The sequence below is a fragment of the Amycolatopsis taiwanensis DSM 45107 genome, from assembly GCF_000519205.1.
GTDB classification, from domain to species: Bacteria; Actinomycetota; Actinomycetes; order Mycobacteriales; family Pseudonocardiaceae; genus Amycolatopsis_E; species Amycolatopsis_E taiwanensis.
This window is the reverse complement of the sequence record NZ_JAFB01000010.1, coordinates 1-56,730: the sequence shown is the minus strand read 5'-3', so window position 1 is coordinate 56,730 and position 56,730 is coordinate 1. Positions and strand designations below refer to the sequence as shown.

Below are 56,730 nucleotides of genomic sequence, written 5' to 3'. Positions count from 1 at the left end.
TGTCGAACTGCCCGGGGAGGCTCGACAGGAGTTCGTCGTGACTGACACCGAATGCGCCGGCCACCTTGCCGCCGAAGCCGTTCGGGTCGGTCCACAGTGAACTCGCGACGATGCCCGGCGAGACGGTGTTGACGCGGACGCCCTGCGGTGCCAGTTCTTCGCTGAGCCGCTTGCCGAGCACGGTCAGTGCGGCCTTGGCCTCGGCGTAGCCGACCGGCGACCCGGCTGGCCTGCGTGCGTTGAGCGACGAAACGTTCACGATCGCGCCCTTGCGCTCCAGGATGCTCGGCAGGGCCGCCTTGGTGGTCCAGACCGCGCTGAACAGGTTGAGGCCGAAGATGGACTGCCACTGGTCGTCGTCCACGTCGAGGAAGCCCGCCAGCGAAAGGTTGTCCGCGTCGCCCCCGCCGACGTTGTTGACCAGGAAGTCGATCCCACCGACCGCCTCGATCGCCTGCTCGACCACGGCCACCGCGCTGTCACGGGTGCCCAGATCCGCCGCCACCGTGGCAGCGGCGACCTTCTCCAGTTCGGGCGTGATGGTGCGGGATGCCCCCACCACCCGGACGCCTTCCGCGGCGAGGGTTTCGGCGATGGCGAGGCCGATGCCACGGCTGGCACCGGTGACGACGGCGGTCTTTCCGTTGATTCCGAGTTCCATGATTCCTCTTCGTTCTTGAACTACAGGTCAAAAATTTGGGCGCAAAAAGCGCCCAAGCCAACAGTGCGGTGTGTCAGAAGCCCGCCAGGGCAGTGTCGATGATCCGGTACAGCGCCGGCCCGTCGAACGTCTTGGCCATCACGCGCAGCCCCACGATGGTGTTCATCAGGAACTGCGCCTGCGCTTTGGCATCGACTTCAGGAGCGACATCGCCGTCGCGTTGGCCCTGTTCGATGCGGGCGGTGAGCAACTCGATAGTGCGCTCCTCCATCCGCCGAACCGCCCGAGTGGCCTCCTCGTCCCGTCCGCCCAACTCGAGTGCCGTGTTCGCGGCCAGACAACCACGCTTGACCGGCCCGGTCAGGTCAATGTCCACAATGAACACGAGATAGGCCCGGATGCGTTCCTTGGCGGTGCCTGGCCGGGAAAGGAACTCCTCGGTCATCTCCGAACCCGCACGGTCATACAGGTCGAGAGCCTTACCGAACAGTTCCCGCTTGGAGCCGAATGTGTGGTACAGACTGCCTTTCCCCACCCCTGTCGCCTCCGCGAGGTCGGCCGGGGAGGTGCCGGCATAACCGTTCGTCCAGAACGTTTCCATCGCCTGCGCGATCACCACGTCCGGTTCGAAGTTCTTCGGCCTGCCCATGTCTGCCACTCTAGCAAGTACTTGACCTGTAGGTCAAGAAACCTCGACGAGGTACCCGCGCTGCAGGTTTTCGCCGCTGCCGCCACTGCGGTAGGCGAAGGCGGGCCCGGCTCGGGCCAGCGGTGACGCTCCGGTGGCGTGGGACACCAGCGGTCCAGGGTTGCTCCGGCGCGACGTACGATCGGGCCCGTGACCAGCAAGCCCTCGGCGCAGCACCTGAGCGATCTTGCGCGGCTGCGTCGCGTGCGTGATCGGATCGATCGGGAGTATGCGCAGCCGTTGGATGTCGAGGCGCTGGCTCGCGATGCGCACATGTCGGCCGGGCATCTCAGTCGCGAGTTCCGGCGCGCCTATGGCGAATCGCCGTATTCCTATCTGATGACCCGGCGCATCGAGCGCGCGATGGCGCTGCTCCGTCGTGGCGATCTCAGCGTCACCGAGGTCTGTTTCGCGGTCGGCTCCGCGTCGCTGGGCACCTTCAGCACCCGCTTCACCGAACTGGTCGGCATGTCACCCAGCGCGTACCGACGCGACGCCGCGCGCGCGACGGCGGGCATGCCCTCCTGCGTGGCCAAACAGGTGACCAGACCGGTCAGGAATCGAGAAGCACGCTCGCCCGGGGGTCACCTAGGGTGACTGCCATGGACATCACCATTCACGCGAGCTACCTCCCGCACAGCGACCCGGAGGCTTCGCTGGCCTTCTATCGCGACGCCCTCGGCTTCGAGGTCCGCAACGACGTCGGACAGGGCACGATGCGCTGGATCACGGTCGGCCCCAAGGACCAGCCCGACACGTCCATCCTCCTGGCACCACCGACCGCCGACCCCGGCATCACCGACGACGAGCGCCGCACCATCGCCGAGATGATGGCCAAGGGCACCTACGGCTGGATCCTCCTGGCCACCCGCGACCTCGACAGCATCTTCGAAAAGGTACAGGCCAACGAGGCCGCCGAAGTCGTCCAGGAACCGACCGAACAGCCATACGGGATGCGCGACTGCGCCTTCCGCGACCCCGCAGGCAACCTCATCCGCATCCAAGAGCTTCGCTGACCCCTGCCGAAATCACAACCACTACCCGCATGCCCCGGCGGACGGTGCCGGTCGGTCTGACCAACCGTAGCCTCGACTACCCCGACGGAACACCAACCAGACGTCCTGCCCAACAGATGGAGACACGGTAAGCATGGCCCCGAGGACGAACACGCCAGCGAAGGAGCGCAGCGGTCGCGCATCAACGCAGTCGCCTGCGCTTCACGTCGCCGACAGCCACGATCTGATCCGTGTGCACGGCGCACGCGAGAACAACCTCAAGGACGTCAGCGTCGAACTCCCCAAGCGGCGGCTGACGGTGTTCACCGGGGTCTCCGGCTCGGGCAAGAGCTCTCTGGTGTTCAGCACGATCGCCGCGGAGTCGCAACGGCTGATCAACGAGACCTACAGCGCCTTCGTCCAGGGCTTCATGCCGGCCCTCGCGCGGCCCGAGGTCGACGTGCTCGACGGGTTGACCACCGCGATCATCGTCGACCAGCAGCGGATGGGGGCCGACCCCCGGTCCACGGTAGGCACCGCCACCGACGCCAACGCGATGCTGCGAATCCTGTTCAGCCGGCTCGGGAAGCCGCACATCGGCTCGCCCCAGGCGTTCTCCTTCAACGTCGCTTCCATCAGCGGAGCCGGTGCGGTCACACTGGAGCGCGCCGGAAAGACCATGAAGGAGCGCCGCAGCTTCAGCATCACCGGCGGCATGTGCCCGCGCTGCGAAGGCCGGGGTCAGGTCAACGACATCGACCTGACCCAGCTGTACGACGACAGCAAGTCGCTCAACGAGGGTGCGCTCACGGTGCCGGGCTACAGCGTGGACGGCTGGTACGGGCGCATCTTCAGCGGCTGTGGCTTCTTCGACCCGGACAAGCCGATCCGCAAGTTCACCAAGAAGCAGCTGAACGACCTGCTCTACAAGGAGCCGACCAAGATCAAGGTCGAGGGCATCAACCTGACCTACGAGGGGCTCATCCCGAAGATCCAGAAGTCGATGCTGTCCAAGGATGTCGACTCCCTGCAGCCGCACATCCGCGCCTTCGTGGAACGCGCGGTCACCTTCGCCACCTGCCCCGAGTGCGACGGCACCCGCCTGTCCGAACAGGCTCGGTCCTCGAAGATCAACGGCATCAGCATCGCCGACGCCTGCGCGATGCAGATCAGCGACCTGGCCAAGTGGGTGGGGACCCTCGACGAACCGTCCGTCGCGCCGCTGCTGGCCGCGCTGAAGCACACGCTCGACTCGTTCGTCGAGATCGGGCTCGGCTACCTCAGCCTCGACCGCCCCGCGGGCACGCTCTCGGGTGGTGAGGCGCAGCGCACCAAGATGATCCGCCACCTCGGGTCGTCGCTCACCGATGTCACCTACGTCTTCGACGAGCCGACGATCGGGCTGCACCCCCACGACATCCAGCGGATGAACGACCTGCTGCTGCAGCTGCGCGACAAGGGCAACACCGTGCTGGTCGTCGAGCACAAGCCGGAGGCGATCGCGATCGCCGACCACGTCGTCGACCTCGGCCCGCGCGCCGGCACCGAGGGTGGCCAGGTGATGTTCGAGGGAACCGTCGAGGGGCTGCGGGCCAGTGACACGCTCACCGGGCGGCACCTGGACGACCGCGCCTCCCTCAAGTCCGCCGTGCGCACGCCGTCGGGCAAGCTCGCGGTGCGTGGCGCCGCCACCCACAACCTGCAGGACGTCGACGTGGACATCCCGCTCGGCGTGCTGGTCGTCGTCACCGGAGTGGCGGGCTCGGGCAAGAGCTCGCTGATCCACGGCTCAGTGTCCGGGCAGGACGGAGTCGTGTCGGTCGACCAGACGCCGATCAAGGGTTCGCGGCGCAGCAACCCGGCGACCTACACCGGACTGCTCGACCCCATCCGCAAAGCGTTCGCGAAAACCAACAGCGTGAAGCCGGCGCTGTTCAGCGCCAACTCCGAGGGCGCCTGCCCCAACTGCAACGGCGCCGGCGTCGTCTACACCGACCTGGCGATGATGGCCGGCGTCGCCACTACCTGCGAGGTGTGCGAGGGGAAGCGGTTCCAGGCGTCGGTGCTGGAGTACCACCTCGGCGGCCGCGACATCAGCGAGGTGCTCGCGATGTCGGTGACCGAGGCCGAGGAGTTCTTCGGCGCAGGCGAGGCGCGGACGCCGGCGGCGCACAAGATTCTGCAGCGGCTCGCCGACGTCGGGCTCGGCTACCTGAGCCTCGGTCAGCCGCTCACCACGCTGTCCGGCGGCGAACGGCAGCGGCTCAAGCTGGCCACCCAGATGGGCGGCGACGGTGGTGTTTACGTCCTCGACGAACCGACCACCGGCCTGCACCTCGCCGACGTCGAGCAACTGCTCGGCCTGCTCGACCGGCTCGTCGACTCCGGGAAGTCCGTCATCGTCATCGAGCACCACCAGGCGGTCATGGCGCACGCCGACTGGATCATCGACCTCGGCCCCGGCGCCGGTCACGACGGCGGGCGGATCGTCTTCGAGGGCACCCCCGCGGACCTCGTCGCCGCCCGCTCCACCCTCACCGGGGAGCACCTCGCGGCCTACGTCGGCGCCTGACCCAAGCTGCTCTCCCAAGGCTGCTCTCCCAAGCCAGAACTCGGACACCCCAACCGGGAACTCACGCACCCGAACCGGGAACTCACGCACCCGAACCGGGAACTCGCGCGCAGGAACCGGGGACACGCCAGATCCCGGCGTGTCCCCACTTCAGGGCGGCGTGTCCCCGGTTCAGGGCGGCGTGTCCCCGCTTCAGGCAGCTGTGTCCCCGGTTCAGGAACGGTGTGTCCCACGCGCCTGTACCGGGCCGCCGACGGCGGTGGCGTGCACCGCTGGTCGGCCGACCCGGTTGCCGGTCAGAGGATGAACAGCGCGCGGGTCGCGGCCCGGGCGTCCTGCAAGGGTTTGACCGCAAGACGGACCAAGGCCAGGGCATTGTCATCGCCCGCGATGCGGTTGGCGCTCAGTTCCCCGCAGGACAGGCACTGATGGATGATCATCCATTCCCCATCCGGCCGCACCGACATGCTCACTGCCTCCATCCGTCCGCGACAGGTCGCGGCGCGGTCGCCGGGGACACGGCGATCCACGTGCAGGCTGGCCAGACAGTTCGGACAGTGGTTGCGGTGGGCGGTTCCCGGGGCATCCGTGGAGACCTCGAGCCGGCACTCGACGCACCGGAATTCGTGGGCGCGATGGCGGCCCTGGCCGTGCCGGACGTCCTTGTGACGCTGCGGGCGCCGGGCCTGGGCCCGTCCCCGCACGGTGTTGCGCCGCGGCATGGTCATCTCCTCCTTCCTGGTGACCGGCGGCATGCGGTCGAAGGCTGGCTGCCGCGGCAACACGGCCGTGACATCCTCATCTCCCCATTGCCCGGCGTCACAGGGCACCGAACGTTTCAAGTGGGAACGGCGGCTGTGCCAGCGGACGTACCGCCATGCGCAGCAGGAGGAGCTGGTTGTCATCCGTGCAGACCGGGTTGGAGGTCAGCTCGTCACAGCGCACGCAGCGGTGGATGACCATCCAGTCGCCAGTGCGCAGCACGGCGATGGCGATCGGGGTCATGCGCGCCCGACACTGGCTCGGGCCACCCTCGACATGGTCGGTGATGTGTTGCGAGCGCAGGCACGCTGGACAGTGATTGCGCAGCGTGCCATCCGCGGCGAATGTGGACACGGTCAGACCGCACCACTCGCAGGCGAACGTGTCGATCTTCGAAGTGCTGCGCGAAGTGCTCGGTGCAGTGTTGGCTGGGTTGGACACCCGGAGTGCTCCCTTGCTGAGAAGTATGCGATGACAGCAAGAGCCGGCCGAGCGATCCTCGACGAACAGGCCACGCGCGAGAAGACCACGTCCCTAAGGCAGGGGCATGGGTGCGAGTGGAAACGGGCACCGGAACGCAGCTTCCAGTCGGCCGCTCACGAACAGCGGCAGCGGAACCAGGTCACTACGCGGTGGGCCGAGGTACGCTCGGCGCGAGCCGGGGCATGAAACACTCTTTCTAGGGCACGCTGGCCCGGTCTGCGCTCAACAAGTGCGTCGCAAGGCTAACGGTGGCGTCAGGGCTCACGCCAGCGACTTTCCCGTCCTGTCTGTGCCCCCAGTTGGAGCGGGCGAGTTCGGCGCTCAGGCACCTGAGTTTCCCGTCCCATGTGCGTCGGCAGCGGCGGCAAGCACCGAGGCGGCGCCGGGGACGGAGGACGCCGGTGGACATGCCCTCATATCGCAGACACGGCGTGGGCGGCCGCGTCCCGGAATGCAGCCACGACGGTTTCGACGCAGCCCTTCGTGGCGTCGTCGTCGGGAATGATGACGCTGCCGGTGACCGTGATCGGCGGGTCGAACTCAACCGCCCGCACCCGGGTGGAATCGGTGCGGGCGACCAGGTCGGCGGGCAGCAGTGCCCAGCTGTGCGGGTTCAAGCCGAGCTCGATCATCGTGTCCGCAACGGTGCCGAGGGGCCGGCCGAGCGGTGGATGGATGCCTACCCCCCGAAGGGCGGAGATGACGGCATCGTGCAGGGGCCCGTCGTACTTCCGGGAGGGGACCCGCAACACGTAGCCGGCCATTTCGGCGAGAGTGACCGAGACTCGTCGCGCGGCCGGGTGCCGGGTGGAGACCACCGCGCACAGCGGCTCAGACCAGGTGGGCAGGACTCGGAGCCCGGCCGCGGATACCACACCACGGGCCAGTACCAGGTCGAGTTCACCGCGCCGCAGGGCGTTCAGCCGCGGGGTGACCGGGAGATCCACGAGGGCCACTTCGAACGAGGGGTTGTGCTCATGGAGGGCGTCGATGCCGCGTTCGAGCCGACGGGTCAGCCCTGGCTCGGTGCCGATGCGCACCCGGGCCGCGGGCGTGTCCACCGCGGCCCGCACCCGTTCGGCCGCCAGGAGGGTCTCCCGCGCGGCGTCGAGCACGCGCCGCCCGGCTTCGGTCAGGCGCACCCGCCGGGGAGAGCGGTCCAGCAGCCGGACCCCCAGCTCGCGTTCCAGCCGGGCGACCTGCTGGCTGACCGCGGGCTGCACGATGTTGAGCCGCTCGGCCGCCCGCCCGAAGTGCAGCTCCTCGGCGACGGTCACGAAGTATCGAAGTGCACGCAGTTCCATCCCGGCTCCGATCGCTTCACCTGCGACGATCACTAGATCTTATTACTGCGCGGACCACTTGGATCTGGGTCCAGGGCCGGCGTCGCGGTGGACTGTTCCCATGCGAATCGGAATTCACCTCGACTCCTCGGGCGCCGTCACCGTCGATGAAATCCAGGCGGACGCCCGTGCCGTGGCCGCCCGCGGCCTCGACAGCGCCTGGACCAACCAGGCACCCGGCGGGTGGGACCCGCTGGCGGTGCTCGCCACGACGAGCGACGGGCCGGACGAACTCGGCACCGCGGTCGTGCCGACCTACCCGCGCCACCCGGTGGTCATGGCGACCGAGGCACTGACCGTGCAGGCGCTCTCCGGCCGCCGGCTCACGCTGGGCATCGGACCGAGCGCCGCGCTCATCATGACCGGCGAGTTCGGCATCCCGTACACCGCACCCGCCCGGCACACCCGGGAATACCTGGAAGTCCTCCGGCCGCTGTTGCGCGGCGAACACGTGAAGTACTCCGGCACGTTCTTCACCATCGACACCCAACTGGCCATCGCCGCGGATCCGCCCTCGGTGATGCTCGCCGCGCTGGGGCCGCGAATGCTCGAGGTGGCCCGCGATCTGGCCGACGGCACCCTCGCGCTGTGGGCACGGCCCAAGACGGTCTCCGACTACCTGGTGCCCCGGCTCAGTGACGGCGCTCGGATCGCGCTGACGCTGTTGGTGGTGGTCACGAGCGACGCCGACGGCGTACGCGAGCGGGTCGCGCGGGACTACGCGATAGTCCGCGAGCTTCCGGCGTACCGGGCGATGCTCGAACGCGGTGGACTGTCCGGGCCCGCGGACACGGTCGTAGCCGGTGACGAGAGCTCCGTGCTGCGGGAACTGCGGCGGTTCCGCGACGCGGGGGTGACCGACCTGATCGTCTCGGTGCCCGGCTCGAAGGAGGACCGGGAACGCGTGCTGGACGTCTTGGCCGGAAGCTCCTTCGCCGATTGAGGCCGCTCGCCTTGCCCAGTCACGGTTCGACCTGCCTGGTAAGGGAAAGCCGCTGTCCGGTTTGAACAAGCCGCGCGACGAAAACTGGCGGATCCGGCGGAAATGGAACGTCGACGACGCCCTGAACCAGGAACTCGGACGCCTGAACCGGGGACACGCGCGCCGGAACCGGGGACACGCCGGGGCCGAGGTCCGTGTGGCATACGGCACGCGCTCGGCCCCCGGCCGCCGGCAAGGTCAGCATCAACAGATAGCGTGGCTGCCCCGCAAGATCCATGGCACCACCAGGAGAAGCCACATTGGGCGTCAAGGCCTTCGCGAAACCGATCACCCTCGTCGTCGTCGGACTGTTTCTCATAATCGGCGCCTTCGCCTTCGGAGTCAGCGACCCCAGCTGCGGCCGCGGGAAGACACTCAGTCACGGGGAAGTCTGCGTCAACACCGCGACCGGTGAGGAGCAGGACTACGACGAGGCTCAATCCAGCCAGGACAAGGAAATCAAGATCGCGATGCCGATCATCGGCGGAATCGTCATCCTCGTCGGCATCTACACCGGCGTGCAGCGGTATCGCGCGCGGACTCGCGACGCCGGAACTGGCCAAGCTCGCGACCTGTGACGGTGACCGACAGCCCGTTCCCAAGACCGCCCGCCTTGCCCGGTCACGCTTCGGCGGCACAATCGAGTCATGACGGAACGGAAGCCGACCGGGATGAGCTCCGAGTCCTGGGTCGAACGGCAGATCCGGGAAGCGACCGAGGCCGGTGAGTTCGACAACCTGCCAGGCAGGGGAAGGCCGCTGCCCGGCCTGAACCAGCCGTACGACGAAAACTGGTGGATCCGCCGGAAAATGGAGCGCGAGGGAATATCCACCGACGCGCTCCTACCCACTCCGTTGAAGCTTCGCAAGGAAATCCTCGACCTGCCTGCGAGCGTCCGCCCGCTCCGCTCGGAGAAAGCGGTCCGCGAGGTCGTCGGGGAGCTCAACAAGCGGATCATGAACCACCTGCGGGTCCCGTCGGGCCCGGACGTTCCGGTCCGGCCGGTGGACGCGGACGCGGTGGTCGAGCAGTGGAAGGCGGACCGGGCGGCGAAGCGTGCCGCCGCCCAGCCCGCGGTGCCGACGGAGAAGCCGAGGTCGTCGCGCTGGTGGCACCGGTTGTTCGCACTCGGTGTCGTTTGAGAACCCGCCCACCCAATCTTGCGGGTTCGAGGACTCACGGTGACCGGGGGTTCTCCAGAACAGACTCTCAAGCGAACTTGGCGAGCGCGGGGTGCCGCTGCACCATGATGGTGCTGCGCACGATCGCTTCCTTGTACAGCGCGGCCATCCGACCGGTGAGCACCCTCTCCACCGGGCTGTCGTCGGCGCGGACGAACTGGATGAGGCCGTTGCGCCGGCCGAGGCTGATGCACCGGAACCGGTACCCGAAGTCCAGCGGCTTCGGGGTGCGTCCGGCGAGCCGATCGGCGAGCGCGCCCACGGCGTGGGCGGCGGTCGGCAGCCCGGTCGCGCAGGCCATCCGTAGCTCCTGGTTGTCGGCGCGGTGGGCCGCGGCGGCGTCTCCGACCGCGTAAACCTCGGGATGCGAAACCGAACGCAGCGTTTCGTCGACGATCATCCGCCCGTCCGCGTCGACGGCGAATCCGGCCTCGCGGGCCAGGGCCGGCACCCGGAAACCGGTGGTCCAGATCACGATGTCCGCCGGGATGTGCTCACCGCCGGCCAGCATCAGGCCGTCGGCCCGCACCTCGGTCACCCGGACCTGCTCCGAAATCTCGATGCCCAGCCGCTCGAAACTCGACCGCAGGTGACGCCGCCCACGGTCGGACAGCGCACCACCGAACTCCCCGCCGGTCACCAGCCGCACCTTCAACTCGGGGTTGGACTCGGCCAGTTCGCTGGCGGCTTCGATCCCGGTCAGCCCGCCGCCGACCACTGCGACGGTCCCCGCCAAGGAGGTCTGAGGGCTTGCCCCCAGGCGGGGTCTGGGGGTTGCACCCCCAGACAACACAGTCACGCGCTCATGCAGCCGCCTCGCCCCCGCGGCGTCGGCCACGGTGTAGGCGTGCTCGGCCGCACCGGGCACCATGTCCAGGTTCGCCTGGCTGCCGACCGCGTAGAACAGGACGTCGTAGCTCACCGGCTCCGGAGCGTTCTCCAGACGGATGGCCCGGTTCTCCACGTCGATGGCGGTTGCCCGGTCGATGATCAGGTCCACGCCCGAGCCGTCGAGCAGCTCGGTGAACGGCAGGTCCCGCAACTGTTGCCCGGACGAGAGCTGGTGCAGTCGCACCCGCTCGACGAACCGGTCCGCGGCGTTGATCAGGGTCACCTTCGCGTTCGTGCGCTTGGCGAGCAGCTTTGTGGCCAGCAGGCCCGAATAACCGCCACCCAGAACCACGATGTGCATGTCGTTCTCCCTTCATCCCCGTTGTTCGAAGGGTGAACCGACGAAGGGAGCGATCCGTGACAGTCGGTGGCGTAGGTCACTGTCTCAGTCAAAACGCGCGGCCGACGAGCACCAACACGGACTTTTGAACAGCCCTATCACCTTCGTTGCCGCACGGCGAAGGCCAGCTTGTCCGGGTTGGCGATGACGCGAACGGCGACGATCCGGTCATCCGCCACCTCGGGCACGAAGAGGTAGGTGAGCACTTCGCTCTCGTAGACGACGACGGCCGGATCGCCGTTGACGAGCTCGATCGAGAGGGTCGCGTTGGCTGCCCGCGGATGCCTCTGCAGCCCGCTGAACAGGCGCGCGACATCGGCCCGGCCGGACACCGGGCGACGGGCCGCGGTCGCCTTGCCGCCGCCGTCCGCCCAGGACACCACATCCTCGGCGAGCAGGCGTTCCAGTCCCTCCACATCGCCCTCCACGGTCGCGGCCACAAACCGCTCCACGATCTTCGTCCGCTGCGCAACGCTCGCGGTGAAACGCTTGCGCGGTTCGCCGACATGCTCGCGTGCCCGGCGGTAGAGCTGCCGCGCGTGCGACTCCTCGACATCGAGGATTTCCGCGATCTCGCGATGGCTGTAGTCGAACGCCTCCCGCAGCACGAATGCCGCGCGTTCGGGCGGCGTCAGCCGCTCCAACAGCACCAGCACGCCGAGCGCCAGGGAGTCGCGCTGCTCGACGGTCTCCAGCGGCCCGAAGTCACCGTCCGCGGTGAAGACCGGTTCGGGCAGCCACGGCCCCACGTACTGCTCGCGGCGCGCACGAGCCGAGGTGAGCCGGTTCAGGCACAGGTTCGTGGCCACCTTGGTCAGCCATGCTTCCGGGACGTCGACCGACTCGCTCCGTGCCCAGCGCAGGTACACGTCCTGCACCACGTCCTCGGCTTCGGACGCCTCGCCCAGCATCCGGTAGGCCAGCCCGAACAGGCGCCCGCGCTCGGCCTGGAACCGCGTCAACTTGTCGGCCTCCACCCTGACAGCTAACCAGCTTGGTGGGGCGCGCCCTACCCCGATTCGTCGGGCGCGGCCCAGTGTTCCGGCCGAGAAGCCCTGGGAAGGTCTGCTACACCGACCAGAAAGGGGCGAGATGGAAACCAAGGTCCTCCCGGCTGTCGCCGCGGTGGCCGCTTCCGCGGCGTTGTTCTTCTTCGGCACCGGACTGGCTCCGATCGCCGCATTGGCCTGGATCGCCCCGCTTCCGGTGCTGCTACTTGCGCCGAGAGTCGGCGCCACGACCGCCGTCGTCGCCGCGTTCCTGGCCTATCTGCTGGGCACCGCGAACAGCTGGTCGTATTTCCTGCATTCACTGTCCATACCGCTGCCCGCGGCTCTGCTGATCGTCGTCGGCGGCGCGGGCGTGTTCGCCTTGGCGACTCTGTTGTTTCGCGCCCTGTCGCGAGCGGGCAGGCCGCTGCTCGCGATGCTGAGCGCGCCATCGGTCTGGGTCACCGCGTTGTTCGCCGCCTCGCTGGCCAGCCCGACCGGCGTCGTGGGCACGCTGGCGACGACTCAGGCTGACGTGCCCGTCGTACTGCAACTCGCCGCGATCACCGGGTCCTGGGGCGTGGAGTTCCTGGTGCTGCTGGTGCCCGCCGCCGTCGCGGCCTGCGCCGCGCCCGGAGTCGCGACCGCGGCCCGGCTGCGGACCGGCGCCGTGATGACCCTGGCGGTCGCCGCCATGCTCACCTATGGCTTCGTCCGGTTGTCCGATGTGGACGACCACGCCGAGCGGCTCGCGGTCGTCGCGGCCACCGAGCCGCACTGGGCCGTCGATGTCGCCGGCCCCGCGGGCCGGCTGCTCGTACAGTCCTATGTGGACGAGATCGCCGGATTGCCGGACGGGATCCGGATGGTCGTGCTGCCCGAAGCGAGCTTCGCCGCCGACGAGGCGAGCCTACCGGCCCTCGTCGAACCGCTGTCCCAGGTGGCGCGCGCCAAGGGGGCCGACATCGTGGTGGGGGCGCTCAGCACCGAGAACGGGCAGCGCTTCAACACCGCACTCGACATCCGCCCCGGCCAGCCCTCCGTGGCGTATCACAAGTGGCACAACGGCGGCGCATCCAACGTCCAATCAGGACACGAGCTGGCCATGCCGGGCGGGATCGGCCTGGCGGTCTGCATGGACGTGAACTTCCCGGACCCCAGCCGTGACTACGCGCGAGCGGGTGCGCGGTTCGTCGCCATCCCCGCGTCAGACGAGGACGTGGACGGCTGGCAGCACAGCCGTGCCGCGCTGTTGCGTGCCGTGGAGAACGGGTTCAGCGTGGCATGGAGCGATCAACGTGGCTTGTCGATCCTGGCCGACTCGCGAGGCCGCGTGCTCGCCGAAGCCGCCACCGGCGGACCGGCGCCGTTCGCCGTCGCGATCGCCGACGTTCCCGCCGGTACGGGTCCGACGTTCGCCGCCCGGTTCGGCGACTGGTTCCCGTGGCTGTGCGCCGCGCTGACACTGGTGGGCCTGGCGGCTGCCGCGGTGCGACGCCGGCCCACCGCAGGGACGCAATCCGGCCAGCCAGGAGAAACCCGTTCTCTCCGCGTCCCACTTCGATAGCCGTTCCGTCAGTGATGGGTTCCCCGGCCTTCACCCCCGGTGAACCATGCCCGACCTCCCCAACCCAGAACTCACCTCCCCCAACCCAGAACTCACCCTCCCCAACCCAGAACTCGACCTCCTGAAACGGCAACTCGGCCTCCTGGGCCGGGGACACGCCAGATCGCGGCGTGTCCCCGGTCCAGGGCGCTGAGTTCCGGGTTGGGGCGGGCGAGTTCCGGGTTGGGGCGGGCGAGTTCCGGGTTCAGGCCAGACGCCGTCGGGAATTGCGACCGGGGACTGCAGGGCTGTGACCGGCGGCTGCGGAACTGCCGTGTGGACTATGGTGAACCCTCCATACCGGACCAAATCTTCATCTTGGACTAACCCTTCATCTTGGACTAAATGTCCCAGGTTGAACTGAATCTCTCCTGCTGGACCAAGCCTTCCCTGCCTTACCCGCTGGACTATGCCTCCAAGCTGGCCTAGACCTCTAAGCTGGCATAAAGGCCGGGTTGCGATCGTGGAGGTCAGGTGCGGATCGGCGAACCGTCGCGGCGAACGACATGACCGCCGACCCGGATACCGGAAAAGTCGCCCGGCTCGGCAAGGTCAACGGCATCGCATGCGACATCCTGCTGACGCGCCGCCCGTGGGAGTCCGACATCGACGCCATCGTGGTGTCCATCGGCAGCACGCTCGGCAGCCTCGCCCTGACGCTCTCCGAAGTGTTCCCCGACGCGGACTGGGAAGGCCTGCCCGGCCGAGGGGTCACGCCGGAAGAACCCAGCGTGCTGGACCTACGCGCCTACAGGCAGCGGCTGCAGTTCGCGGTAGCCACGACACCGCACGAAGGTGGCAGCCCCGGCGAGCCGAGCCTGGGCGCCATCGCCACCGCCACCGAAGCCGCCGTGCTGCTGGCCGCACGAGAGGGAGCCCGGGCACTGGGGGTGCCGCTGCTGGGCACCTGGTCACTCGGCATGCAGGCGGACCGGGTCGCGTCCGTGTCGGTGCCGGCGGTCATGCGGGCACTCGAACAGGCTTCCGACACGCAGTTGCGCCGGGTCGTCTTCATCTGCCGCGAGAACTACTCGGTAAAGGCAATCCGAGCAGCCTGGGAGGGCCGTGCAGTCGAGTTGGCCGGGGGCGTCTCCAGCGACCTCGTCGACCCCAACGTCGGCATCCCGCTCGATCGCGACCAACTCGACATGGCGCTGTATGTGTCCATGCTGGCCACGGTGATCGCCGACCGGAAGACGCCGCTGCCGCTGTCGGTCGGCATCTTCGGCGAATGGGGCTCCGGTAAGAGCTACTTCATGGGCCTGCTGCGCGAGCAGGTGGGCCGGCTGGCGGACTCGGGCAACCGCGCCTACTGCGACGAGGTCGTGCAGATCGGTTTCAACGCCTGGCATTACGCCGACACCAACCTCTGGGCCAGCCTCGGCGACGAGATCTTCCGGCAGCTTGCCGGGCCGGGCCCCAGCTCTGGTGAGCGGCGCACGCTGCTGCGGGACGAACTCGCCAAGCGGCTCGAACAGGTCAAGGAGCTGGAAGCGGCCAAGCAGCAGGCGCAGGAGATCGCGGCCCGGCTCCAGGCGGACGTGGACCAGGCCGGCACCGCCCGCGGAATCACCGCGAAGAACCTGATCCGCGCGCTGACCGGGTCGCGGAAGCTGTGGCGCCACCTGGGCATCTCCGACCAGGCCGAGCAGGGCGCGCTGCTGGTCGAGCAGTTCCGGGGCACGCTGACCGAGGCCGACCTGCTGCGCAGGTCGTGGCACGACCGGTGGGGCAGGGTCGCGCTGGTGGTGTCCGGGGTTGTCCTGCTTGCGGTCGTCCTCACCGGTGCGCTCGCGCCGGACGCCTGGCGTCTGCTGAGCGCGGTCGGGGCCGGGTCCCTCGCGCTCGCCGGCACGGGGATCACGTTCATGACCCGGGTCCGCGCCGGCATCCGGGAACTGCACGAGCTCGCCGAGGATCTGCGTGATCGCATGAGCCGGGCCGCCTGGGCGGATCTCCCACCGGAGGTCGCCGCCCAGCTCGACCGCCTTCGCAAGGCCGAAGCCGACCAGCGGGTGGCCCAGGCCCAGTTGGCCGAGGTGGTAGCCAGGGTCGGCGAGCTCGGGCGGCAGCTGACCGAGCTGGCCCCGGGCCGCAACCTCTACACGTTCCTGGCCGACCGCGCCCACGGCGACTCCTATCGCGGCAAGCTGGGGCTCGTTTCCACCATTCGCAAGGACTTCGAGCAACTGGTCGAGCTGATGCGGGACTGGCGGGCTCACCCGGACGCGGGCGGCAAGCCGATCGACCGGATCGTTCTCTACATCGACGATCTCGACCGGTGCAACCCCAGGCAGGTGGTGCAGGTGCTGGAGGCGGTGCACCTGCTTCTCGCGCTGGAGCTGTTCGTCGTGGTGGTCGGTGTGGACCCGCGCTGGCTGGTGCGTTCGCTGCGCAGTCATTACGACGAGATCCTCGACGAAGGCCCGGACGGCGGCTGGCAGGCGACGCCGGAGGACTACCTCGAGAAGATCATCAACCTGCCGCTGGTGCTGCCCGCGATGCCTCAGGGAGGCCTGCACCGGTTGCTGCGCTCGCTGGACAGTGAGCACTTCGAGCTGCCGCCGGGGACGCAACAACCGGACCGCGAAGAGGCGCCCGGTTTCATCGGTTCAGTCCTCAATCCCGGCTTCGTGGAACCAGGCTCCGAAGTGGACGGTCAACGAGAGCCGGCGCGGGCGCCACAGGGCCCGGACCCGCTCACCGATTCCGAACTGACCTTACTGTCCACACTGGACAACTTGGTCACGACACCACGGCAGGCCAAGCGGTTGTTCAACCTGTACCGGATGGTGCGCGCCACTCGCCACCTGTCGGAGGCGTCGCGGTTTCTGGGTGACGACGGCAAGCCCGGCGAGTACCAGGCGGTGGTGACCCTTCTGGGGCTGCTCACCGCGCCCGCCAGGCTGCTCGGCCGGGCGCTGGACACACCGCCAGACCCCGCGCGCTCGGTCGGTGGTGGGCTGGTCCACCGTCATCCGGAGGCGGCCTGGGCACAGTTCGTGGCCGACTGCGAGCCGCGCCGTGCCGGCGAGAGCTGGCACAACGGGGTCGCCGGGGTGCTCGGCGAGGAGGAGGTGCGGGACTGGTTCCGCCTGCACCGCGGGCTGACCCACGTGTCGGAATCGGTGGAGCTCACGGACGTTTCCTCGTTCCAGGCGTGGGTACCGGTGATCCGCCGGTTCTCGTACGTGCTGGGTTAGGCGGTGCTGGCCTTCACACGGGCGTGGGCGAGCAGTTCGTCGACCGACCACTGGTCGTAGACGTGTTCGCCGTACTTGCTCGCCAGCACTCGCCCGTCGCTTGCGATCAGGAAATCGGCGGGCAGACCGGTGCGGCCACCATGCGGCATGAGCGACGGGTACGGCCGCCTCTGCACCAGCGCGGTGAAGACGCCGCGCAGGATCGGCCCCCAGGCGCGCGGATCGAGCAGCGACCGCGGTGAGGACTCCACACCGAACTCGGCGTAGACCCGCTTTTCCGGGTCCGCGACGACGGCGAACGGCAGGTCCGCGACGTACGGTCGCAGGTCGTCAACGGAGGAATGGAAGAACACCACTTCCCGGATTCCCGCGGCCACGATCTCCTCGTGCCGCTGAACCACCGACCGCAGATGCAGGTTGCAGACCGGGCAGCCGGCGAAGCGCCGGAACTGCAGGTGCACCAGGCGGTCGGGGTCGGGCACCCGGACCGGCTCGCCGGTGACGGTGATCAGGTCACGCACGTCCACCCGTTCAAGCATGGGGACTCCCTCATAAGCGTATCTTGTACGCCTACGAAGTTATGCGCGTATGTCGTACGCTGTCAAACCACCATGCCCCGAAGCGCGAACACGGACTTTTGAACAGCTCCCATGCCCCGACCACGTTCCCTCACCCACACCGGAATCGCCACCGCCGCGCTTGCCGTCCTGGATTCCGACGGCCTCGACGGGCTGACCATGCGCGCGGTCGCCAAGGAACTCGGTGTCGGCACGATGTCGCTGTATCGCTACGTCACCGACCGGGACCAGCTCGAAGGGCTCATCGTCGACCTGGTACTCGACGGCCTGGACCTCACGGTCCCAGCGCGCGCCTCGGCGGCGAAACGGCTTGCGATCCTCGCCGAGCGGATCCACGAGACGGTCGGCGCGCATCCCGCCGTGGTGCCGCTCCTAGTGTCCCGCCGGCACCTGTCAGCGGGCACCCGACGCTGGGGCGAAGCCGTTCTGGGCGTGCTGGCCGAGGCCGGGTTCACCGGAAAGCGCCGGGTCATCGCGTTTCGCACGCTGATGAGCTACGTGCTCGGCGCGCTTCAGGCGGCCGTCCTCGGCGCGCTGTCCGGTGCCGGCACCACGGCGCTGGCCGAGCTTCCCGCCGAGGACTTCCCGTTCCTGGCCGACACCGCGCGGCACGCCCGGAACGTCCCGGCCAAGGAAGAGTTCCGCCGCGGCGTGGAGATCGTCATCCGCGGCCTCGACCTGCCGTAAGGGGAACTACGGGTGCAGGACAAGGCCCTTCAGCGCCTTGTCGACGGGATTGCGTGGGCCGTACACGCCGATGCCCACCAGGGAAAGCTTTTCCGTGGGAACCGCTCGCACCGCGGCCCGGTTGTCCACGTCGTTGCCGGTGGCGAACAGTTCCTCGGTGTAGACGGACAAGCCGAGCTCGCGGTCGAGGGCCTTGCGATGCGCCGAGCGCAGGGCTTCGGCGTCGGCCAGGTAGACCAGCACCGGAAGGCCGAACATCGGCAGGTATCGCTGCCCGGAGGCGTCCTCGTAGTCCACCCCGACGGTCTCCGGGTACTTCGCGGCGATGCCGCTGACCAGGAACGCGGTCACGTTGAGTCGTTGCCAGGTGGCGAGGTCGTCCCGGACCACCACGGCGATCTTCGTCTTGCCTTGCACCCTTCCATGCTGACGGCCCTGTCTTGAACGCTCGTGCGGATAATGGCCCATGTGAGGAGAGGAGATCTATTAACGGACTGGGCAAACTACTGGCGGGCCGGCGATCGGCCGCTGGAGGCCATGCACGCGCATTTCGAGCAGCACGTGTACCACCGGCACAGTCACGACACCTACTCGTTCGGGTTGACCGAGTCCGGCGCGCAGGCGTTCACCTGCCGCGGTGCGGCGCGGACCAGCGCCACCGGGATGGTGATGGCCTTCAACCCGGACGAGCCGCACGACGGGCATTCCGCGGTGGAGCACGGGTTCACCTACCGCATGGTCCACATCGGACTGGACCTCATCGCCGGCGTGCTCGCCGACATCGCCGAGCACCCGGCCGGGCTGCCGTTGTTCGCCGAACCCGTCCTGGACGATCCCGTGCTGTTCGACGCATTGCGTCGCGTGCACGGCACGCTGCGTGAGGGAAACCGTCTCGCGCAGGACGAGGCGCTCGTCGACGCGGTCCGCGCGCTGGTCCATCGTGGCGCCACCCGCCCGCCTGGCGTCGCCCAGCGCCCGGCCGTCCGGGCCGAGGTGCGGCGTGCGCGTGAGTACCTGGACGCCGCGTTCGCCGAGGACGTGAGCGCCGACGAATTGTCCACAGTGGCCGGATGCAGCCGCTTTGCCCTGCATCGCGGATTTGTCGCCGCATATGGGTTCGCCCCCAGCGACTACCAGCGTCAGCTGCGGCTGCGCGCGGCACGCCGGCTGCTCGACACCGGCCGTACGCCCGCCGAGACCGCGGCAGAGGCTGGGTTCGCCGACCAGAGCCACCTGACTCGCTGGTTCAAGCGCTACTACGGGATTACCCCCAGCGTCTATCAGTACGCAAAGTGACCTCACCTCGCCGAGCGTCGCCTTGCCCTTTATATTCCACCATGGCTATATTCACGGAGTGGCATCAACATTCGAGGTGCTGGCCGAGCCGCGACGGCGGGAGATCCTCGACCTGCTCCGCACCGGCGAGCGTCCGGTCGGCGAGTTGGTCGAGCGGCTCGCCCTGACTCAGCCCACCGTCTCCAAGCACCTGAAGGTGCTGCGCGAAGCCGGACTGGTCGACGTACGCCAGGACGCTCAACGCCGGTGGTATCGGCTCCGGCTGGAACCGCTGGCGGAGATCGACCGGTGGCTGGCGCCTTACCGGCAACTGTGGGACGAGAGCCTCGACGCCCTCGAACGTCATCTCGACACCATTCCCGACGACGAGAATCCCGACAAGAAGGAGTCCTAAGTGGACGCGGAATTGGAAACGCTTGGCGGAAAACCGGTTTTGCGCTTCGAGCGCAGGCTGGCGCACCCCGTGGCAAAGGTGTGGCGGGCGGTTACCGATCCGGCGGAGATGGCGCACTGGTTTCCGGCCACCGTCGAAACCGAGCTGAAGACGGGGGCCAAGATCCGGTTCGGCTTCGGCGACGAGGCCGCGGTCGACGATAAGCTGACCGAGGGCGAGATCCTCGAATACGACCCGCCGAAGGTCTACGTGTTCCGCTGGAACGCCGACGTGTTCCGCGTCGAGGTCGTAGCGGACGGCGACGGCTGCCTCCTGTACTTCTCGCAGACCCTCGGCGGGGGCCCGGCCGCCCGGCTCGCCGCGGGCCGCCACGCCGCGGGCTGGGACCACTGCCTCGACTCGCTGCAAGCCCGGCTCGACGGACGCGAGGCCGAGCCGTTCACCGAGTGGCTGGGGGCGATGGAGCGCTACATCGATCGCTTCGGCCTCGGGGAGGGTGAGGTCAGCGGGACCAGTGTCCACTTCGCCCGCGACCTCATCTGGAAGCCGATCGATGAGGTGTGGCAGGTGTTGACCGGGGGCGCACCCGTCGAGCCAGGCGGTGCGGCACCGCTGCCCGCGACCAACGGATACGTGCCCGCGGGCCAGGTCACCAGGGTCGAGGCGCCGCGGCTACTGGAGTACTCGAGCGGCGACGGGCTCGTCCGCTGGGAGATCACCGCCGACCCGCGACTCGGGGTCCGGGTCGAGCTGACCCAACAGCAGCCCGCCGACGTGGTCACCGCGCTGGCCGCCTGGCACACGCAGCTGGAGCTGTTCTTCGCCGCGGTCCACGGCGAGATCCGCTGCCCGTGGCCGGAGGACCGCACCGAGCAGTTGAAGAAGCACTACCGCGAGCAGCTCAAAGGCACCCAAACGTAGGCCACGCCACACGCGGGCCGGGCGCCCAGTGGCTAGGCTCCGGTCCTATGAGCAGCGCGACGGAGCCGATCGGAACGCCTCCCGCGGAGGAGCCGGACATTCACACCACGGCCGGCAAGCTTGCCGACCTGTATCGCCGTGACGACGAGGCGGTGCATGCGGGGTCAGCGCGGGCGGTGGAACGCCAGCACGCCAAGGGCAAGAAAACCGCGCGCGAGCGGATCGACCTGCTGCTCGACCCCGGCTCGTTCGTCGAGCTCGACGCACTGGCCCGGCACCGTTCGACGAACTTCGGGCAGGAACGCAACCGGCCCTACGGTGACGGCGTGGTGACCGGGTACGGCACGGTGGACGGCCGCCCGGTGTGCGTGTTCAGCCAGGACGTCACGGTCTTCGGCGGCTCGCTCGGCGAGGTGTACGGCGAGAAGATCGTCAAGGTGATGGACCTGGCCATCAAGACGGGAAGGCCGATCATCGGCATCAACGAGGGCGGCGGGGCGCGCATCCAGGAGGGCGTGGTCTCGCTCGGCCTCTACGGCGAGATCTTCCGCCGCAACACCCAGGCGTCCGGAGTGATCCCGCAGATCTCGCTGATCATGGGCGCGAACGCGGGCGGCCACGTGTACTCGCCCGCGCTGACCGACTTCGTGGTGATGGTGGACCAAACCTCGCACATGTTCATCACCGGACCCGACGTGGTCAAGACGGTCACCGGCGAGGAGGTCACCTTCGAGGACCTCGGTGGCGCGCGCACGCACAACACCAAGTCCGGCAACGCGCACTACCTGGGCACCGACGAGGAGGACGCGATCTCCTACGTCAAGGAGCTGCTGTCCTTCCTGCCGTCGAACAACCTTTCCGAGCCGCCGGTCTTCGATGCCGCGGCGTCGGCCGGCGAATCGATCGCCGACGGGGTGACCGAGTCCGATCTGGAGCTGAACACCCTGATCCCGGACTCGCCCAACCAGCCCTACGACATGCACGAAGTGATCACGCGGGTCCTCGACGACGGCGAGTTCCTCGAGGTCCACGAGCTGTTCGCGCCGAACGTGCTGGTCGGTTTCGGCCGCGTGGACGGGCGCAGCGTGGGCGTGGTGGCCAACCAGCCGACACAGTTCGCCGGATGCCTCGACATCGACGCGTCGGAGAAGGCAGCGCGCTTCGTGCGCACCTGTGACGCCTTCAACGTGCCGGTGTTGACCTTCGTCGACGTGCCGGGCTTCCTCCCAGGCACCGACCAGGAGTGGAACGGCATCATCCGGCGCGGTGCGAAGCTGATCTACGCGTATGCCGAGGCGACGGTCCCGCTGGTCACCGTGATCACCCGCAAGGCATACGGCGGCGCGTACGACGTGATGGGCTCCAAGCACCTCGGCGCGGACCTGAACCTGGCCTGGCCGACCGCGCAGGTCGCGGTGATGGGCGCGCAGGGCGCGGCGAACATCGTGTACCGCAAGACACTGGCCAAGGCGGAGGAGGACGGCAAGGACGTCGAGGCACTGCGGGCGCAGCTGATCCAGGAGTACGAGGACGCGCTGCTCAACCCGTACGAGGCCGCCGAGCGCGGGTTCGTCGACGCGGTCATCGTTCCCGCGCACACGCGCGGCCAGGTCGCCCGCGCGCTGTCGATGCTGCACGACAAGCGGGAAACCCTGCCGCCCAAGAAGCACGGCAACATCCCCCTCTGACCCTTTCGACGCTGTAACTCATGCGACGCTCTAACTCATGCACGCTGCGACCGTTTCGGCACCGTGACCGCTTCGACGCAGTGACTCATGCACGCCGTCACCGCTTCGGAGCTGTGGCTCATGCACACTGTGACCGCTTCGGAGCTGACCGTTTCAACGCTGTAGCTCTTTCGACACTGCGGCCGTTTTCGACACTGTGACCGCACTTTTGCCGAGCTTGGAGGTAGCTGTGAGCGAACGTCCGCTGCTGCGGATCGTGCGGGGTAACCCGGATGACGCCGAGTTGGCCGCGCTGACCGCCGTCGTGGCCGCCGCCGCGTCGGCGCCGCGTGGCGAGCCGGCGGAGCCGCCGCGGCGATCGTGGTGGTCGGATCGCTCGAAGTTGCTGGGCTGCCCGGTGCGCCCGGGCGACGGCGCGTGGCGCGCCTCATCCCTGCCGCGCTGACCTCGTCCTTGCCTCCATGCCCTCCTCAAGGCCGCGCGCTGACCTCCGTGCTGCCGCCCTGACCTGCTTTGTTCCGCACTGACCTGCTTTGTTCCGCACTGACCTGCTTTGTTCCGTGCCGACCTGCGTTGTGCCGTACTGACCTGCGTTGCGCCGTACTGACCTCGGTCGGCTTCTCGCGCGGCCGCATGAGTGACCCGTTCATGCCGAATTTCGGCAGTAACGGGTCACTCATGCCCCAACACCGTGTCCCCGCTTCAGGCCGCCGTGTTCCCGCTTCAGGACCCCGTGTCCCCAGTTCAGGACTCCGAGTTCCCGCTTCAGGCCGCCGTGTCCCCGCTTCAGGCCGCCGTGTCCCCAGTTCAGGCCGGCGTGTTCCCGGTTCAGGACCCCGTGTTCCCGGTTCAGGACACCGAGTTCCCGCTTCAGGCCGCCGTGCCCCCAGTTCAGGACTCCGTCTGAAGTCCGACCAACTGTCGTGGCACACCCACACCGTGCCCGTCAGCCACACCACCGCCCGCGTCGTCAACTTCTAGAACCCGGAACTCATCGGCCTCGACCCGGAACTCATCTACCTGAGCCCGGAACTCATCTACCTGAACCCAGAACTCGTCGACCTGAACCCGGAACTCGTCGACCTCAACCCGGAACTCATCGACCTGAGCCGGGGACACGCCGGGACGTGGCGTGTCCCCGGCTCAGGCGCCCATGTTCCCGGTTCAGGCGCCCGTGTTCCCGGTTCAGGCGCCCGTGTTCCCGGTTGAGGCGCCCGTGTTGCGGGTTCAGGCGGTCGTGTTCCGGGTTCAGGCGGGCGTGTTGCGGGTTCAGGAGCCTGAAGTTCCGGTTCACGCGTCGGTAATCCGGCCGGAAAGCGGGCCGGGAATCTCGTGGCACCCACCCTGGACACTCCCTAGCCCGCACCGTATAGTCCATATGGAATAAACGATACGGACTCATCCAGGGGGACTGATCCAGCCATGGCGACCGAGAAACAACCGTTGACCACGCTGGCGATGGCCATCCTCGAACTCCTGCACGAACGGCCCATGCATCCCTACGAGATGACCCAGCTCATGCGCGAACGGCGGGTGGACCGCCGGGTCAAGCTGCGGCCGGGCTCGCTGTACCACACCGTGGAACGCCTGGAAGGCCAGGGACTCATCGAGGTCGTCGACACGCAGCGACAAGGCCGCCGCCCCGAGCGCACCGTCTACGGCATGACCGAGCACGGCCGGGACACCTTCGCCCAGCAGACCCGGCAGATGCTGGCCGAGGTGGCACCGAACTACCCGCCCTACCCCGTCGCGCTGTCGGCGGGCGCCGAGCTGTCCCCGGACGACTTCCTCGACCAACTCCGCATGCGCGCCATGAACCTGCGGGCACAGGTCGCGGCGGAGCAGGTCGTGATCGACAAAGTGGAGGACGAGCGCCTGCCCCGGATGTACTGGATCGACTTCGCGTTCGTCCACCACCAGCGGAAGTCCGAACTGGACTGGACCCAGCAACTGATCGATGACCTCGAATCGGGCCGGATCCCATGGCCCGACGACAAGACCGCAACACCACCCGGACCGTCCGTTGTGGACACAAAGGACGGACCAGACGAGAAGACAAGCTAGCTAACCCATTCGTCTCCCACTGCCATCTTCAGCCGGCGCGTTGCTAGCCGCGCCGCTAGCCCATCACCATCTTCAAAGGAGACACTACGTGCCACGGTCTAATCCATGGGCCGCACTTTCCGCGCTGTGCATCGGTTTCTTCATGATCCTGCTGGACACCACCATCGTGTCCATCGCCATTCCCGCCATGGTGACCGGTCTCAAGACCGACCTGAACTCCGTGGTCTGGGTGATGAGCGTCTACCTGCTCGCCTACGCGGTACCGATGCTGTTCACCAGCCGGCTCGGCGACCGGTTCGGCCCGAAGCGGGTGTTCCTCGCCGGGCTGGTCGTGTTCACCGCGGCTTCGGCGGCCTGCGGCCTGGCCGGCACGGCCGGGCTGCTCATCGCGGCCCGCGCGGTGCAGGGACTGGGCGCGGCGCTGATGACCCCGCAGACGCTGGCCTTCATCACGAACCTGTTCCCACCCACGAAACGCGGGCCGGCCATGGGGCTGTGGGGCGGTGTGGCCGGCCTGGCCACGATCGCCGGGCCGCTGCTCGGCGGCGTGCTGGTGGACCACCTTGGCTGGCAATGGATCTTCTTCGTCAACATTCCGGTGGGTGTCGTCGGCATCGTGCTGACGGTGCTCCTGGTGCCCGACTGGCAGCCGAAGAACTCGCATTCCTTCGACGTGCCCGGCATCCTGCTGTCCGGGGCGGGGCTCTGCCTGCTCGTCTTCGGTCTGCAGAACGGGCAGCACTACAACTGGGGCAAGGTCGCCGGCCCGGTGACCGTCTTCGAGGTCATCGCCGCCGGAGTCGTGCTGCTCATCGGTTTCGTTGCCTGGCAACGGTTCAACCGGAAGGAACCGCTGCTTCCGCTGGACGTGTTCGGCAACCGGAACTTCTCGGCCGGCACGCTCGTCGGGGTCACCGTCGGATTCACGATGACCTCGATGTTCCTGCCGATGGTGCTCTACACCCAGGAGGTCCTCGACCTGACGCCGACCAAGGCCGGGCTGCTGACCGCACCGATGTCCCTGTTGTCGGGGATCATCGCGCCCTTCATTGGCCGGATGTCGGACCGGGCGAACCCGAAGTACCTGGTGATCTTCGGACTGCTCGCGCTGGCCGGCGGCCTCGGCTTGGTCGTGGTGATGGTGCGGGCGACGAGTAGCCCGCTGGCGATGATTCCGGGGCTGCTCGTCGCCGGTCTCGGCACCGGCTCGGTGTTCGCACCGATGAGCAACGCGGCGATGAGCTCGGTCGAGCCCCGGCTCGCCGGCGCGGCCTCCGGCATCCTGAACACCGCCCGCCAGGTCGGTGGGGTGCTGGGCAGCGCGGCGACGGGCGTCCTGTTGCAGGCCCGGATAACGGCGTCGGCGACGGCCGAACACGGCAACATGCCCAACGCGTTGACCGACGCGGCAAGGCAGACGCTCGTCCTGCCGATTGCGGTGCTGGTCCTCGGCGCCCTGGTGGCCCTGGCCATGCGCCGGACGACCCCGCGCCGGCCGGTGGCGTCTCCCGCGCCGGAACCCGCCGTCGCGTAGCAGCTCGCCGGCTCGCGATACGCTGCCGCTCGTGCGTTTCGTGCTCGCTTCCGCCTCCCCCGCCCGCCTGAACGTGCTGCGCGCAGCTGGGATCGAACCGACCGTGGTGGTCTCCGGTGTCGACGAGGACGCCGTCGCCGCTTCGCTCACCGATCCCTCGCCCGCGGAACTGGTGGCGGCGCTGGCGCTGGCGAAGGCGGAAGCGGTCGCGGACGAGGTCGCCGACCCGGACGCGGTGGTGGTCGGCTGCGACTCGATGCTGTGGGCAGGCGGCGAACTGGTCGGCAAGCCGGGTGAGGCCGAGGTGGCCCGCAAGCGGTGGACGCAGCTGGCCGGCGGGACCGGCGAGTTGCTCACCGGCCACGCCGTGCTGCGGTTGGAAGCCGGCCGCCGCACGCGGCAGGCCGCCGGCACCCAATCCACCACGGTCCGGTTCGCCGATCCGACGCCCGCGGAGCTGGACGCCTACGTAGCGACCGGCGAACCGCTCAACGTCGCGGGGGGCTTCACCTTGGACGGCTTGGGCGGCTGGTTCGTGGAAGGCATCGACGGCGACCCGTCGAGCGTCATCGGGATCAGCCTGCCCCTGACCCGCCGCCTCCTCGCCGAGGTCGGCGTCAGCGTGGTCAACCTCTGGCGCTCCTGAATCGGTCGTCTCACGAACCGGCTGAACAGGCCGCGTTTCAGTCGTCCCTGGTCAGCTGCCCTGCTCTGGTGGCTGTGTCGAGGACCCGTTCTATCGCACCGGCGAGCGGCTGACCGGTGGCGGCGGCGGTGTGACCGGCAGCGAGGATCGCTCCGGTGACGGCGCCGACGAGAGCCGCTGCGTCGAGCGCGTCGATTTGCTCCGGGTAGGCCCGTTGAAGGGCTTCGGCGAGTTGTTGCTGCACGGTGAACACGCGATGCAGCGTGGTGGCCATCGAGGCCGCTTGAGCCGACGGTCTGCGCGGGAGTGTCGGCGTCAGCGTTGTCAACCCCTGGCGCCCCTGAATCGATTCTTCTTTTGGAGCAAGGTGGATTTGCTACGGATGTTCCGTAGTAAATCCACCTTGCTCCATAACGTTCCCGAGCCAACGGCTCCAACGGCTTGCGGCGTCAAGTAGGGGTGACGTGCGTCGCAACTCACCACGACTACCGCGCCGTAAACTGCGGGAAGCCGTGCAAAACCACAGGAGGTGCGGGCGTGCCCGACCAAGCCAGCCAGGGCGGACCGGTCACAAAGATCCTGATCGCCAACCGCGGTGAAATCGCCGTACGGGTGATCCGAGCTGCGAAGGACGCCGGGCTGGCCAGCGTCGCCGTGTACGCGGATCCCGACCGCGACGCCCCGCATGTTCGCCTTGCCGACGAAGCCTTCGCGCTCGGTGGCACCACCGCCGCGGAGAGTTATCTCGTCATCGACAAGCTCATCGACATCGCCAAGCGCTCGGGTGCCGACTCGGTCCATCCCGGCTACGGTTTCCTGTCCGAGAACGCGGACTTCGCGCAGGCCGTGATCGACGCCGGGCTCACCTGGATAGGTCCCAGCCCGCAGGCCATCCGCGACCTCGGTGACAAGGTGACGGCACGGCACATCGCGATGAAGGCCGGCGCGCCGCTGGTGCCGGGCACCGCGAACCCTGCGGCCGACGCCGACGAAGTCATCGCCTTCGCCAAGGAACACGGGTTGCCGGTGGCGATCAAGGCCGCGTTCGGCGGCGGCGGGCGTGGCCTCAAGGTGGCCCGCACCCTGGACGAGATCCCAGAACTGTTCGAGTCCGCGACCCGTGAGGCCGTTTCCGCGTTCGGGCGCGGCGAATGCTTCGTCGAGCGGTATCTCGACAAGCCGCGGCACGTCGAAGCGCAGGTGCTGGCCGACAAGCACGGCACGGTGGTCGTCGTCGGTACCCGGGACTGCTCGTTGCAGCGCCGTCACCAGAAGCTCGTCGAGGAGGCCCCGGCGCCGTTCCTGACCGACGAGCAGCGCCGGACGATTCACTCCTCCGCCAAGGCGATCTGCCGCGAAGCCGGCTATTCGGGCGCCGGAACGGTCGAATACCTCGTGGGTCTCGACGGCACGATCTCCTTCCTGGAGGTCAACACCCGGCTGCAGGTCGAGCATCCGGTGTCCGAGGAGACCACCGGGATCGACCTGGTCCGCGAGATGTTCCGGATCGCCCGCGGGGAGAAGCTCCCGTTCACCGAGGACCCCGAACCGCGCGGGCACGCCATCGAGTTCCGCATCAACGGCGAGGACGCGGGGCGCAACTTCCTGCCCGCGCCGGGGACGGTGACGAAACTCGTGCTGCCCACCGGGCCGGGCGTCCGGGTGGATTCCGGCGTGGAGACCGGCAGCGTGATCGGCGGCCAGTTCGACTCCATGCTGGCCAAGCTGATCGTCACCGGCGCGGACCGGCAGCAGGCGCTGGAACGCAGCCGCCGCGCGCTCGACGAACTGGTGGTCGAGGGGATGGCCACCGTGGTGCCGTTCCACCGCACGATCGTGCGCGACCCCGCGTTCGCCGAAACGTTCAGTGTCCACACCCGGTGGATCGAAACGGAATTCGACAACACCATTCCGGCCTTCGAAGGCCCGGCAAACCCCGCGGACGCGGCCGAAGAGGCCGAGCCGCGGCAGACCGTGGTCGTGGAGGTCGGCGGGCGAAGGCTGGAGGTCTCGCTACCCGGGAACCTCGCGATCGGCGGCGGTAACGGCGGAACCGGCGGCGCCACGAAGACCAAGCCACGCAAGCGTGCCGGTGGTCCCAAGACCGCGGTCGGTGGCGACACGGTCACGGCGCCGATGCAGGGCACCATCGTCAAGATCGCGGTCGAGGAAGGCCAGCAGGTCGAGGCCGGCGATCTGGTGGTCGTCCTGGAGGCCATGAAGATGGAAAACCCCGTGACGGCACACAAATCCGGCACCGTCGCCGGTCTTGCCGTGGCGGTGGGCGCGGCCGTCACCCAGGGGTCGGCCCTGCTGGAAATCAAGGACTGACGGCGTCCACGTCTCGGCCACGTGAAACGGACTAATATCTGGGCGTGAACGAGAATCCGGATGTCCGGATCGGCGACACCGAGCGTGAGCAGGCGTTGCAGGCACTGGGCGAGCACATGGGCGCCGGCCGCTTGACCGTGGACGAGTACGGTGACCGGTCCGCCAGGGTCGCCACCGCGAAGACCCGGGCCGAACTGACCGCGCTGTTCGTCGACCTGCCCGAGCCGCACCCGAAGTTCGCGGCGTCGTGGGCGACGGTGGCCCAGCCTGCCGTGACGAAGGCGCCGGCGACCTGGGCGGACCGGCCGCTGGGCCAGCGTCTCGTCGCCGCGGTGATCCCGCTGCTGTTCGTGGGCGCCGTGCTCGTGGGCGTGACCACCGGCTTCTGGTACCTCATCGCGCTGCCGCTCGCCACCGCCGCGGTCGGCCGGTCCCTGTGGGGCAGCGACTGGGAACGGGGCCGGCAGGGCCGCCGTGACGGTCGACGCCGGCTCGGCGAACGCGATCAGTCGTAGAATCACCTTCGTGAGCGCGGAAATGCGGCTCAGCGACGATGAGCGCGACGAGGCGATCAACGCGCTGTCCGAACACGTCCGAACCGGGCGGCTGGATCTCGACGAGTACGGCACGCGGTCGGCGAAGGTCACCGCCGCCAGGACCCGGGGCGAACTGATGCCCCTGTTCGCGGATCTGCCCGCGCCGCATCCCAGCGTGCTGACCACCGGTGCCCGGCCCGCGCCGGTCCGGTCGATGCCGATGGCCCGGTTCGGCCCCGGCCTGGTGCCGATCGCCGGGCTCATCGCGCTCGTGCTGTTCTTCACGGTGGCCCGCGGGATGTGGCTGGTTTTCCTGCTGCCCATGATCGTGCTCCTGGTGGCGGGCCGGAAGCGCTGATGGAGCCGGTCGCGATCGACGCGGGCGACTACCGGCTACGCCAGTTTCACAAGGCAGACCGGCCGGCGTTGATCGAGGCCTTCGCCGACGACGACCATCGGCGTTACGTGCTCAATTACCGCCTTCTCGACTTCTCCGACGCGGACCGCTATATCGCGCGGAGAGCAGCCGAGTGGGCTCGCGGAGTGCGGTGCTCATGGGCCATCGCGGAAGCCCGCGTCGACCGCCTGCTGGGGGAAGTCGGGCTGAAGGATCTCGACCTGCGCGCCGGGACGGCGGAGGCGGCGCTGTGGGTGCATCCCGCGGCGCGGCGCCGTGGCGTCGCCGTCACCGCACTCACCGCAGCGTTGCGTTTCGGGTTTGACACGCTCGGGTTACACGAGATCGCCTACCTGTACCACGAGGGCAACCTGGCTTCCGCGGCGGTTGCACGGCGTTGCGGTTTCCGGTTCGTCGGCACCTTCGTGTCATCCGATGGACGCAAACTTCTTCGCTGCCTTCGTGTGACTGAATAAGCTTGTGCCAGCGGACACAATTCCTCGCACCTGACCCGGACTTGTGATGACCTGGGTTCAGGTACCTGATTCAGCGCCGAAGAGGGGGAAACGTGGGCGAGGCCAGCATCTTCCTGACCCGCATGCTCGACGTGCTGTGTGACGGCGGCGACAGAATGGCTTTTGCCCACGATCGCCGGTCGATGACCTATCGCGCGGCCTATGAAAAGCTGAGACACCTGCATGACATGCTGAAAACGGAAGGTGTCACGCCGGGCCGGTCGGTCGCGATAATCGGCGGAAACGTGCCGGAAAGAATTCTGTTACAGATCGCCGCCCAACTGCGTGGCGCGCGGGTCGTACACCTCGAATCGACCGATGTACTGGACGACCTCGCTCCTGATCACGTCTTTTCCGCGGACCTAGAGGGCCCGCTCCTGCCCGAACACAACGGCTCCTCCGCCTCCGAGGTGGATATCGCGTTGCCGCGTTCGGTGGAGACGATCTTTCCGGCGGATGACGGGTTTGTGTCCTACGGGGAAACATACGAACAACTTGCCCGCGAAAGCCGGCCCGATCCGGATCACGCGGAACGGGTGTTGCTGATCGCGCCGATATCGCACCCGGTGGGAAACCGCATCGCCTGCAAAACCCTGCTTTCCGGCGACACGGTCGTCATTCACGAAAACACCGCCGAAGAGGTGTTGTCCGTCCCACAGGAAAGCGAGTCGGAGCTGAGCCGCCCGGTGTGATCTTCAGCGCCGGTTTCGAACTCCGGCCGCCGTTACCCGATGGGTTGCGTGAGCCGGGGACGGGGTTCGGGGGCAGTGGTTCGGCGAGCGTCGGCGGCTTCGTCGTTGGGTTGGGTTTGGGAGTCGCGTTCGGCTGTGACGCGGGCGGTGTAGAGCTGGACCTCGTGGGCGATCGTCTCGGGGGTCCAGCCGAGGACGTGCCCGATGAGCTGAGCCACCTGCTCGGCACAGTCCACCCCGCGGTGCGGGTATTCGATCGAGATGCGGGTGCGGCGAGCCAGCACGTCCTCAAGGTGGAGCGCACCTTCGTGGCTGGCGGCATAGACGGCTTCCACCGCGAGATAGTCGGGGGCGTGCTCGATCGGGCGGAGCAGCTCTGGACGGTCGGTGGCGAGGGCGAACAGTTCGTGGATGAGGGAGCCGTAACGGTCGAGCAGGTGCCGCACCCGGTAGGGGTGCAGCCCGACCTGGGCGCCCAGGTGGTCCGCCTGGTTGACCAGTGCGTGGTAGCCGTCGGCGCCGAGGAGGGGTACCTGATCGGTGATGGACGGTTGCAGTCGCCCGGGCAGATCCGCTCCGGCGGCGTTGACCGCATCGGCGGCCATCACCCGATACGTGGTGTACTTGCCGCCCGCGATCGCTACGAATCCCGGCGCCACCCGCGCTACCGCGTGTTCACGCGACAGCTTCGAGGTCTCCTCACTCTCCCCGGCCAGCAACGGGCGGAGCCCGGCATACACGCCTTCGATGTCGTCGTGGGTCAAGGGCGTGGCCAGCACCGTGTTCACATGATCCAACAGGTAGTCGATGTCGGCGCGGGTCGCGGCGGGGTGAGCGAGGTCGAGCTGCCAGTCGGTGTCGGTCGTGCCCACGATCCAGTGGTTGCGCCACGGGATCACGAACAGCACCGACTTCTCGGTGCGGAGGATGATGCCGGTCTCGGAGACGATCCGGTCTCGCGGCACCACGATATGCACACCCTTGCTGGACCGGACCCGGAACCGGCCCCGGCTGCCGGACAGGCGCTGCAGCTCGTCGGTCCACACGCCGGTGCAGTTGATCACCACGTCCCCGTGGATCTCGGTCTCCCGGCCGTCTTCGACGTCGCGGACCCGGACTCCGCAGACCCGGTCCGCCTCCCGTAGGAACTCCACCACCTGCGTCGACATGCGCACCACCGCGCCGTAATGCGCTGCGGTGCGCGCCACCGTCAGGGTGTGGCGGGCGTCATCGGACTGCGCGTCGAAGTAGCGGATCCCCCCGATCAGTGCGTCTCGTTTGAGCGCCGGCGCCATCCGCAACGCCCCTGCCCGCGTCACGTGCTTCTGCCCGGGTACCGAGCGGGCGCCACCCATCGTGTCGTACAACACCAACCCGGCCGCGGTGTAGGGCCGCTCCCACAGCCGGTGCTTCAACGGATACAAGAAACTCACCGGCTTCACCAGGTGTGGCGCCAACCTCGTGAGCATCAACTCCCGCTCCCGCAACGCCTCCCGGACCAACCCGAACTCCAGCTGCTCCAAATAGCGCAACCCGCCATGAAACAGCTTGCTCGACCGGCTCGACGTCCCCGAGGCCACATCCCGCGCCTCCACCAGCGCGACCCGTAACCCGCGGGTCACCGCGTCCAGCGCCACCCCGGCACCGACCACGCCACCGCCCACGACTACGACATCGAACGACTCTTCCCCCAAACGCCCCCAGGCAATCTCCCGCTCGGCCGGCCCCAGCTTTGCCTCGTTCACTCCCGGCTCCCTCCATCTGCGGGCGGACGCACCACGTCACCAGCATGACACGGCTGATGTCACCGATGGTTTCTCGGCGCGCTTGTCCAACACCATTGTCCCGAACGGTCTTGGAATGATCGCTACCACCCAGTAGCGTGCAGCTGATCGTGGACGGCAACGGCGCCGGGTCGCGCCGTGCTGATCCCCCTGTGTAGGTACTGAGGGAAGGGGTGGAATGAGTTCGGGTGGCATCTTCATCTGGGAACTACTCGGCACCGCGGTGCTGATCCTTCTCGGCAACGGAGTTGTGGCTAACCACGTTCTGAAGAAAACCAACGGGCACAACGCCGGAACCCTGTTCATCACCTTCGGCTGGGCCTTCGGCGTGTTCGCCGGCGCGAGCGTCGCGGCGCCCAGCGGCGCGCACCTGAACCCGGCGGTCACCCTGGGGCTGGCGATCGCCGGAAAGACGTCATGGAGCCAGGTTCCGGTGTACATGGCGGGTCAGCTGGTGGGCGCCATCCTCGGCGCCGTCCTGTGCTGGGCGACCTACAAACTGCAGTTCGACGACCATCCGGAACCGCAGAACACGCTCGGCATCTTCTCCACCGCTCCGCAGATCTCGAACAAGGTGTGGAACCTGGTCACCGAGATCATCGGCACCCTTGTCCTGGTCGGTTGGATCCTGCTCAGCCCGACCACGAAGCTGGCCTCCGATGGCACGCCCAACTTCGGCAACTCGGCGCTCGGGTACGCCGGGGTGGCCTTCGTCGTGCTCGTCATCGGCATCTCACTGGGCGGGCCGACCGGCTACGCCATCAACCCGGCGCGTGACCTGGGCCCCCGCATCGCCTACGCGTTCGTGCTGCCGATCAGGGGAAAGGGCAACCCGAACTGGGGATATTCCTGGGTTCCGGTCCTTGGACCGCTCATCGGCGGCATGCTCGCTGCACTGCTCTACCTGGCCGTTTCCAACTTGAGCTGAGATCGGAGACAACATGCCCTACATCGCCGCCATCGACCAGGGCACGACCTCGACCCGGGCGATGATCTTCGATCATTCCGGCCGGGCCGTCGCCGTGGACCAGAAGGAACACGAACAGATCTTCCCGCAGGCGGGCTGGGTCGAACACAACCCCGAGGAGATCTGGGAAAACGCCCGGGCCGTGACGGCGGGTGCGTTGGCGAAGGCCGATCTGCAGGTGGGTGACATCGCCGCGGTCGGCATCACCAACCAGCGTGAGACGACTGTGGTGTGGGATCGCAACACCGGCAAGCCGGTGTACAACGCGATCGTCTGGCAGGACACCCGAACCGACAAGATCGTCGATGAACTGGGGGCGCTGGGCGGCGGTCAGGAGCGTTACCGGGCCAAGACCGGTCTGCCGCTGGCCACCTACTTCTCCGGGCCGAAGATCAAGTGGATCCTGGACAACGTGGACGGCGTCCGGGCCAGAGCCGAAGCCGGCGACCTGCTGTTCGGCAACATGGATACCTGGCTGCTGTGGAACATGACCGGTGGACCCGATGGCGGGGTACACGTCACCGACCCGACGAATGCCTCACGCACCTTGCTGATGGACCTGGACACGCTGTCCTGGGACCCCGAAATCGCCGCGGATCTCGGCGTTCCGTTGTCGATGCTGCCGGAGATCCGGTCGTCTTCCGAAGAGTACGGGCGGGTCCGTGAGCGGGGTGTGCTGGCGGGAGTGCCGATCGCGGGCATCCTCGGTGACCAGCAGGCCGCCACCTTCGGGCAGGCATGTCTGTCCGTCGGCGAGGCCAAGAACACTTACGGCACCGGGAACTTCGTGCTCCTCAACACCGGCACCGAAAAGGTTCTGTCAGACAACGGGTTGCTCACCACCGTCTGTTACAAGATCGGCTCCAACGACACGGTGTATGCGCTGGAGGGTTCCATCGCGGTCACCGGTTCGCTGGTGCAGTGGCTGCGGGACAACTTGGGCATGATCTCGACCGCGGCCGAGATCGAGGAGCACGCACGCACTGTCGAGGACAATGGCGGCGCCTACTTCGTACCCGCCTTCTCGGGCTTGTTCGCCCCCTACTGGCGTTCCGACGCACGCGGCGCCATCGTCGGCCTCACCCGATACGTCAACAAAGGCCACCTCGCCCGCGCCGTCCTGGAAGCCACCGCCTTCCAAACCCGCGAAGTGATCGAAGCGATGAACGCCGACTCCGGCGTTCCCCTCAAGTCGCTCAAGGTAGACGGCGGCATGGTCGTCAACGAACTGCTGATGCAATTCCAGGCCGACATTCTCGGCGTGCCGGTAATCCGGCCGGTGGTCAACGAAACGACCGCCCTCGGCGCCGCCTACGCCGCCGGGCTCGCCGTCGGGTTCTGGGCCAGCGAAGAGGACATCCGCACCAACTGGGCCCAGGACAAGGAATGGACCCCCAACATGGCCGAGGAGACCCGGGAAACCCAGTACCGCAACTGGAAGAAGGCCGTCACCAAGACCTTCGACTGGGTGGAGTAACCGCCCCGGTCCATGGAGGAAGGGGTTTTGGAGCAAACACCCCTTCCTCCATTACCGCCTCAGCTCGTCGCGGTCGAGCCGTCGCCCGTCTCGGGCGCGCCCTTCGGCTTGACGGTCACCTGAGGCCGGTGTGGCGCAGTTGTCCCCGCGGGACTGCAACTCGTCAAGCCGGCTGGGGCGACCGTAGGGTTCGACGTGGTCGCCGTAGGGGGCTCTGTGGTCGGGCTGGCCGTGGGCTCACTCGTCGACGTCGTGTGCGGCGGCTTGGTTGTGGTCGTCGGCGACGGCGCCGAGCACACCACGGTGAATTCCACGGTCGCAGTGCCGCTTGCGGCCGGCAGGCTCGAGGAAGCCGAGCACTCGAAGCTTGCCGTGAAGTGGCCCGGCCGGTTACCCGCGCGGCCGCGACCGACGTAGTCCGGCGATCCCGTGGCTTCAAGGGCAACCGGAGCGGCAAGCCCCGGCGAAGTCAGTTCCGATGCTTTTCCGTAACAGGTGCCGTGGAACTCCACCGTCTGTCCGGCCAGCACGGTGTCCGAACTGACGCGAAGTGTCGGCGGCGGGGCCGTCGCGCTGGCCACCGGTGTGATCAACAGAGTGGTGCCCAGGGCGAGCAGTCCTGCCCCCACGGCGACGATATTCCTGCGCATCGCGCTCCTCCTTGAGTGTGTTTCCCCCGCGCCAGGAACACACCCGAAGAGGCGCTTCAGTTGCCCGTGTTTCCAAGATTCTCCGGGAAAATCCGATGGCCATTCACCAGCTGCCCCGACGGGCAGTGGACGTGCACGCCGGCAAAAGGCGTCCGACTGGGGTAGCAACCGCCACCGGTCCATGGAGGAAGGGGTTTTGGAGCAAACNCCCCTTCCTCCATTACCGCCTCAGCTCGTCGCGGTCGAGCCGTCGCCCGTCTCGGGCGCGCCCTTCGGCTTGATGGTCACCTGAGGCTTGCCCGACGAGGGCGAGAGTTGGATGGTGCAGGGCTTCGACCTCACCGGCGGCTCCGTGTCCGGCTTGGTCGTGGCCGATGGCACAGGCGACGGGACGACGCTTGCCGTGGCGCATTCGGTGTCGCCGGAGCCATTCTTGGCCGGGGCAGACGTAGTCGGCACAGGCGCGGCCGGGGAAGACCTAGTCGGCACGGGCGTGGCCGGTGCCGACGTCACCGACTCCGCCGGGGCAGGCGGAGCCGGAGCAGCCGCACCGGCTGCCGGCGTGGTCAACAACAGGCTTGTCCCCAGCGCCAGCAATCCTGCTCCCGCCACGACAAATCTCGCGCGCATCGCGCAACCTCCTCAGATGGTTTCCTTCGCCTTGAACACACCAGAGGAGGCGGTCCGGTTGCCCGCACCTTCGTGAATTTCTCCCGGAGAGGCTTCAGCCGCCGTGCACCGAAATAATGTTGAACGGCACACCCTGGTCATCGGCGACCTCCGCCATTCGCCCGTACGGAGAATCGTGCGGCTCACCGTTGAGCGTGCCGCCCAACTCGCGGATTTTGGCGACCGCCGAGTCCGTATCGGAAACTCCGAAGTAGACGGACCAGTGCGAGGGCACCTCCGCGGGCAGCGCGCCCAGACCACAGCTGGGCCGGTCGTTCAGCTTCAGCGTTGCGTAGGAGAACTCTGCACTCGACATATCTTCCACGTGATAGCCGAACACCTCGGCGTAGAACGCCTTCCCGCCCTCGAAATCGGAGGTCATGCACTCGTTCCAGACCAGCGCGCCCGGCACGTCGGAGATCCGGACTCCGGTGATCTCCCCGGCCTGCCACAGGCCGAACACCGCACCCGACGGGTCCGCCGCGATCGCCACCCGGCCCTTGTTGCCCACGTCGTCGGGCGGCATCAGCAACTGGCCGCCCGCCTCGGTGACCTTCGCCGCCATCTTGTCCACATCGGTCACGGCGAGATAGGTGGTCCACACCGCGGGCATTTCAGCCGTTTCCGACGGCTTCGGGCTGATCGCGGCCACGCTGCGGCCATCCACCTTGGCTATCTGGTAATGCGCGAACTCCGACCCCTGATCGTCCAGCCGCCAGCCCAGTAACGCACTGTAGAAAGCCTTGGCACGCTGAACATCCGGAACCATCGCGTCGACCCAGCACGGCGTGCCTTCCGGCCATGGGGTGTCACGGAAGACCATCTCGAACCCCTGTCTTCAGTCGGATCTATGGGACGGGCCACAGTGTGACACCAGGCACCGACAGAAACTCGGATTCCAGGCTCGGCCGGGCAGGATCCGCCGATCAACCAACGAGAGCGGCGTAGACGATGATGTTGTCGCGGTAGCTGTGCGCCGCACGGTCGAAGCTGCCGCCACAGGTGATGAGGCGCAACTCCGGAGCGGCGGTGTCACCGTAGACGTCGTCGGCCGAAAATTCGGACTTGCTGATCTGGTCCACTTTGGTCACCGCGAACCGTGCGGTCGAGCCGTCCTGTCTGGACACCGAGATCTGGTCGCCGGGGAGGAGTTCCTTCAACCGGTAGAAGATTCCTTTCTGCCCACCACCGTCCACGTGACCGAGAATGATCGCCGGACCGATCTCTCCCGGCGTCGGGCTGTAGGAGTACCAGCCGGCCTGCAACGGTGTGCTCACCGGCGGGACCTCGATCGTGTCGTCGGAGTTGAGGCCGAGTTGGACGAGCGTCGAATGCACCTCGATCTTGGGAATGTCGAGGACGGTGGGTACCGAGTGCGCGAGGCCGGCCGGCTGCGACGACTCGGCAGCCACGCTGCCAGGCGGGGTGGGCGGCGCCGGCGCGGAAGGTGCCGGCGCCGAACACCCCGCCAGCAGAACGAGACCGAGCAACACCGCAATGAACCTCATGCCCGGAACACGCGCCGCGGCCCGGGCCGGTTGCCCGGCAGTCAGGTGAGAATGCCGCGCTCAATCCACCAGGTCGTCGTGGCGCATGAGCTGGCGGCCCGCCTCCGTGATGGAACCCGACAACGACGGATAAACCGAGAAGGTCAGCGCCAGGTGGTCGACGGTCAGCTGGTTCTGCACGGCGAGCGCGATCGGCAGGATCAACTCGCTCGCCGTGGGAGCCACCACGACACCACCGACCACCACTCCGGTGGCCGGGCGGCAGAAGAGTTTCACGAAGCCGTGACGCAGCCCTTCCATCTTGGCGCGGGCGTTGGTGGCCAACGGCAGCATGATCGTGCGTGCGGGCACCTCGCCGGAGTCGATCGCCTGCTGGCTGATGCCGACGGTGGCGATCTCGGGGTGCGTGAACACGTTCGCGGCCACCGTCTTGAGCTTGATCGGCGCGACGCCTTCACCGAGCGCGTGCCACATCGCGATACGGCCCTGCATACTGGCCACCGACGCGAGCATGAGCACCCCGGTGCAGTCGCCCGCGGCGTACACCCCGGGCACGCTGGTGCGCGAGACCCGGTCCACCGCGATGAACCCGCCCGGCCCGGGCTCGATCCCCACCTTCTCCAGGCCGATGTCGGCGGTGTTGGGGACCGACCCGACGGTCATCAACGCGTGACTGGCCTCGATGATCCGGCCGTCGGTGAGCTTCACGGCGACACCCTTTTCGGTGCGCTCGACCCGTTCCGCCCGGGCATGCTTGGCCACCGACGTCCCCCGCTGGGCGAAGACCTCTTCCAGCACCGCGGCCGCGTCGGCATCCTCGTGCGGCAGGACCCGGTCGCGGCTGGAGACCAGGGTGACCTTGACCCCCATCTCGGTATAGGCGGACGCGAACTCGGCGCCGGTGACGCCCGAGCCGATCACGGCCAGATGCTCGGGCAGTTCCGGCAGGTCGTATAGCTGGCGCCAGTCGAGAATCCGCTCCCCGTCGGGAACGGCTCCGGGCAGCACGCGGGGAGTCGCGCCCGTGGCGACGAGCACCACATCGGCGTCCAGCACGAACGGGTCTCCCGAACTCGGCGTCACGGCGACCTTGTGGGTGGCGAGGCCGGGTTCCTCGTCACAGAACCGGGCCTCACCGATGATCACCCGCACACCCTCGCGTTGCACGCGGGCCCGGATGTCCGCCGACTGCGCCACCGCGAGTCCCTTGACCCGGCCGTTGACCGTCGGCAGATCGACGCCGACCTCCCCCTTGTCGAGGACGATCCCCAGCTCGGCGAGCCCGTGCATGGCCGCTCTGGCCCCGGATGAGGCGATGAATGTCTTTGATGGCACGCAGTCAGAGAGCACGCATGCACCGCCGAGCCCGTGCCGTTCGATCACGGTGACGTCGGCGGCGTGTTGCGCGGCCACCAACGCCGCCTCATAACCAGCCGGTCCCCCACCCATGATCACGATCTTGGTCACTGGCGCTCCTCTTCCGTCACTCACCGACCACCTTAAGACGGCCTTCCGGCCCGCCGGTCGCTAGGCTGTGCCCGTGCCCTTGTATGCCGCCTATGGGTCCAACATGGAGCCCACGCAGATGATGGAGCGCGCCCCGCACTCGCCGATGGCGGGTACCGGGTGGCTGGAGGGCTGGCGGCTGACCTTCGGTGGCGAGGACATCGGCTGGGAAGGCGCACTCGCCACGATCGTCGAGGACCCGGGGTCGCGGGTGTTCGTGGTGCTCTACGACGTCACCCCGCTCGACGAAGCCGGCCTCGACCGCTGGGAGGGCGGCGAGCTCGGCGTGCACAACAAGATCCGGCTACGCGTACAGACCATGGACGGCTCGGTCCTGGCCTGGCTCTACGTGCTCGATGCCTACGAAGGCGGCCTGCCGTCGGCTCACTACCTCGGTGTCATCTCCGATGCCGCGGAAGCCGCCGGCGCCCCCAAGGACTACGTCGACGATCTGCGGACCCGCCCCTGCCAGGGCATCGCCCCCTGACCCACCCCGCTCCACCCGCGTGTCCCCGCCCCAGGCCCGCGAGTTCCCGACTCAAGCGCGCGAGTTCCCGCTCCAGGCGCGCGAGTTCCCGACTCAAGCGCGCGTGTCCCCGCTCCAGGCGCGCGAGTTCCGGATTCAGGCACCTGTGTCCCCGGTCCAGACGCGCGTGTCCCCGCCTCAAGCGCATGAGTTCCCGACTCAGGCGCCCGAGTTCCCGCTCCAGGCGCACGAGTTCCGGATTGACGCCATACGGCCAGCGGGACACGGACGACCGGTTTCCGCCAATGCAACTACGCTGCCAGGCCCTGCGCGCGAAACGCCGCCCGGACGGCCGCGACGACTCTGCTGAGATCCGTCAGATCACTCGCGTCGGCGCGGATGACCGTCCATCCCCGGCGCCTGAGGTCCGCGTCGCGGGCCGCATCCCGATCTTTCCGGTTCTCGTGCGAGGCATAACCGTCGTACTCGACCGCGACCATCGCCGACGGCCAGGCGAAGTCGAGCCGGTAAATCTCGTTACCGGCGATGTCGAGGACTTTCAGCTGCTGCTCCGGGATCGGCAACCCGCGGTCGACCATGCCCAACAGCAGCCAGCTCTCCGCCGGCGATTCGGCGAGTCCGGTCGCCAGCTCCAGTAAGGCGAGTGCCCGTACGGTGCCACGCGAGTCGGCTCGGGCGCGGACTCTCTCCGCCAGCAGCGATCGGAGATCGGCCCGCGCGCCTTCCGGAACCATGGCCAGGACCTGGTCCGCGCAGGCTATTGCGGATTGAGGGCGTTCCCGGCAGAGGACGTCGACGAGGGCCGCATCGATCGCGAGGGTCCGGAGCCCACTGACCTCCTGCACATCTTGTTCGTCGAACCGTCCGTGATGAACGATGACGCCGGGCCGGGAAGCCGGCTTGCGGTGGTAAGGCACGAGGACGTGGACCGGCGCGGTGTCCGCGGCCGAGCACCCGTGCACCACGAGTGCGCTGGGCCCGCTGAGCACGGCCGCCGGCCCGGCGAACAGCAGGGCAGCAGCCGCGCGTGTGGCGAACTCGGTGGCCCGTCGCGGGTCCACCAGGACCGTTCGCGCGAACGAAGCCAGCCAGCCGCGCCGGACGGCCGCCTTGACGCCTTGCGGAGTCAGCAGACGGTTGAGTTCGAGACGGGAGTATGCCCCGTGTAGACCTTCGGGTAGTGACTGCATGTATCGACAATCTCGCACTGCGCACACGTTTCGATGCTCACGGCGAGATCTGTGGATAACTTGGGCAAATCTGTGGACAAGCTGGCCGAAGGTCGAGGCTTTGTCCACAGGCCGAGTGCTGAACCCAGGACCTCGCGCACCGGGAACTCGACTACCCAAGCCGACGACACACGCGCCTGAACCGGGGACACGCGGGCCTGAACCCAGAACTCAGGCGCCCGAAGCGGGGACACGCGCGCCCGGACCCGGAACTCAAGCGCCCGAAGCGCGAACTCGCGGGCCTGAACCCGGAAGTCAGGTGCCGGAACCCGGAACTCGGACACCGGAAGCGGGAACTCGCGCGCCTGAGGCGGGGACTCGGACACCGGAAGCGGGAACTCGCGCGCCTGAAGCGGGAACTCGCGGGCCTGGGGTGGGGACACGCCGGAGGTGGGTTAGGCGAGGGCGGCCAGGGCGGTGTGGACGAGCACCCGGACGCCGACCGGGAGAGCGCGCTCGTCGAGGTCGAAGCCGGGACGGTGGAGGTCGCGCTGCTCGCCGGTACCGGACCAGACGCCGAGGCGGGCGAACGATCCGGGCACGTGTTCGAGATACCACGCGAAGTCCTCGCCGCCGGAGGACTGCTCGGTGCCGACGAGCGCGCCGTCGCCGAGGGCCGCGCCGACGCCGGCGCGCAGCAGGGCGGTGCTCTCCTCGTCACCGACGAGCGGCGGAACGCCGCGCCGGTAGTCCAGGGTGAACCCGACGCCGGTGGGTGCGAGCAGCGACTCCACCGAAGCCGACACCAGCGGCTCCAGCGCCTGCCACACCTCGTGGTCGGCCGTCCGCAGCGTCCCGCGCAGGACACCGTCCTGCGGGACCGCGTTCGCCGCCTGGCCGGCGTGCACCGCGCCCCACACCAGCACGGTGCCGGACCGCGGGTCGACCCGCCTCGACAGCAGCGAGGGCAGCGACGTGATCACCACTCCGAGCGCGTGCACGAGGTCGGCCGTCAGGTGCGGGCGCGACGTGTGCCCGCCGGGCGAGGTCAGCCCCAGCTCGATCAGGTCGGCGGCCGAGGTCAGCGCGCCCACGCGCGAGCCGACGCGCCCGACCTCCAGGCGAGGGTCGCAGTGCAGCCCGAAGATCCGGTCCACACCCTCCAGCCCGCCGGCGGCGATCACGTCGAGCGCCCCGCCCGGCATGACCTCCTCGGCCGGCTGGAAGATCAGCCGGACCCGGCCGGGCAGTTCCGGTGCCGAGGCCAGCGCCAACGCGGCGCCGAGCAGGATCGCGGTGTGCGCGTCGTGGCCGCAGGAGTGCGCCACGCCGTCCACTGTGGACGAATACGGCAGGCCGGTCGACTCGGTCAAGGGCAGCGCGTCGATGTCGGCGCGCAGGGCCACGCATGGGTTACCCCGGCCGACGTCGCAGATCAACCCGGTGCCACCGGGCAGCACGGTCGGCTGGAGCCCGGCGGAGCGCAGCACGGCGCCGATCAGCTCGGTGGTCGCGTGCTCGTTGCGGGCGAGTTCCGGGTTGGCGTGGATGTGCCGCCGCCAGGCAACCAGGTCGCTGCCGGCATCCGCCAGCCACTCGTCGAGCCAGAAGGGTCCTCTGCCCGCACCGAGGTCGGTCACAGGTGCCATGCTGACCCCGTCCGCTGTAATCAGCGCGCCGAGCGTCTCGGCTGGGGCACTTCCTTCACGGTCATCGGGAAGCCGTGAATCGAGCACGGTCACGCCAAACCTCCGTACGAACTCAGAGTTAACCCGTTTGACGCAATCTTGCCGCACGCAAGTGACCACTGTCCGCTTACCCCTACCTCCATCCGGATGGCCGGTAGTGGATCTGCGCTGAACGGCGCTACGGAATTCGGCTTGGCTGTACCGGTGTGACGGGTCGGTTCCCCTTGGCGAAAGGCCGCGTCAGGACTTGGCGGCCTTGCGCTTCTTCCGGCGCAGGTAGCGCCCGCCCACCACGATCGCCGCAAGCACCAGGACGATCAGGCCGATCACGACCTTGTTCTTGGTCTTCTCGGCGTTGGCCCGGTCCGTTTCGGCCGGATCGATGCGGGGGCCCGGGGGCGCGGTGGCCTGCTGCGCGAGGGGTGCAACCGACGTGGACAGCGCCACGGTCGCCTGCGAGGTCACGGCGGAGGCCGGCATGCCGGGGACGGCGAGCAGCACCACGACACTGAGCATCAACCCGGCCAGCAGCTTCTTGATCAATCCCGCCTCCCTGGACTCACCGGGTTCCAGTCTGCCCGTTCGACTACGGGAAGTCACGTTCCGAAAGCGTCCAGGATGCGTTGCGCCGCGAGCGTCGCGGTGAGCTCACCGTCACGCACCGCCTGCTCGACCTCGCCGACCAGGGCGCGTACCCGCGGGTGTTCGGCCAGCCGGCCGAGCAACTGGTCCCGCACCATCGCCCAGGTCCAGTCGACCTGCTGCTGTTTGCGCCTGCGCTCCAGCTCACCCGAGGAGATCAGCAAGCGCCGGTGCCGTTCGATCTGCTGCCACACCGTGTCCAGTCCGATGTCGTGCAGTCCGCTGCAGGTCAGCACCGGCGGCGTCCACGGCGCGTCCGGGCCGTAGATCATCCGCAGCGCCCCGGACAGCTCGCGCGCCGCGCGCCGGGCATCCCGCTCGTGGTCGCCGTCGGCCTTGTTCACCGCGATCACGTCGGCGAGCTCCAGCACGCCCTTCTTGATGCCCTGCAACTGGTCTCCGGTGCGCGCCAGGGTGAGGAACAGGAAGCAGTCGACCATGTTCGCCACGGCCACCTCGGACTGGCCGACCCCGACGGTCTCGACCAGCACGACGTCGTAACCGGCGGCCTCCATCAGCACGATCGTCTCGCGGGTCGCGCGCGCCACGCCGCCGAGCGTGCCGGAGGTGGGCGAGGGCCGGATGAAGGCGGCGGGATCGACCGCCAGCCGCGCCATGCGGGTCTTGTCCCCGAGGATGCTGCCGCCGGTCCGGGTGGACGACGGGTCGACGGCGAGCACCGCGACCCGGTGGCCGGCTTCGGTCAGGTCGGTGCCCAGCTGGTCGATGAAGGTCGACTTGCCGACTCCGGGCACCCCGGTGATGCCGACCCGGCGGGCACCCCCGGCCCGCGGCAGCAGCTCGACCAGCAGCTCCTGGGCCTGCTGCCGGTGGTCGGGGCGGCTCGACTCGACCAGCGTGATCGCCTTCGAGAGCGTGCCGCGGTCGCCCGCGAGGACACCCTTGGCGTACTCGGCGATGTCAACCTGGCGGGCCACTCAAACCTGCCGTGCGGGTGTGCTCCGGGCGGGGCGCCTGGTCATTGGCCGGCCGCCGCGAGCTGGTCCAGCAGGCCCAGGGCGGCGTCGGCGATCACCGTGCCCGGCCCGAAGATCGCGGACGCGCCCGCTTCGCGCAGGGCGTCGTGGTCCTGGGGCGGGATCACACCGCCGACGACGATCATGATGTCCGCCCGGCCGAGGTCGGCAAGCTCCGCGCGCAGCGCGGGGACGAGCGAGAGGTGCCCGGCGGCCAGCGAGGACACGCCGACGATGTGCACGTCCGCCTCGACGGCCTGGCGCGCGACCTCCGCCGGGGTGGAGAACAGCGGTCCCACGTCCACGTCGAACCCGAGGTCGGCGAACGCGGTCGCGATGACCTTCTGGCCGCGGTCGTGCCCGTCCTGCCCCATCTTGGCGACGAGGATTCGCGGTCGCCGACCCTCGTCCTCAGCGAACCGCTCGACCTGCTCGCGTACCTTGTCCACGTTCCCGGCCTTCCCGACCTCGTCCCGGTACACGCCGGAAATGGTACGAATCTGGCCCGAGTGCCGGCCCCAGACCTGCTCCAGCGCCGACGAGATCTCGCCGACGGTGGCCTTGGCCCGAGCGGCGTCGATGGCCAACTCGAGGAGGTTTCCGTCACCGCTCGCGGCCTCGGTCAACCGGCGCAACGCGTCCTGGGTGGCCGCCTCGTCGCGCTCCTCCCGCAGCCGACGCAGCTTCTCGAGCTGCTGCGCGCGTACGCCGGCGTTGTCCACCTTGAGCACGTCGATCTGCTGGTCGTCCACGACGTGGTACTTGTTGACGCCGATCACGGGTTGCCGCCCGGAGTCGATCCGCGCCTGCGTACGCGCGGCCGCCTCTTCGATACGCAGCTTGGGGATGCCGGCGTCGATCGCCCTGGCCATCCCGCCGGCCGACTCGACCTCACTGATATGCCCCCACGCCTTGCGGGCCAGGTCGTAGGTGAGCCGTTCGACGAACGCGCTGCCACCCCACGGGTCGATCACCCGGTTGGTGCCGGACTCCTGCTGGAGCAGCAGCTGGGTGTTGCGGGCGATCCGCGCGGAGAAGTCGGTCGGCAGGGCGAGCGCCTCGTCCAGCGCGTTGGTGTGCAGGGACTGCGTATGCCCCTGCGTCGCGGCCATCGCCTCGACACAGGTGCGGACGACGTTGTTGTAGACGTCCTGGGCGGTCAGTGACCAGCCGGAGGTCTGACAGTGCGTACGCAACGACAACGACTTCTCGTTGCGGGGTGTGAACTGCTTGACCAGCTTGGCCCACAGCAGCCGGGCCGCCCGCAGCTTCGCGACCTCCATGAAGAAGTTCATGCCGATGGCCCAGAAGAACGACAGGCGCGGCGCGAACTTGTCGATGTCGAGCCCCGCGTCCAAGCCCGCGCGGAGGTACTCGACTCCGTCGGCGAGCGTGTAGGCCAGCTCCAGGTCCGCGGTCGCGCCGGCCTCCTGCATGTGGTAGCCGGAGATCGAGATCGAGTTGAACCGCGGCATCCGCTGCGAGGTGAAGGCGAAGATGTCGGAGATGATCCGCATCGACGGCCGCGGCGGGTAGATGTAGGTGTTGCGGACCATGAACTCCTTGAGGATGTCGTTCTGGATGGTCCCGGCGAGCTTTTCCGGCGCGACGCCCTGCTCTTCCGCGGCGACGATGTAGAGCGCGAGCACGGGCAGCACCGCGCCGTTCATCGTCATCGACACGCTCATCTCGTCGAGCGGTATGCCGTCGAACAACTGCCGCATGTCGTAGATCGAGTCGATCGCGACCCCGGCCATGCCGACGTCACCGGCGACGCGCGGATGGTCGGAGTCGTAGCCGCGGTGGGTGGCCAGGTCGAAGGCCACGGACAGGCCCTTCTGCCCGGCCGCCAGGTTGCGGCGGTAGAACGCGTTGGACTCCTCCGCGGTGGAGAAACCCGCGTACTGGCGGATCGTCCACGGCTGGTTCACATACATCGTCGGGTATGGTCCGCGCAGGAACGGCGCGATGCCCGGGTAGGTGTTCAGGAAGTCCAAACCGGACAGGTCGTCGGCGGTGTAGAGCGGTTTCACGCCGATGCCCTCGGGCGTTTCCCACGCCAGCGCGTCCGCCCCCTTGCCGGTGCTGGCCTGCAACGCCTCGGCCCAGCCGGCCGCACTGCCGGGTTCGGGGATGCCGAGTTCGATGCCGGTGAAGTCCGGGATGGTCATCACTTCACTCCCAGCGTCTCGAGCAGGCCTCGCAACACGACCAGCGCGTCGCAGCCGGCGTGAACGAATCCGTTGATTCCGGGGTATTCGCCGGGCTTGCCGGCCAGCAGCACCTCGGCCGCGCCGGCTTCCCGGAGACCGGCCGCGACCTGCTCGGCGTGCTCGGCGTAGGACCGGTCGCTGCCGCACAGGCACGCTATCCGCGCGCCACTGGCGCGGAAGGCCGTCACGACGTCGTCAACCGCGCCCGGGTTGACCGGCTCGATGCCGCCGGCCTGGAACAGGTTCGACGCGAACGTGGCGCGAGCGGTGTGCGCGGCGAGCGGCCCGAGGGTGGCCAGGAAGATCTTCGGCCGTTCACCGTGCTCAGCCAGGTGCGCGTCGGAACGGTCCCGCAGCCGCTCGTAGGACTGCGCATACCGCACGCGGGGCAGCCCACCGTCCACAACGGACGGAGCGGGCGGCCGTTCGACGGGTTCCTCGGCCAGGTTGGGAAACTCGCTGACACCGGTGATCGGGTCCTGGCGGGTCGCGAGCCGGGCCGAGCGGGCCGCCCAGGTGGCGGCCAGCCGGTCCGCCACAAAACCGGAGTCCAGCGCGGCGACGACACCACCCTGCCGTTCGATCTCGACGAACTCCCGCCACGCGGCGTTGGCCAGCGCGTCGGTCAGGTTCTCCACGTACCAGGACCCGCCGGCCGGGTCGATCACCCCGGCCAGCCGGGACTCCTCCAGCAGGATCGACTGGGTGTTGCGCGCGATGCGGCGCGAGAACGAATCGGGGAGACCGATCGCGGCGTCGAACGGCAACACGGTCACGGCGTCCGCGCCGCCGACTCCGGCCGCGAAGCAGGCGACGGTGGCACGCACCATGTTCACCCACGGGTCCCGCTGGGTCAGCATCGCCGGGGAGGTGACGGCGTGCTGGCGCATCCCGTGCGCGGTCCCGCCGGACACCTCGGTGATCCGGGACCAGACCCGCCGGGCCGCGCGCAGCTTCGCGATGGTGAGGAACTGGTCGGCGGTGGCGGCGAGGCGGAATTCGAGTTGGGCGGCGGCCTCATCGACGTTCAGCCCCGCGGCGGTGAGCGCCCGCAGGTAGGCCACGCCCGCCGCGACGCTCGCGCCGAGTTCCTGCGCGTCCGAACCACCTGCCTCGTGGAACGGGAGCCCGTCGACGACGATCGTGCGCAGCTTCGGATAACGCTTCGCCAGCCGGGCGGCCAGTTCCGCCGCGGGAGCGAGGTCGTGCCGGTCACCGGTGCGCGCCCGCAACCCGACCGGGTCCGCGCCGATTCCCCCCGAGACCTCGCTGTCGGGCACACCGGCGAACAGTTCGAGCAGGTTCTTCGCCGCGTTTTCGTAGTCCTCGCCCGGTTCGAGCACGACCGGGGCAAGGTCGAGGTGGACGCCGTCGAGCGCCGCCGCGTAGTGCGCCGCCGGGATTCTCAGCCACAGCGAGGTCGCTCCGTTGGACAGGTCGGCCAGCGCCGCCCGGTTCGTCACGGCCGGGTCCGGGTCGGCGTGCAGCGTCCGGAGGTCCCAGCCGGCGCGGACGGAACCTTCCGGCCGGCCGCCCCGGACGAACGGCGGCACGCCGGGGAAACCGGCCGGCGGGGCCTGGTCCTCGGCGGTGTACAGCGGCTGGAGGTCGATCCCGTCGTAGGTCCGGCCGGCCAGCAGGTGCTCCGGCGCGCCCGCGAAATTTTCCGGCAGGGCGCCGCTCTTCCGGAGAACCCCCGCGACCAGCCGCTGCCAGTCGGCACGCGTTCCCGGCTCGAACTCGGCCGCGAGATCGAGGTGTCCAGGCGTTGTCGCTCCACTCGGACTCATGCTTCCTCCGCGAGTTTGCGTGCGACCGCGGCCGGGACAAGGGCGCTCGCCTGGTGGTCACCCTGGTTGCCGCGACTTGGCACGAGGGGTGTCATACCTAGCGATGGTAGGGCCAAGGACAGGGGCGGGGATGTGACACAGGCCCTGCTTGACACAATGGGGTCCGTGTCCTCCGCTAGCGAAGAGTCACGGGTCGTCGCCGGGCGCTACCGGCTGCGTTCCGTGCTGGGCTCGGGATCGATGGGCACCGTCTGGTCCGCCTACGACGAGTTCCTGCGCCGGCCGGTGGCGGTCAAGGAGATCCTGCTCCCGCCGGGGGTGACCACCGCGCAGGCCGACGAGTTGCGCGAGCGGACCCTGCGGGAGGCTCGCGCGATCGCGGTGCTGTCCCACCCGAACGTGATCGTGCTGCACGACGTGGCTCGCGAGAACGGCGAGCCGTTCGTCGTCATGGAGCTGCTGCCTTCCCACAGCCTCACCGAGCTGCTGCGTGAGCATGGTCCTCTCAACGCCGAGCAGGCCGCCGCGGTGGGCGACGCGGTCGCCGCCGCGCTGGAGGCCGCCCACGACGCCGGGATCACACACCGTGACGTCAAACCCGGCAATGTGCTGGTCGCCGAGGACGGTCGGATCAAGCTGACCGACTTCGGCATCGCGCGAAACGTCTCCGAAGCGACGATGACCCGGACCGGAATGACCCTGGGCTCACCGTCCTACATCGCCCCCGAGGTCGCCTCCGGGCGCGCGGTCACCCCGGCCGCCGACCTGTGGGGGCTCGGCGCGACCCTGTTCCACCTCGTCGAGGGCCGCCCGCCCTACGACGCCGACGGGGATCCGCTGGCGACCGTCGGCAAGGTCGTCAAGGGTGAGGTCCCGCGGCCCAGCCCTGGGCCGCTCGCGCCGGTGATCACCGGGCTGATGGCCAAGGCACCGCTGGACCGGATGCCGCTGCGCGAGGTTCGCCAGCGGCTGTACCCGCTGATCACACAGGCCCCGTCGGTGCTGTTCGGGCCGGAGATGTTCCGCCAGGCGAGCGGGTGGCGCGCGGAGGCGACCGACACCAGGGAGATGGCATCCGCCCCGGCCCAGCCTCCTGTCGCGGCCACCCTGGCGGGAAGCCGCGACGCGCTGGCCGCCGACCCCGGTCCCCTGCCCTTCGAGCCCGCGCCCGGCCCCGTGGCCGACCCCGCGCCACCGGGCCGGAGCAGGACCGCCACGGCGGTGCTCACCGGTGCCGCGATCCTGCTGTTCGTCGTTTCCGCGGTCGGCGGTTTCGCCGCGGCCCGGGCCATCGGGGGACAGCCGCCGCTCACGCCGCCGTCGCACGCGGCCCCGTCGGTCCCGCAGGAGCCGCCCACCAAATTCGAGCGCCAGGAAGGCAACGCCCCGAGCACCCGTGGGCAGGACGCCAGGTTCACCGTGGAGGTGCCGGCCGACTGGCAGAAGTTCACCACCTCGCAGTCGGGCGACAACCTGCCACCGTCCACATTGGTGCAATGGGTTTCGCCGGACGGTGCGCAGGTGCTCGCGGTGGACCACATCGCCGACTACCCCTCGACCTACTCGCCGGACTTCTACCTGAGCACCGGGCCGAGCCATCTCGACGGCTTCGAGGTGGTGGACCGGGCGCTGCTGCCGAAGGAGCAGGGCGACGGTCTCACGATCACCTATCGGACGCTGGTCACCGGCAACGGCACGCAGCAGTCCCGGACGACGTTCGCGAAGATCGTCAAGTCCGGCACCGACCTGTGGGCGGTGAGCGTTACGGTGCCGACCGCGCAGGAGGACATCGCGCGGACCGCGCTGTACCAGCGCATGGTGCCGACGTTCACGGTCGGCTGACCTGGTCCCCGCCGAACCGCTCTCTCGACGCGCTCTGCTGGGCCAGCCGGCGCAGCGCGGTGAACAGCGCGTCGCCGAGCACCGTGCCGATCACCGCTCCCTCCACAATGGACTCCATGGTGGGCAGGCCGGACACCAGGTCGAGGTCGATCTCGGCCATGCGGGCGGCGACTTCGGCGTAATCGGAAATCCGGTCGAGCAGGTCCGTACGACCCAGTTCCGCGTACGTACAGAGCGTGCCGGCGAGCGCCTCGACCACGACGTCGTCCTTGCAGAGCGGCCAGCCCCGTTCTTCGGCGACCCGCCGGATCAGCGACATCGCCCAGTCTCGTGACTCGTCGGTGGCGCGCGCCTTCGACGTGGCCAGCCCGTACTGGGCGAGGCCGAGGACGCTGTGCGTCGAAGTCCGGTCGTCGATCGCCTGGAGCACTTCGCGCACCCCGGCGATGGACAGGCCGCCGACATCGAGCAGCGCGCGCACCAACTTCAGCCGTCGGACATGCTCCGCGTTGTACCGCGCCTGGTTGGGGCTCGTGCGCTCGCCGGGCGGCAGCAGCCCTTCGCGCAGGTAGTACTTGATCGTCGCGACCGGCACCCCGGATTCCCGGCTCAGCTCCGCCATCCGCACGTGGTTTCTCCCTGTGGCTTCTCAGCACGTTCTCAGTATGGATAGTTTAGCTTCCCATAACAGATAGCACCACTATCTACACAGTCGCGCGCAAACTCGCGGAGGAACAAGCCATGACCACCAGTTGGAATCGTCCGATGCTCCTCTTCGCCGGCCTGATGGGGGTGATGACGGTCGTCTGCGTCGGCGGGCTGCTCTTCGACGACCGGATCCTGATCGGGGCACCGATCTGGGCCAAACCGTTCAAGTTCGCCGTTTCCATGGGCATCTACTGCCTGACCTGGGCCTGGCTGGCATCGCTGGTGGCCAGGGGAAGACGGCTGGTCAACCTGGTCTCGGCGGGCGTCGTGGCGATGCTGGCCGTGGAATACGTCATCATCGTCGGCCAGACCGTACGGGGCAGGCCCAGCCATTTCGACGTCGGCACATCCTTCGACCGACTGCTCTACATCATCATGGCGATCAGCGCCGGGTCGCTTTGGCTCGGCACGCTGGCGCTGTCCGTGCCGCTGATGCGGACGCCGATCATCGGCGCCGCGAACCGGCTGGCCATCCGGCTCGGCGCCGTGATCGCCCTGATCGGTATCGGTATCGCCGTTCTCATGACGACCCCGCGTCCAGGGCAGCCCGGTGCGCAGGGCGTGGTCGGCGCACACAGCGTCGGCGTGGCGGACGACGGTCCGGGCCTGCCGATCCTGGGCTGGAGCACGACCGGCGGCGATCTGCGCATCCCGCATTTCTTCGGTATGCACGCGCTGCAGGCACTGCCGCTGTTCGCCCTGCTGCTCGGCAGGTTGGCTCGCCGGTTCCCGCGCCTGCGCACCGAGCGGGTGCAGACCCGCCTGGTCGCGATCGCGGCCGCCGTTTACGTGGCCCTGCTCGCATTGGTCACCTGGCAGGCGTTGCGCGGCCAGTCCATCGTCCACCCCGACGCGCTCACCCTGGGTGTGCTGGCCGCCCTTGTCGTGGGCGCCGCCGGCGGCACGTTGATCACACTGACTCGCCGGGATGCCGTCCCGCTTCCGGAGCCCGGCCTCGCGAAAACCGCCACGCGCGAGGTGGTGCGCTGATGTTCGACTGGGCGTTCTACCTCGCGGAACCGTTCTGGGCACTGATGATCTTCTTGCCGCGCTGGTCGTGGACGCGGCGGATCATGGCCTCGCCATGGGTGTGCCTGCTCCCGCTCGTGGTCTACTTCTGGGCCGTGCTACCGCACTTCGCCGAGTTTTGGCGGGTCATGAGCCGTCCCGATCTCGGGGCGCTACAAGCGTTCTTGAGCCAGCCCTACGGCGCCACGGCGATCTGGGCGCACCTGATCTGCTTCGACCTGTTCCTGGGCCGGTGGATGTACTTCGAGGCACGGGACCGCGGAATCCGCGCGCTGATCGTCAGCCCCATCCTGCTGCTGACGATCTTCCTGTCCCCGATCGGTCTCGTCGCCTTCCTCGCCGTGCGGTCCGCACACCGCCGCGCACCGGGCAAGGTCGAAGCCGGAACGGCTCCTGAGAAGATGACGACGTGAGTGAACAAGAGTTGGCGGCCGCCGCGGCCGCGACCATCGCCGAACGCACCGGATTCGCCCGGCACGACATCGCGGTGGTGCTGGGTTCCGGCTGGCGGCCCGCGGCGGACGTGCTGGGCAGCCCGGACGCCGAGATTCCGCTCGGGGAGTTGCCTGGCTTCGAGACCCCGACCGCCGTGGGGCACGGTGGCACCGTGCGGTCGGTGGACATCGACGGCAAGCGGGCGCTCGTGTTGCTCGGCCGCACGCACCTGTACGAGGGCAGGGGCGTCGCCCGCGTGGTGCACAACGTGCGCACCGCGGCGGCCGCCGGGGTCAAGTCCGTCCTGCTCACCAATGCCGCCGGCGGCCTGCGCGAGGGCTTCCGGGTCGGACAACCCGTGGTCATCAGCGACCACCTGAACATGACCTCCACCTCGCCGATCACCGGCGCCAACTTCGTCGACCTGGTCGATCTGTACTCGCACCGGTTGCGCGCGCTGGCCCGCGAGGTCGACCCCAGCCTCGAAGAGGGCGTCTACGCCGGGCTGCCGGGGCCGCACTTCGAGACCCCGGCCGAGATCCGCATGCTGCGCACGCTCGGCGCCGACCTGGTCGGGATGTCGACCGTGCTGGAAGCCATCGCGGCCCGCGCGGCCGGGGTCGAGGTGTTCGGCCTCTCGCTGGTGACCAACCTGGCGGCCGGCATGACCGGGGAGCCGCTCAACCACGAGGAGGTGCTGGCGGCCGGGCGCGCTTCCGCCCAGCAGATGGGTTCCCTGCTGCGTGCCCTCGCCTCTCGCGCCTGACTCGGTGCTTGGTCGAGGACTCGCCGTACCTCCGGACGGCGGGTCTCCGGCGGTTCCGGAACAGGCTCAGGCGCGAGACGCGAGTTCGGCCAACCTCGGTGCGATGTCCTCCGGCGCGGGCATCTCGGCGATCTCGGCGGCGATGGCCCGCGCGGCGGCCCGTACTCCGTCGTCGACGAGCAGTCGCTTCGCCGTTTCTGCGACCGGCTCGGCAGACTGGTCGTCTCCGAACAGCTGGGCCCCGGCGCCGGCCGTCACCACGGCCTCGGCGTTGTCGAACTGGTCGGCGCCCTGCGGAAGCACCAGCTGCGGCAGCCCGTTGGCCAGCGCGCCCAGCGTGGTGCCACTGCCGCCGTGGTGCACCACGAGGTCCACGTGCGACAGCAGGTCCGCCTGCGGCACCCACGCCCGCACCTCGACGTTGTCCGGGAGGTCGCCGAGCGCTCGCGCGTCGATCGACGGCCCGGCCGCGACGAGCACGTCCACATCGAGCCCCGCCAGCCCGGCAATGGCTTGTTTCAACACCGGAATCACGCCGAAGGCCGTCCCGAGTGTCAGGTACGCGAGCGGCCGCCCGCGGTCGCGGGAAAGCACCGACGCCGGCAGCTCACCCGGCTCGTTCACCGGCACCGGTCGCATCGGAGTCCGGTTCACCTTCGCGAGGAACTCCTTGCCCTGCAACGATTCCGGATAGATGTCCAGGTAAGGGTCGCCACCGCCGCCAACGGGAGCCAACTCGACGCCGACTTCCGCGGCGAACGTGGTCAGCCGGTTGACTATCGCGCTGGACATGGGGCTGCTCGTCTCCAGGCCGAAACCTTGACAGATCCCGGGAATGCCAGCCAGCCTGGCCGCGACGAGCGCGCCGGGGTTACCCGCCCCATACACGACCACGTCCGGCCGCACCCGCTCCAGCACCGGCCCGAGGTCCCGGACGAACGCGCGTGGCAGCGCGTCACCCAAAACAGCACTGGCCATTTCTTTTTGCCGCTGGGGTGTCAGGTCAGCGGGCTTCAGCCGCTCGCCGCCGTTCGCTTCGGCAAACGCCTGGACCACGTCGATCCCAGCATCCACGACGTCCAGCCCGAACAATTTCAGGTTCGGGTGGAAGGACTCACCGGTCGCGAACAGCACATCGTGCCCGGCGTCGCGACTGGCGAGCGCCAACGGAATGAGGGGGTAAGCATGGCCATATGCCGGCAGGCTGGAGAACACAACGCGCATGTGCGCACACTAACCGTGCTGGCCTGAGATTTTGCTTATGTTCACCATTTCCCGAGACCGAACGACCAGCGTGTGCGCCAATTCCAACCGACAGGCATGCTCCCCGCTGCGGTTGCCGCATAAGCTGATCACGTGAACAGCGATGGCCGGCTTACCTCCGAACTGCGCGACCAGGCGTTCCGGTGGATCGCCGACGACGTGGACGCCGGCTCGCGCGCCGAACTGGAGTCGATCCTGGCCGAGGCGATGGTCGGGGTGCCGGCGGCGATCGCCGACCTGACCGACCGGATGGGCGGACCGCTCGAGTTCGGCACCGCGGGCCTGCGCGGTCCGGTGCGCGCCGGGCCGAACGGGATGAACCCGGCGGTTGTGGTCCGGACCACTGCGGGTGTCGCCTCATGGCTGACGGCACATGGCCACTCCGGCCGGATCGTCGTCGTGGGGCGGGACGCCCGGCATGGCTCGGCGGAATTCGCCAGCGCGGCCGCCGAGGTCCTTCGGGCGGCGGGGTTCGACGTACGCGTCCTGCCTGGCCCGTTGCCGACGCCGGTGCTGGCCTTCGCCGTCCGGCATCTCGGTGCCGCCGCGGGAATCCAGATCACCGCGTCGCACAATCCCCCTGCCGACAACGGTTACAAGCTCTACGACGGCAGTGGGGCGCAGATCGTGCCGCCGAGTGACCAGGAAATCGAGACGGCGATCGCGAGCGCACCCGCCGCGCGCCAGGTGCCACAGGCGCTGGGTGCGACTCCGCTCGGTGAAGAAGTGCTCCACGACTATCTGGCGCGGGTGGCGGGGCTGCCGCGGGGAACCGCACGCGCCCTGCGGGTGGCCGCGACCCCGATGCACGGGGTGGGCGGCGAGGTGCTGACCCAGGCGCTCGCGCAGGCCGGATTCACCGACGTCCGACTGGTCGCTGAGCAGGCCGAGCCAGACCCGGACTTCCCGACGGTGTCGTTTCCGAACCCGGAGGAACCCGGCGCGGCCGACCTGCTGCTCGCCCTCGCGTCCGAAATGGACGCCGACCTCGCGATCGCGCTCGACCCCGACGCCGACCGCTGTGCCCTCGGCGTGCGGGATCGCGATGGTGCCTGGCGAATGCTGCGCGGCGACGAAACCGGGGTTCTGCTGGGCGAACACATACTGTCCACAACGGACGTCGCGGATCCACTGGTGGCCACGACGATCGTGTCGTCGTCGATGCTGGAGAGCATCGCCGCAGCGCACGGGGCCCGGTATGCGGAGACCCTGACGGGCTTCAAGTGGCTGGTCCGCGCCGGCGCGAACTTGGTCTACGCCTATGAGGAAGCCCTCGGTCTGTGTGTGAACCCGGATTTCGTGCTGGACAAGGACGGGATCGCCGCGGCCGTGCTGGCCTGTGACCTGGCGGCGACGCTGAAGGCGGCCGGCCGTTGTCTGCTCGACGTGCTGGACGAGCTCACGGTCCGGCACGACGTCCATCTGACCGACCAGATCTCTCTGCGGGTGACCGACCTGGGTGAGCGCGCAAAGTTGCTGGCCGCGCTGCGGTCGACGCCACCAACCGAGTTCGCCGGGATTCCGGTGACCACCGAGGACCTCCTGCCCGAGGCCGATGTGCTGCGGATGCGTGGACCGGGCGTGCGGGTGGTGATCCGCCCGTCGGGTACCGAACCGAAGCTCAAGACCTACCTCGAGGTGACGGAACCGGTGCCGGGCACCGACGCGCTGGATGCCGCTCGTTCGACCGCGTCGAGCCGGCTGTCCGCACTGCGCGAAGCCATCAACTCGCTGCTTGCCCCGGGGGCCTGATCCGGCTGTCCACAACGGACGTCGCGGACCCACTGGTGGCCACGGCGTTGGAGCAAGGTGGATTTGCTACGAAACCAAACCGGTTCCGGGCATGAAAACACCCGTGGGGCTCCAGGATGAACCTGGAGCCCCACGGGCGATAAGTTGTGTTCGGCGGTGTCCTACTCTCCCACACTCTTTCGGGTGCAGTACCATCGGCGCTGGTGGGCTTAGCTTCCGGGTTCGGGATGGGTCCGGGCGTTTCCCTCACCGCTGTCACCACCGAAACTCTGTGAAACAACACACAGTAGTTTGGTTGATCGTGTGTGGTGTTTCAGAGTTGTAGAGTGGATGCGTGAGCATGTTTGTGGGTAAGTCCTCGGCCTGTTAGTACCAGTCAACTCGTGAACACATTGCTGTGCTTCCATTTCTGGCCTATCAACCCGGTCGTCTT

Annotated in this window: 53 protein-coding genes and 1 rRNA gene (1 of these 54 only partly in view); 31 read left to right on the top strand and 23 right to left on the bottom strand. The window is 68.6% G+C overall.

The genetic code is table 11. The features are described from left to right. Positions 1-661, bottom strand: the 5' portion of a protein-coding gene (locus tag A3CU_RS0109630; RefSeq protein ID WP_027942101.1) for an SDR family oxidoreductase. 128 nt of this gene lie to the left of the window's left edge; the window shows 661 of its 789 coding nt (coding positions 1-661); its start codon is at positions 659-661; its stop codon lies beyond the left edge, outside the window. Positions 662-734: 73 nt separating this feature from the next. Beyond that, the gene (locus A3CU_RS0109625; RefSeq protein WP_211246388.1) at positions 735-1,280 is read right to left on the bottom strand and encodes a TetR/AcrR family transcriptional regulator; all 546 of its coding nucleotides are present in this window, start codon (positions 1,278-1,280) and stop codon (positions 735-737) included. A 219-nt stretch (positions 1,281-1,499) separates the two neighbouring features. Here A3CU_RS0109625 and A3CU_RS0109620 point away from each other — a divergent pair, with 219 nt between their 5' ends. The 3 genes from A3CU_RS0109620 (at position 1,500) to A3CU_RS0109610 (ending at position 4,916) form a co-directional block, all read left to right on the top strand. After that, positions 1,500-1,946, top strand: a complete 447-nt coding sequence (locus A3CU_RS0109620) for a helix-turn-helix transcriptional regulator (protein ID WP_027942099.1) — start codon at positions 1,500-1,502, stop codon at positions 1,944-1,946. A gap of 5 nt (positions 1,947-1,951) precedes the next feature. Continuing rightward, complete coding sequence (locus A3CU_RS0109615) at positions 1,952-2,365, top strand: VOC family protein (protein ID WP_027942098.1); 414 nt, start codon at positions 1,952-1,954, stop codon at positions 2,363-2,365. 133 nt (positions 2,366-2,498) lie between these two features. Next, the gene (locus A3CU_RS0109610; RefSeq protein ID WP_027942097.1) at positions 2,499-4,916 is read left to right on the top strand and encodes an ATP-binding cassette domain-containing protein; all 2,418 of its coding nucleotides are present in this window, start codon (positions 2,499-2,501) and stop codon (positions 4,914-4,916) included. Positions 4,917-5,212: 296 nt separating this feature from the next. Here the strand turns inward: A3CU_RS0109610 and A3CU_RS0109605 are convergent, their stop codons facing one another. The 3 genes from A3CU_RS0109605 to A3CU_RS0109595 all read right to left on the bottom strand — a co-directional run bounded on the left by A3CU_RS0109605 (position 5,213) and on the right by A3CU_RS0109595 (position 7,465). After that, on the bottom strand, positions 5,213-5,671 hold the full coding sequence (locus A3CU_RS0109605; protein WP_245616972.1) for an RNHCP domain-containing protein: 459 nt from the start codon (positions 5,669-5,671) through the stop codon (positions 5,213-5,215). Between the two features lie 64 nt (positions 5,672-5,735). Then, positions 5,736-6,119 (bottom strand): RNHCP domain-containing protein, encoded by a 384-nt coding sequence (locus A3CU_RS0109600; RefSeq protein WP_027942095.1) that lies wholly within the window; start codon positions 6,117-6,119, stop codon positions 5,736-5,738. Between the two features lie 455 nt (positions 6,120-6,574). Next, positions 6,575-7,465, bottom strand: coding sequence for a LysR family transcriptional regulator (locus A3CU_RS0109595; RefSeq protein ID WP_027942094.1), 891 nt, complete (start codon positions 7,463-7,465; stop codon positions 6,575-6,577). 100 nt (positions 7,466-7,565) lie between these two features. Between A3CU_RS0109595 and A3CU_RS44195 the strand changes: the two genes are divergently transcribed. From A3CU_RS44195 to A3CU_RS0109580, 3 genes are all read left to right on the top strand, one after another. Then, on the top strand, positions 7,566-8,447 hold the full coding sequence (locus tag A3CU_RS44195) for a TIGR03564 family F420-dependent LLM class oxidoreductase (protein ID WP_043840868.1): 882 nt from the start codon (positions 7,566-7,568) through the stop codon (positions 8,445-8,447). A 299-nt stretch (positions 8,448-8,746) separates the two neighbouring features. Beyond that, complete coding sequence (locus A3CU_RS0109585; RefSeq protein ID WP_027942093.1) at positions 8,747-9,064, top strand: hypothetical protein; 318 nt, start codon at positions 8,747-8,749, stop codon at positions 9,062-9,064. A 69-nt stretch (positions 9,065-9,133) separates the two neighbouring features. Further along, a complete protein-coding gene (locus tag A3CU_RS0109580; RefSeq protein ID WP_027942092.1) occupies positions 9,134-9,628 on the top strand; it encodes a DnaJ family domain-containing protein in 495 nt (164 codons plus the stop codon). A gap of 67 nt (positions 9,629-9,695) precedes the next feature. Here A3CU_RS0109580 and A3CU_RS0109575 read toward each other — a convergent pair whose 3' ends face one another. Together A3CU_RS0109575 and sigJ are read right to left on the bottom strand one after the other, a co-directional pair. Beyond that, positions 9,696-10,859, bottom strand: a complete 1,164-nt coding sequence (locus A3CU_RS0109575; protein ID WP_027942091.1) for an NAD(P)/FAD-dependent oxidoreductase — start codon at positions 10,857-10,859, stop codon at positions 9,696-9,698. A gap of 137 nt (positions 10,860-10,996) precedes the next feature. Then, positions 10,997-11,809: an RNA polymerase sigma factor SigJ gene (gene sigJ, locus A3CU_RS0109570; RefSeq protein ID WP_245616985.1), complete on the bottom strand. Its 813-nt coding sequence runs from the start codon at positions 11,807-11,809 to the stop codon at positions 10,997-10,999. 181 nt (positions 11,810-11,990) lie between these two features. Between sigJ and A3CU_RS44190 the strand changes: the two genes are divergently transcribed. Both A3CU_RS44190 and A3CU_RS0109560 read left to right on the top strand, forming a co-directional pair. Beyond that, positions 11,991-13,454: a nitrilase-related carbon-nitrogen hydrolase gene (locus tag A3CU_RS44190; RefSeq protein ID WP_052371595.1), complete on the top strand. Its 1,464-nt coding sequence runs from the start codon at positions 11,991-11,993 to the stop codon at positions 13,452-13,454. Between the two features lie 545 nt (positions 13,455-13,999). Next, positions 14,000-16,696, top strand: coding sequence for a P-loop NTPase fold protein (locus A3CU_RS0109560; protein WP_027942089.1), 2,697 nt, complete (start codon positions 14,000-14,002; stop codon positions 16,694-16,696). On the opposite strand, the gene A3CU_RS0109555 is transcribed toward A3CU_RS0109560, so the two are convergent. After that, on the bottom strand, positions 16,693-17,235 hold the full coding sequence (locus tag A3CU_RS0109555; protein ID WP_027942088.1) for a peroxiredoxin-like family protein: 543 nt from the start codon (positions 17,233-17,235) through the stop codon (positions 16,693-16,695). The two genes, A3CU_RS0109560 and A3CU_RS0109555, sit on opposite strands and share 4 nt — an antisense overlap. A 111-nt stretch (positions 17,236-17,346) precedes the next feature. On the opposite strand from A3CU_RS0109555, the gene A3CU_RS0109550 reads away from it, so the two are divergent. Continuing rightward, on the top strand, positions 17,347-17,961 hold the full coding sequence (locus A3CU_RS0109550) for a TetR/AcrR family transcriptional regulator (protein WP_027942087.1): 615 nt from the start codon (positions 17,347-17,349) through the stop codon (positions 17,959-17,961). 6 nt (positions 17,962-17,967) lie between these two features. Here A3CU_RS0109550 and A3CU_RS0109545 read toward each other — a convergent pair whose 3' ends face one another. Continuing rightward, positions 17,968-18,378, bottom strand: coding sequence for a DUF2000 domain-containing protein (locus A3CU_RS0109545; RefSeq protein ID WP_027942086.1), 411 nt, complete (start codon positions 18,376-18,378; stop codon positions 17,968-17,970). Positions 18,379-18,498: 120 nt separating this feature from the next. On the opposite strand from A3CU_RS0109545, the gene A3CU_RS0109540 reads away from it, so the two are divergent. The 8 genes from A3CU_RS0109540 to A3CU_RS0109495 all read left to right on the top strand — a co-directional run bounded on the left by A3CU_RS0109540 (position 18,499) and on the right by A3CU_RS0109495 (position 26,504). After that, positions 18,499-19,257 (top strand): AraC family transcriptional regulator, encoded by a 759-nt coding sequence (locus A3CU_RS0109540; RefSeq protein WP_245616968.1) that lies wholly within the window; start codon positions 18,499-18,501, stop codon positions 19,255-19,257. Positions 19,258-19,315: 58 nt separating this feature from the next. After that, a complete protein-coding gene (locus A3CU_RS0109535) occupies positions 19,316-19,651 on the top strand; it encodes an ArsR/SmtB family transcription factor (RefSeq protein ID WP_027942084.1) in 336 nt (111 codons plus the stop codon). Continuing rightward, positions 19,652-20,572: an SRPBCC family protein gene (locus A3CU_RS0109530; RefSeq protein ID WP_027942083.1), complete on the top strand. Its 921-nt coding sequence runs from the start codon at positions 19,652-19,654 to the stop codon at positions 20,570-20,572. A gap of 47 nt (positions 20,573-20,619) precedes the next feature. Next, entirely contained in the window at positions 20,620-22,260 is a 1,641-nt protein-coding gene (locus A3CU_RS0109525) for an acyl-CoA carboxylase subunit beta (protein ID WP_027942082.1), read from the top strand. Between the two features lie 229 nt (positions 22,261-22,489). Continuing rightward, a complete protein-coding gene (locus tag A3CU_RS0109520) occupies positions 22,490-22,705 on the top strand; it encodes an acyl-CoA carboxylase subunit epsilon (protein ID WP_027942081.1) in 216 nt (71 codons plus the stop codon). A 977-nt stretch (positions 22,706-23,682) separates the two neighbouring features. Further along, positions 23,683-24,324: a PadR family transcriptional regulator gene (locus A3CU_RS0109505; RefSeq protein ID WP_027942079.1), complete on the top strand. Its 642-nt coding sequence runs from the start codon at positions 23,683-23,685 to the stop codon at positions 24,322-24,324. An 88-nt stretch (positions 24,325-24,412) separates the two neighbouring features. After that, positions 24,413-25,858 (top strand): DHA2 family efflux MFS transporter permease subunit, encoded by a 1,446-nt coding sequence (locus A3CU_RS0109500; RefSeq protein ID WP_211246387.1) that lies wholly within the window; start codon positions 24,413-24,415, stop codon positions 25,856-25,858. 31 nt (positions 25,859-25,889) lie between these two features. Next, complete coding sequence (locus tag A3CU_RS0109495) at positions 25,890-26,504, top strand: Maf family protein (RefSeq protein WP_027942077.1); 615 nt, start codon at positions 25,890-25,892, stop codon at positions 26,502-26,504. Between the two features lie 37 nt (positions 26,505-26,541). Here the strand turns inward: A3CU_RS0109495 and A3CU_RS0109490 are convergent, their stop codons facing one another. After that, the gene (locus A3CU_RS0109490; protein ID WP_027942076.1) at positions 26,542-26,778 is read right to left on the bottom strand and encodes a hypothetical protein; all 237 of its coding nucleotides are present in this window, start codon (positions 26,776-26,778) and stop codon (positions 26,542-26,544) included. Between the two features lie 263 nt (positions 26,779-27,041). Here A3CU_RS0109490 and A3CU_RS0109485 point away from each other — a divergent pair, with 263 nt between their 5' ends. The 5 genes from A3CU_RS0109485 (at position 27,042) to A3CU_RS50975 (ending at position 30,975) form a co-directional block, all read left to right on the top strand. Continuing rightward, entirely contained in the window at positions 27,042-28,835 is a 1,794-nt protein-coding gene (locus tag A3CU_RS0109485) for an acetyl-CoA carboxylase biotin carboxylase subunit (protein WP_027942075.1), read from the top strand. A gap of 44 nt (positions 28,836-28,879) precedes the next feature. Then, a complete protein-coding gene (locus tag A3CU_RS44180; RefSeq protein WP_063628808.1) occupies positions 28,880-29,350 on the top strand; it encodes a DUF1707 SHOCT-like domain-containing protein in 471 nt (156 codons plus the stop codon). A 22-nt stretch (positions 29,351-29,372) separates the two neighbouring features. Further along, positions 29,373-29,729, top strand: a complete 357-nt coding sequence (locus tag A3CU_RS0109475; protein ID WP_027942074.1) for a DUF1707 SHOCT-like domain-containing protein — start codon at positions 29,373-29,375, stop codon at positions 29,727-29,729. Continuing rightward, complete coding sequence (locus tag A3CU_RS0109470) at positions 29,729-30,244, top strand: GNAT family N-acetyltransferase (RefSeq protein WP_027942073.1); 516 nt, start codon at positions 29,729-29,731, stop codon at positions 30,242-30,244. The genes A3CU_RS0109475 and A3CU_RS0109470 overlap by 1 nt, the downstream gene beginning before the upstream one ends. Before the next feature lie 92 nt (positions 30,245-30,336). Continuing rightward, a complete protein-coding gene (locus A3CU_RS50975) occupies positions 30,337-30,975 on the top strand; it encodes an AMP-binding protein (protein WP_052371594.1) in 639 nt (212 codons plus the stop codon). Positions 30,976-31,007: 32 nt separating this feature from the next. Here A3CU_RS50975 and A3CU_RS0109460 read toward each other — a convergent pair whose 3' ends face one another. Continuing rightward, the gene (locus A3CU_RS0109460; RefSeq protein WP_027942072.1) at positions 31,008-32,720 is read right to left on the bottom strand and encodes a glycerol-3-phosphate dehydrogenase/oxidase; all 1,713 of its coding nucleotides are present in this window, start codon (positions 32,718-32,720) and stop codon (positions 31,008-31,010) included. Positions 32,721-32,937: 217 nt separating this feature from the next. On the opposite strand from A3CU_RS0109460, the gene A3CU_RS0109455 reads away from it, so the two are divergent. The 3 genes from A3CU_RS0109455 to A3CU_RS52295 all read left to right on the top strand — a co-directional run bounded on the left by A3CU_RS0109455 (position 32,938) and on the right by A3CU_RS52295 (position 35,620). Next, positions 32,938-33,687, top strand: a complete 750-nt coding sequence (locus A3CU_RS0109455; RefSeq protein WP_027942071.1) for an MIP/aquaporin family protein — start codon at positions 32,938-32,940, stop codon at positions 33,685-33,687. A 13-nt stretch (positions 33,688-33,700) separates the two neighbouring features. Then, positions 33,701-35,203, top strand: a complete 1,503-nt coding sequence (glpK, locus tag A3CU_RS0109450) for a glycerol kinase GlpK (protein ID WP_027942070.1) — start codon at positions 33,701-33,703, stop codon at positions 35,201-35,203. Between the two features lie 195 nt (positions 35,204-35,398). Then, positions 35,399-35,620, top strand: coding sequence for a hypothetical protein (locus A3CU_RS52295; protein ID WP_156960301.1), 222 nt, complete (start codon positions 35,399-35,401; stop codon positions 35,618-35,620). A gap of 957 nt (positions 35,621-36,577) precedes the next feature. Here the strand turns inward: A3CU_RS52295 and A3CU_RS0109435 are convergent. The 3 genes from A3CU_RS0109435 to A3CU_RS0109425 form a co-directional block, all read right to left on the bottom strand. Beyond that, positions 36,578-37,345, bottom strand: coding sequence for a VOC family protein (locus A3CU_RS0109435; RefSeq protein WP_027942068.1), 768 nt, complete (start codon positions 37,343-37,345; stop codon positions 36,578-36,580). Positions 37,346-37,448: 103 nt separating this feature from the next. Then, the gene (locus A3CU_RS0109430) at positions 37,449-38,030 is read right to left on the bottom strand and encodes a class F sortase (RefSeq protein ID WP_027942067.1); all 582 of its coding nucleotides are present in this window, start codon (positions 38,028-38,030) and stop codon (positions 37,449-37,451) included. A 60-nt stretch (positions 38,031-38,090) separates the two neighbouring features. Further along, the gene (locus tag A3CU_RS0109425; protein WP_027942066.1) at positions 38,091-39,497 is read right to left on the bottom strand and encodes an NAD(P)H-quinone dehydrogenase; all 1,407 of its coding nucleotides are present in this window, start codon (positions 39,495-39,497) and stop codon (positions 38,091-38,093) included. 73 nt (positions 39,498-39,570) lie between these two features. Between A3CU_RS0109425 and A3CU_RS0109420 the strand changes: the two genes are divergently transcribed. Then, positions 39,571-40,023 (top strand): gamma-glutamylcyclotransferase family protein, encoded by a 453-nt coding sequence (locus tag A3CU_RS0109420; protein WP_084143194.1) that lies wholly within the window; start codon positions 39,571-39,573, stop codon positions 40,021-40,023. 290 nt (positions 40,024-40,313) lie between these two features. On the opposite strand, the gene A3CU_RS0109415 is transcribed toward A3CU_RS0109420, so the two are convergent. The 6 genes from A3CU_RS0109415 to A3CU_RS0109390 all read right to left on the bottom strand — a co-directional run bounded on the left by A3CU_RS0109415 (position 40,314) and on the right by A3CU_RS0109390 (position 48,502). After that, positions 40,314-41,213: a DUF559 domain-containing protein gene (locus A3CU_RS0109415; RefSeq protein WP_027942064.1), complete on the bottom strand. Its 900-nt coding sequence runs from the start codon at positions 41,211-41,213 to the stop codon at positions 40,314-40,316. Between the two features lie 434 nt (positions 41,214-41,647). Beyond that, positions 41,648-42,934, bottom strand: coding sequence for an amidohydrolase (locus tag A3CU_RS0109410; protein ID WP_027942063.1), 1,287 nt, complete (start codon positions 42,932-42,934; stop codon positions 41,648-41,650). Positions 42,935-43,120: 186 nt separating this feature from the next. After that, positions 43,121-43,423 carry a hypothetical protein gene (locus A3CU_RS0109405; RefSeq protein ID WP_027942062.1) on the bottom strand — a complete coding sequence of 101 codons (303 nt, stop codon included), beginning with the start codon at positions 43,421-43,423 and terminating at the stop codon, positions 43,121-43,123. 53 nt (positions 43,424-43,476) lie between these two features. Then, positions 43,477-44,460 carry a methylmalonyl Co-A mutase-associated GTPase MeaB gene (gene meaB / locus A3CU_RS0109400; protein ID WP_027942061.1) on the bottom strand — a complete coding sequence of 328 codons (984 nt, stop codon included), beginning with the start codon at positions 44,458-44,460 and terminating at the stop codon, positions 43,477-43,479. A gap of 41 nt (positions 44,461-44,501) precedes the next feature. After that, positions 44,502-46,670: a methylmalonyl-CoA mutase gene (gene scpA / locus A3CU_RS0109395; RefSeq protein WP_027942060.1), complete on the bottom strand. Its 2,169-nt coding sequence runs from the start codon at positions 46,668-46,670 to the stop codon at positions 44,502-44,504. Beyond that, positions 46,670-48,502, bottom strand: a complete 1,833-nt coding sequence (locus A3CU_RS0109390) for a methylmalonyl-CoA mutase family protein (protein WP_027942059.1) — start codon at positions 48,500-48,502, stop codon at positions 46,670-46,672. Before A3CU_RS0109390 ends, scpA begins: the two co-directional genes overlap by 1 nt. A gap of 156 nt (positions 48,503-48,658) precedes the next feature. Between A3CU_RS0109390 and A3CU_RS0109385 the strand changes: the two genes are divergently transcribed. Further along, positions 48,659-50,344: a serine/threonine-protein kinase gene (locus tag A3CU_RS0109385; RefSeq protein WP_052371593.1), complete on the top strand. Its 1,686-nt coding sequence runs from the start codon at positions 48,659-48,661 to the stop codon at positions 50,342-50,344. Here A3CU_RS0109385 and A3CU_RS44165 read toward each other — a convergent pair. Beyond that, positions 50,331-50,966, bottom strand: coding sequence for a MerR family transcriptional regulator (locus A3CU_RS44165; RefSeq protein WP_211246391.1), 636 nt, complete (start codon positions 50,964-50,966; stop codon positions 50,331-50,333). The genes A3CU_RS0109385 and A3CU_RS44165 overlap by 14 nt on opposite strands. Positions 50,967-51,085: 119 nt before the next feature. Here A3CU_RS44165 and A3CU_RS44160 point away from each other — a divergent pair, with 119 nt between their 5' ends. Genes A3CU_RS44160 through A3CU_RS0109365 form a run of 3 tightly spaced genes read left to right on the top strand, consistent with a single transcriptional unit; the run spans position 51,086 to position 53,282 of the window. After that, positions 51,086-52,042, top strand: coding sequence for a hypothetical protein (locus A3CU_RS44160; protein WP_052371592.1), 957 nt, complete (start codon positions 51,086-51,088; stop codon positions 52,040-52,042). Continuing rightward, entirely contained in the window at positions 52,042-52,494 is a 453-nt protein-coding gene (locus A3CU_RS44155) for an ABA4-like family protein (RefSeq protein ID WP_052371591.1), read from the top strand. Before A3CU_RS44160 ends, A3CU_RS44155 begins: the two co-directional genes overlap by 1 nt. Beyond that, complete coding sequence (locus A3CU_RS0109365; RefSeq protein WP_027942057.1) at positions 52,491-53,282, top strand: purine-nucleoside phosphorylase; 792 nt, start codon at positions 52,491-52,493, stop codon at positions 53,280-53,282. The genes A3CU_RS44155 and A3CU_RS0109365 overlap by 4 nt, the downstream gene beginning before the upstream one ends. Before the next feature lie 66 nt (positions 53,283-53,348). On the opposite strand, the gene A3CU_RS0109360 is transcribed toward A3CU_RS0109365, so the two are convergent. Continuing rightward, positions 53,349-54,506: a glycosyltransferase gene (locus A3CU_RS0109360; protein WP_027942056.1), complete on the bottom strand. Its 1,158-nt coding sequence runs from the start codon at positions 54,504-54,506 to the stop codon at positions 53,349-53,351. Positions 54,507-54,638: 132 nt separating this feature from the next. Here A3CU_RS0109360 and A3CU_RS0109355 point away from each other — a divergent pair, with 132 nt between their 5' ends. After that, positions 54,639-56,297: a phospho-sugar mutase gene (locus A3CU_RS0109355; RefSeq protein WP_027942055.1), complete on the top strand. Its 1,659-nt coding sequence runs from the start codon at positions 54,639-54,641 to the stop codon at positions 56,295-56,297. A gap of 148 nt (positions 56,298-56,445) precedes the next feature. On the opposite strand, the gene rrf is transcribed toward A3CU_RS0109355, so the two are convergent. Then, positions 56,446-56,563 (bottom strand): 5S ribosomal RNA (gene rrf / locus A3CU_RS0109350). Positions 56,564-56,730 lie beyond the last annotated feature (167 nt).

Excerpts from the sequence above, each read along its gene's own strand:
- A3CU_RS0109615 (WP_027942098.1), top strand. The coding sequence starts at position 1,952 with ATGGACATCACCATTCACGCGAGCTACCTCCCGCACAGCGACCCGGAG.
- A3CU_RS0109610 (WP_027942097.1), top strand. The coding sequence starts at position 2,499 with ATGGCCCCGAGGACGAACACGCCAGCGAAGGAGCGCAGCGGTCGCGCA.
- A3CU_RS0109605 (WP_245616972.1), bottom strand. The coding sequence starts at position 5,671 with ATGCCGCCGGTCACCAGGAAGGAGGAGATGACCATGCCGCGGCGCAAC.
- A3CU_RS0109595 (WP_027942094.1), bottom strand. The coding sequence starts at position 7,465 with ATGGAACTGCGTGCACTTCGATACTTCGTGACCGTCGCCGAGGAGCTG.
- A3CU_RS44195 (WP_043840868.1), top strand. The coding sequence starts at position 7,566 with ATGCGAATCGGAATTCACCTCGACTCCTCGGGCGCCGTCACCGTCGAT.
- A3CU_RS0109580 (WP_027942092.1), top strand. The coding sequence starts at position 9,134 with ATGACGGAACGGAAGCCGACCGGGATGAGCTCCGAGTCCTGGGTCGAA.
- A3CU_RS0109575 (WP_027942091.1), bottom strand. The coding sequence starts at position 10,859 with ATGCACATCGTGGTTCTGGGTGGCGGTTATTCGGGCCTGCTGGCCACA.
- sigJ (WP_245616985.1), bottom strand. The coding sequence starts at position 11,809 with ATGCTGGGCGAGGCGTCCGAAGCCGAGGACGTGGTGCAGGACGTGTAC.
- A3CU_RS44190 (WP_052371595.1), top strand. The coding sequence starts at position 11,991 with ATGGAAACCAAGGTCCTCCCGGCTGTCGCCGCGGTGGCCGCTTCCGCG.
- A3CU_RS0109560 (WP_027942089.1), top strand. The coding sequence starts at position 14,000 with ATGACCGCCGACCCGGATACCGGAAAAGTCGCCCGGCTCGGCAAGGTC.
- A3CU_RS0109555 (WP_027942088.1), bottom strand. The coding sequence starts at position 17,235 with ATGCTTGAACGGGTGGACGTGCGTGACCTGATCACCGTCACCGGCGAG.
- A3CU_RS0109550 (WP_027942087.1), top strand. The coding sequence starts at position 17,347 with ATGCCCCGACCACGTTCCCTCACCCACACCGGAATCGCCACCGCCGCG.
- A3CU_RS0109540 (WP_245616968.1), top strand. The coding sequence starts at position 18,499 with ATGCACGCGCATTTCGAGCAGCACGTGTACCACCGGCACAGTCACGAC.
- A3CU_RS0109525 (WP_027942082.1), top strand. The coding sequence starts at position 20,620 with ATGAGCAGCGCGACGGAGCCGATCGGAACGCCTCCCGCGGAGGAGCCG.
- A3CU_RS0109505 (WP_027942079.1), top strand. The coding sequence starts at position 23,683 with ATGGCGACCGAGAAACAACCGTTGACCACGCTGGCGATGGCCATCCTC.
- A3CU_RS0109490 (WP_027942076.1), bottom strand. The coding sequence starts at position 26,778 with ATGGCCACCACGCTGCATCGCGTGTTCACCGTGCAGCAACAACTCGCC.
- A3CU_RS0109475 (WP_027942074.1), top strand. The coding sequence starts at position 29,373 with ATGCGGCTCAGCGACGATGAGCGCGACGAGGCGATCAACGCGCTGTCC.
- A3CU_RS0109470 (WP_027942073.1), top strand. The coding sequence starts at position 29,729 with ATGGAGCCGGTCGCGATCGACGCGGGCGACTACCGGCTACGCCAGTTT.
- A3CU_RS0109455 (WP_027942071.1), top strand. The coding sequence starts at position 32,938 with ATGAGTTCGGGTGGCATCTTCATCTGGGAACTACTCGGCACCGCGGTG.
- glpK (WP_027942070.1), top strand. The coding sequence starts at position 33,701 with ATGCCCTACATCGCCGCCATCGACCAGGGCACGACCTCGACCCGGGCG.
- A3CU_RS0109435 (WP_027942068.1), bottom strand. The coding sequence starts at position 37,345 with ATGGTCTTCCGTGACACCCCATGGCCGGAAGGCACGCCGTGCTGGGTC.
- A3CU_RS0109430 (WP_027942067.1), bottom strand. The coding sequence starts at position 38,030 with ATGAGGTTCATTGCGGTGTTGCTCGGTCTCGTTCTGCTGGCGGGGTGT.
- A3CU_RS0109415 (WP_027942064.1), bottom strand. The coding sequence starts at position 41,213 with ATGCAGTCACTACCCGAAGGTCTACACGGGGCATACTCCCGTCTCGAA.
- scpA (WP_027942060.1), bottom strand. The coding sequence starts at position 46,670 with ATGACCATCCCGGACTTCACCGGCATCGAACTCGGCATCCCCGAACCC.
- A3CU_RS0109390 (WP_027942059.1), bottom strand. The coding sequence starts at position 48,502 with ATGAGTCCGAGTGGAGCGACAACGCCTGGACACCTCGATCTCGCGGCC.
- A3CU_RS0109385 (WP_052371593.1), top strand. The coding sequence starts at position 48,659 with ATGGGGTCCGTGTCCTCCGCTAGCGAAGAGTCACGGGTCGTCGCCGGG.
- A3CU_RS44165 (WP_211246391.1), bottom strand. The coding sequence starts at position 50,966 with ATGGCGGAGCTGAGCCGGGAATCCGGGGTGCCGGTCGCGACGATCAAG.
- A3CU_RS44160 (WP_052371592.1), top strand. The coding sequence starts at position 51,086 with ATGACCACCAGTTGGAATCGTCCGATGCTCCTCTTCGCCGGCCTGATG.
- A3CU_RS44155 (WP_052371591.1), top strand. The coding sequence starts at position 52,042 with ATGTTCGACTGGGCGTTCTACCTCGCGGAACCGTTCTGGGCACTGATG.
- A3CU_RS0109360 (WP_027942056.1), bottom strand. The coding sequence starts at position 54,506 with ATGCGCGTTGTGTTCTCCAGCCTGCCGGCATATGGCCATGCTTACCCC.